General features: G+C 48.4%; 51 protein-coding genes and 1 pseudogene (2 of these 52 running past the window's edge). 27 read left to right on the top strand and 25 right to left on the bottom strand.

Annotated features, from left to right (window positions below; genetic code table 11):
- The 5 genes from murU to hflD form a co-directional block, all read left to right on the top strand.
- A protein-coding gene (gene murU / locus B0475_RS03995) for an N-acetylmuramate alpha-1-phosphate uridylyltransferase MurU (RefSeq protein ID WP_077410263.1) crosses the window boundary here: on the top strand, positions 1–632 show its 3' portion. It extends 43 nt beyond the left edge of the window; the window shows 632 of its 675 coding nt (coding positions 44–675); its start codon lies off the left edge, out of view; it ends in the stop codon at positions 630–632.
- Positions 633–737: 105 nt separating this feature from the next.
- Positions 738–2336 carry a Na+/H+ antiporter NhaC family protein gene (locus B0475_RS04000; RefSeq protein WP_157892692.1) on the top strand — a complete coding sequence of 533 codons (1599 nt, stop codon included), beginning with the start codon at positions 738–740 and terminating at the stop codon, positions 2334–2336.
- On the top strand, positions 2333–2785 hold the full coding sequence (locus tag B0475_RS04005) for an NUDIX hydrolase (RefSeq protein WP_077410267.1): 453 nt from the start codon (positions 2333–2335) through the stop codon (positions 2783–2785). Before B0475_RS04000 ends, B0475_RS04005 begins: the two co-directional genes overlap by 4 nt.
- Before the next feature lie 21 nt (positions 2786–2806).
- A complete protein-coding gene (gene mnmA, locus B0475_RS04010; RefSeq protein WP_077410269.1) occupies positions 2807–3916 on the top strand; it encodes a tRNA 2-thiouridine(34) synthase MnmA in 1110 nt (369 codons plus the stop codon).
- Positions 3913–4521 carry a high frequency lysogenization protein HflD gene (hflD, locus tag B0475_RS04015; RefSeq protein WP_077410271.1) on the top strand — a complete coding sequence of 203 codons (609 nt, stop codon included), beginning with the start codon at positions 3913–3915 and terminating at the stop codon, positions 4519–4521. The genes mnmA and hflD overlap by 4 nt, the downstream gene beginning before the upstream one ends.
- A 56-nt stretch (positions 4522–4577) precedes the next feature.
- On the opposite strand, the gene B0475_RS04020 is transcribed toward hflD, so the two are convergent.
- Together B0475_RS04020 and B0475_RS04025 are read right to left on the bottom strand one after the other, a co-directional pair.
- Positions 4578–5237, bottom strand: coding sequence for a hypothetical protein (locus B0475_RS04020; RefSeq protein ID WP_077410273.1), 660 nt, complete (start codon positions 5235–5237; stop codon positions 4578–4580).
- A gap of 175 nt (positions 5238–5412) precedes the next feature.
- Positions 5413–7365, bottom strand: coding sequence for a choice-of-anchor X domain-containing protein (locus tag B0475_RS04025; protein WP_157892693.1), 1953 nt, complete (start codon positions 7363–7365; stop codon positions 5413–5415).
- A 355-nt stretch (positions 7366–7720) separates the two neighbouring features.
- Between B0475_RS04025 and B0475_RS04030 the strand changes: the two genes are divergently transcribed.
- The 3 genes from B0475_RS04030 (at position 7721) to B0475_RS04040 (ending at position 14533) form a co-directional block, all read left to right on the top strand.
- Positions 7721–10576: a bifunctional aconitate hydratase 2/2-methylisocitrate dehydratase gene (locus tag B0475_RS04030; protein WP_077410277.1), complete on the top strand. Its 2856-nt coding sequence runs from the start codon at positions 7721–7723 to the stop codon at positions 10574–10576.
- 225 nt (positions 10577–10801) lie between these two features.
- Positions 10802–13465, top strand: a complete 2664-nt coding sequence (gene acnA, locus B0475_RS04035) for an aconitate hydratase AcnA (protein ID WP_077410279.1) — start codon at positions 10802–10804, stop codon at positions 13463–13465.
- Positions 13466–13573: 108 nt separating this feature from the next.
- Positions 13574–14533 carry a DUF1207 domain-containing protein gene (locus B0475_RS04040; protein ID WP_077410281.1) on the top strand — a complete coding sequence of 320 codons (960 nt, stop codon included), beginning with the start codon at positions 13574–13576 and terminating at the stop codon, positions 14531–14533.
- Between the two features lie 12 nt (positions 14534–14545).
- Here B0475_RS04040 and B0475_RS04045 read toward each other — a convergent pair whose 3' ends face one another.
- The 5 genes and pseudogenes from B0475_RS04045 to recQ all read right to left on the bottom strand — a co-directional run.
- Positions 14546–16708 carry a diguanylate cyclase gene (locus B0475_RS04045; protein ID WP_077410283.1) on the bottom strand — a complete coding sequence of 721 codons (2163 nt, stop codon included), beginning with the start codon at positions 16706–16708 and terminating at the stop codon, positions 14546–14548.
- Between the two features lie 149 nt (positions 16709–16857).
- On the bottom strand, positions 16858–17298 hold the full coding sequence (locus tag B0475_RS04050) for an SRPBCC family protein (protein ID WP_077410285.1): 441 nt from the start codon (positions 17296–17298) through the stop codon (positions 16858–16860).
- A complete protein-coding gene (locus B0475_RS04055) occupies positions 17295–18260 on the bottom strand; it encodes a DUF1835 domain-containing protein (RefSeq protein WP_157892695.1) in 966 nt (321 codons plus the stop codon). The genes B0475_RS04050 and B0475_RS04055 overlap by 4 nt, the downstream gene beginning before the upstream one ends.
- A gap of 30 nt (positions 18261–18290) precedes the next feature.
- Positions 18291–18617 (bottom strand): helix-turn-helix domain-containing protein, encoded by a 327-nt coding sequence (locus B0475_RS18085; protein ID WP_449288541.1) that lies wholly within the window; start codon positions 18615–18617, stop codon positions 18291–18293.
- Positions 18618–18623: 6 nt separating this feature from the next.
- Positions 18624–20405, bottom strand: a pseudogene (recQ, locus tag B0475_RS04060) (DNA helicase RecQ); the annotation flags it as partial.
- Positions 20406–20550: 145 nt separating this feature from the next.
- On the opposite strand from recQ, the gene B0475_RS04065 reads away from it, so the two are divergent.
- Together B0475_RS04065 and B0475_RS04070 are read left to right on the top strand one after the other, a co-directional pair.
- A complete protein-coding gene (locus B0475_RS04065) occupies positions 20551–20820 on the top strand; it encodes a hypothetical protein (RefSeq protein ID WP_077410291.1) in 270 nt (89 codons plus the stop codon).
- 59 nt (positions 20821–20879) lie between these two features.
- Positions 20880–21293 carry a Slp family lipoprotein gene (locus B0475_RS04070; RefSeq protein WP_077410293.1) on the top strand — a complete coding sequence of 138 codons (414 nt, stop codon included), beginning with the start codon at positions 20880–20882 and terminating at the stop codon, positions 21291–21293.
- Between the two features lie 6 nt (positions 21294–21299).
- Here the strand turns inward: B0475_RS04070 and B0475_RS04075 are convergent, their stop codons facing one another.
- Positions 21300–22355: a glycosyltransferase family 9 protein gene (locus tag B0475_RS04075; protein WP_077410295.1), complete on the bottom strand. Its 1056-nt coding sequence runs from the start codon at positions 22353–22355 to the stop codon at positions 21300–21302.
- 17 nt (positions 22356–22372) lie between these two features.
- Here B0475_RS04075 and B0475_RS04080 point away from each other — a divergent pair, with 17 nt between their 5' ends.
- Genes B0475_RS04080 through uvrC form a run of 6 tightly spaced genes read left to right on the top strand, consistent with a single transcriptional unit; the run spans position 22373 to position 27086 of the window.
- Positions 22373–23110 (top strand): 3-deoxy-D-manno-octulosonic acid kinase, encoded by a 738-nt coding sequence (locus B0475_RS04080; protein WP_077410297.1) that lies wholly within the window; start codon positions 22373–22375, stop codon positions 23108–23110.
- Complete coding sequence (gene moaA, locus B0475_RS04085; protein ID WP_077410299.1) at positions 23100–24107, top strand: GTP 3',8-cyclase MoaA; 1008 nt, start codon at positions 23100–23102, stop codon at positions 24105–24107. The genes B0475_RS04080 and moaA overlap by 11 nt, the downstream gene beginning before the upstream one ends.
- A gap of 2 nt (positions 24108–24109) precedes the next feature.
- Positions 24110–24589 carry a cyclic pyranopterin monophosphate synthase MoaC gene (gene moaC, locus B0475_RS04090; RefSeq protein ID WP_077410301.1) on the top strand — a complete coding sequence of 160 codons (480 nt, stop codon included), beginning with the start codon at positions 24110–24112 and terminating at the stop codon, positions 24587–24589.
- 7 nt (positions 24590–24596) lie between these two features.
- Positions 24597–24848, top strand: coding sequence for a ubiquitin family protein (locus tag B0475_RS04095; RefSeq protein ID WP_077410302.1), 252 nt, complete (start codon positions 24597–24599; stop codon positions 24846–24848).
- A 1-nt stretch (position 24849) separates the two neighbouring features.
- The gene (locus B0475_RS04100) at positions 24850–25263 is read left to right on the top strand and encodes a molybdenum cofactor biosynthesis protein MoaE (RefSeq protein ID WP_077410304.1); all 414 of its coding nucleotides are present in this window, start codon (positions 24850–24852) and stop codon (positions 25261–25263) included.
- 11 nt (positions 25264–25274) lie between these two features.
- Positions 25275–27086, top strand: coding sequence for an excinuclease ABC subunit UvrC (gene uvrC, locus B0475_RS04105; protein ID WP_077410306.1), 1812 nt, complete (start codon positions 25275–25277; stop codon positions 27084–27086).
- A gap of 130 nt (positions 27087–27216) precedes the next feature.
- On the opposite strand, the gene B0475_RS04110 is transcribed toward uvrC, so the two are convergent.
- Together B0475_RS04110 and B0475_RS04115 are read right to left on the bottom strand one after the other, a co-directional pair.
- The gene (locus B0475_RS04110; RefSeq protein ID WP_077410308.1) at positions 27217–27648 is read right to left on the bottom strand and encodes a DUF4174 domain-containing protein; all 432 of its coding nucleotides are present in this window, start codon (positions 27646–27648) and stop codon (positions 27217–27219) included.
- Positions 27649–27760: 112 nt separating this feature from the next.
- Complete coding sequence (locus B0475_RS04115) at positions 27761–28297, bottom strand: NUDIX domain-containing protein (protein ID WP_077410310.1); 537 nt, start codon at positions 28295–28297, stop codon at positions 27761–27763.
- A 600-nt stretch (positions 28298–28897) separates the two neighbouring features.
- On the opposite strand from B0475_RS04115, the gene B0475_RS04120 reads away from it, so the two are divergent.
- Entirely contained in the window at positions 28898–30814 is a 1917-nt protein-coding gene (locus B0475_RS04120) for a PLP-dependent aminotransferase family protein (protein ID WP_198538104.1), read from the top strand.
- Positions 30815–31027: 213 nt separating this feature from the next.
- On the opposite strand, the gene B0475_RS04125 is transcribed toward B0475_RS04120, so the two are convergent.
- From B0475_RS04125 to B0475_RS04140, 4 genes are read right to left on the bottom strand one after another with little or no spacing between them, the layout of a single operon-like run.
- Positions 31028–32206: a cystathionine gamma-synthase gene (locus B0475_RS04125; protein WP_077410312.1), complete on the bottom strand. Its 1179-nt coding sequence runs from the start codon at positions 32204–32206 to the stop codon at positions 31028–31030.
- A gap of 38 nt (positions 32207–32244) precedes the next feature.
- Positions 32245–33621, bottom strand: a complete 1377-nt coding sequence (locus B0475_RS04130) for a pyridoxal-phosphate dependent enzyme (protein WP_077410314.1) — start codon at positions 33619–33621, stop codon at positions 32245–32247.
- A 26-nt stretch (positions 33622–33647) separates the two neighbouring features.
- The gene (locus tag B0475_RS04135; RefSeq protein ID WP_077410316.1) at positions 33648–34613 is read right to left on the bottom strand and encodes an OmpA family protein; all 966 of its coding nucleotides are present in this window, start codon (positions 34611–34613) and stop codon (positions 33648–33650) included.
- On the bottom strand, positions 34610–35017 hold the full coding sequence (locus B0475_RS04140; protein WP_077410318.1) for a DUF4398 domain-containing protein: 408 nt from the start codon (positions 35015–35017) through the stop codon (positions 34610–34612). Before B0475_RS04140 ends, B0475_RS04135 begins: the two co-directional genes overlap by 4 nt.
- 99 nt (positions 35018–35116) lie before the next feature.
- Here B0475_RS04140 and B0475_RS04145 point away from each other — a divergent pair, with 99 nt between their 5' ends.
- Both B0475_RS04145 and B0475_RS04150 read left to right on the top strand, forming a co-directional pair.
- Positions 35117–35764: a lytic transglycosylase domain-containing protein gene (locus B0475_RS04145; RefSeq protein ID WP_157892696.1), complete on the top strand. Its 648-nt coding sequence runs from the start codon at positions 35117–35119 to the stop codon at positions 35762–35764.
- Between the two features lie 77 nt (positions 35765–35841).
- Entirely contained in the window at positions 35842–36432 is a 591-nt protein-coding gene (locus B0475_RS04150; protein WP_198538105.1) for a CPBP family intramembrane glutamic endopeptidase, read from the top strand.
- Here B0475_RS04150 and tadA read toward each other — a convergent pair.
- Genes tadA through guaB form a run of 3 tightly spaced genes read right to left on the bottom strand, consistent with a single transcriptional unit; the run spans position 36389 to position 39892 of the window.
- On the bottom strand, positions 36389–36880 hold the full coding sequence (gene tadA, locus B0475_RS04155) for a tRNA adenosine(34) deaminase TadA (protein WP_077410324.1): 492 nt from the start codon (positions 36878–36880) through the stop codon (positions 36389–36391). The two genes, B0475_RS04150 and tadA, sit on opposite strands and share 44 nt — an antisense overlap.
- Positions 36871–38421, bottom strand: a complete 1551-nt coding sequence (guaA, locus tag B0475_RS04160) for a glutamine-hydrolyzing GMP synthase (protein WP_109862347.1) — start codon at positions 38419–38421, stop codon at positions 36871–36873. Before guaA ends, tadA begins: the two co-directional genes overlap by 10 nt.
- Before the next feature lie 10 nt (positions 38422–38431).
- Positions 38432–39892, bottom strand: a complete 1461-nt coding sequence (gene guaB / locus B0475_RS04165; protein WP_077410630.1) for an IMP dehydrogenase — start codon at positions 39890–39892, stop codon at positions 38432–38434.
- A gap of 48 nt (positions 39893–39940) precedes the next feature.
- Between guaB and xseA the strand changes: the two genes are divergently transcribed.
- Genes xseA through B0475_RS04180 form a run of 3 tightly spaced genes read left to right on the top strand, consistent with a single transcriptional unit; the run spans position 39941 to position 42355 of the window.
- On the top strand, positions 39941–41287 hold the full coding sequence (gene xseA, locus B0475_RS04170; RefSeq protein ID WP_077410328.1) for an exodeoxyribonuclease VII large subunit: 1347 nt from the start codon (positions 39941–39943) through the stop codon (positions 41285–41287).
- A gap of 38 nt (positions 41288–41325) precedes the next feature.
- Entirely contained in the window at positions 41326–41778 is a 453-nt protein-coding gene (locus B0475_RS04175) for a hypothetical protein (RefSeq protein ID WP_077410330.1), read from the top strand.
- Between the two features lie 52 nt (positions 41779–41830).
- Positions 41831–42355 (top strand): IMPACT family protein, encoded by a 525-nt coding sequence (locus B0475_RS04180; RefSeq protein ID WP_449288542.1) that lies wholly within the window; start codon positions 41831–41833, stop codon positions 42353–42355.
- Here the strand turns inward: B0475_RS04180 and B0475_RS04185 are convergent.
- From B0475_RS04185 to B0475_RS04200, 4 genes are all read right to left on the bottom strand, one after another.
- Positions 42332–43387: a lipoprotein N-acyltransferase Lnb domain-containing protein gene (locus B0475_RS04185; protein WP_157892700.1), complete on the bottom strand. Its 1056-nt coding sequence runs from the start codon at positions 43385–43387 to the stop codon at positions 42332–42334. The genes B0475_RS04180 and B0475_RS04185 overlap by 24 nt on opposite strands.
- A 13-nt stretch (positions 43388–43400) precedes the next feature.
- Positions 43401–44246 (bottom strand): HlyC/CorC family transporter, encoded by an 846-nt coding sequence (locus tag B0475_RS04190; RefSeq protein WP_077410336.1) that lies wholly within the window; start codon positions 44244–44246, stop codon positions 43401–43403.
- A gap of 102 nt (positions 44247–44348) precedes the next feature.
- Positions 44349–45434: a hypothetical protein gene (locus tag B0475_RS04195; protein WP_077410338.1), complete on the bottom strand. Its 1086-nt coding sequence runs from the start codon at positions 45432–45434 to the stop codon at positions 44349–44351.
- A gap of 7 nt (positions 45435–45441) precedes the next feature.
- Entirely contained in the window at positions 45442–46548 is a 1107-nt protein-coding gene (locus B0475_RS04200) for an SPFH domain-containing protein (RefSeq protein WP_077410340.1), read from the bottom strand.
- A gap of 101 nt (positions 46549–46649) precedes the next feature.
- Here B0475_RS04200 and B0475_RS04205 point away from each other — a divergent pair, with 101 nt between their 5' ends.
- Positions 46650–47150 (top strand): GNAT family N-acetyltransferase, encoded by a 501-nt coding sequence (locus B0475_RS04205; protein WP_077410341.1) that lies wholly within the window; start codon positions 46650–46652, stop codon positions 47148–47150.
- Here B0475_RS04205 and B0475_RS04210 read toward each other — a convergent pair.
- Together B0475_RS04210 and B0475_RS04215 are read right to left on the bottom strand one after the other, a co-directional pair.
- On the bottom strand, positions 47126–49069 hold the full coding sequence (locus tag B0475_RS04210; protein ID WP_077410343.1) for a CBS domain-containing protein: 1944 nt from the start codon (positions 49067–49069) through the stop codon (positions 47126–47128). The two genes, B0475_RS04205 and B0475_RS04210, sit on opposite strands and share 25 nt — an antisense overlap.
- Positions 49070–49104: 35 nt before the next feature.
- Positions 49105–50949 carry an SLC13 family permease gene (locus B0475_RS04215; RefSeq protein WP_077410345.1) on the bottom strand — a complete coding sequence of 615 codons (1845 nt, stop codon included), beginning with the start codon at positions 50947–50949 and terminating at the stop codon, positions 49105–49107.
- A gap of 230 nt (positions 50950–51179) precedes the next feature.
- Here B0475_RS04215 and B0475_RS04220 point away from each other — a divergent pair, with 230 nt between their 5' ends.
- The 4 genes from B0475_RS04220 (at position 51180) to B0475_RS04235 (ending at position 56210) form a co-directional block, all read left to right on the top strand.
- Positions 51180–52838, top strand: a complete 1659-nt coding sequence (locus B0475_RS04220; RefSeq protein WP_077410347.1) for an AMP-binding protein — start codon at positions 51180–51182, stop codon at positions 52836–52838.
- A 342-nt stretch (positions 52839–53180) separates the two neighbouring features.
- Positions 53181–54203: an L-threonine 3-dehydrogenase gene (gene tdh / locus B0475_RS04225; RefSeq protein ID WP_077410349.1), complete on the top strand. Its 1023-nt coding sequence runs from the start codon at positions 53181–53183 to the stop codon at positions 54201–54203.
- Positions 54204–54209: 6 nt separating this feature from the next.
- The gene (gene kbl, locus B0475_RS04230; RefSeq protein WP_077410351.1) at positions 54210–55376 is read left to right on the top strand and encodes a glycine C-acetyltransferase; all 1167 of its coding nucleotides are present in this window, start codon (positions 54210–54212) and stop codon (positions 55374–55376) included.
- 3 nt (positions 55377–55379) lie between these two features.
- Positions 55380–56210 carry a polysaccharide deacetylase family protein gene (locus B0475_RS04235; protein WP_077410353.1) on the top strand — a complete coding sequence of 277 codons (831 nt, stop codon included), beginning with the start codon at positions 55380–55382 and terminating at the stop codon, positions 56208–56210.
- Here the strand turns inward: B0475_RS04235 and B0475_RS04240 are convergent.
- Together B0475_RS04240 and B0475_RS04245 are read right to left on the bottom strand one after the other, a co-directional pair.
- On the bottom strand, positions 56207–57490 hold the full coding sequence (locus tag B0475_RS04240; RefSeq protein WP_198538106.1) for a DUF1501 domain-containing protein: 1284 nt from the start codon (positions 57488–57490) through the stop codon (positions 56207–56209). The two genes, B0475_RS04235 and B0475_RS04240, sit on opposite strands and share 4 nt — an antisense overlap.
- A gap of 21 nt (positions 57491–57511) precedes the next feature.
- On the bottom strand, positions 57512–57671 hold the 3' portion of the coding sequence (locus B0475_RS04245) for a DUF1800 domain-containing protein (protein WP_077410357.1). It continues 1673 nt past the right edge of the window; the window shows 160 of its 1833 coding nt (coding positions 1674–1833); the start codon falls outside the window, past its right edge — the gene reads right to left on this strand; the stop codon is at positions 57512–57514.

Raw genomic sequence — 57671 nt, forward strand, 5'->3', positions numbered from 1 at the left:
GACCATTAACGGATCACACACCCAAGCCTTTGGTATCGGTTCGCGGTAAACCATTGTTACAGTACCATCTGGAACAATTGGAGACAGCTGGTTTTAACGAACTGGTCATCAATGTTTGCTGGCTTAAAGAACAGATCATCCAATTCATCAATGACTACCAAGCAAAACACAAACAACTGAACATTCAGGTCATCGATGAAGGTCAGCATGCGCTGGAGACCGGTGGAGGCATGCTCAATGCCCTGCCCCTGCTCGGCGAACAGCCCTTTCTGGCCATCAATGCCGATCTGTTTACTGATTTCACATTTGCCAGCTTACCAACCATGGCGACAGATGTTTTGGCCCACCTGGTGCTGGTCGAAAACCCGGCGCATAACAACGACGGTGATTTTTCTTTTGACCCACCGAAAGTAAGCAACCCCGGCATTGGTCAACCCACATTGACTTATTCTGGCATTGGTGTATTCCACCCCCGGCTGTTTTCAACCTGCCAAGCCGGCAACGTTTTCAGCGTCACTCCATTGGTCAGGGCTGCCTGTGATGAAGGACTGATATCCGGACAACTTCACCAGGGAGCGTGGAATGATGTGGGCAGCCACCAACGGTTGCGTGAATTAAATGCCCAACAGTGATAAAATCCTTCCCTTAATCACAACCCTACCCAAAAAATAATGCATCATATTACGCCAGCAAAATTTTGTATCTCACTGATATTAATGTTTCTTTGTCTTCCATTAATGGCACAGGAATCCGCCACTCAGGACACTGTATCATTTGCCGGAACCTGGCTATCTGTGGTACCTCCATTATTGGCCATTGCCATGGCGCTGGCTTTCAAACAGGTCATTCCGGCCTTGTTCATTGGCTTGGTTTTTGGGGTATGGGTGATAGGCGGTTTGCAGTGGCAAGCTTTATTGATGGCACCGTTGGTGACCCTCGAACAGTACGCCGTGCAATCACTGGCTGATGCCGATAATGTCTCCATCATCTTGTTTTCATTCATGATAGGTGGCATGGTGGGCATTACATCACGCAATGGCGGGATGCAAGGCATCGTTAACCTGATCATACGCTGGGCCAACAGTGTCAGACGCGCTTCTTTGGCCACTGTATCCATGGGCATGAGCATTTTCTTCGATGATTATGCCAACACCCTGGTGGTGGGCAACACCATGCGTCCTGTCACGGACAAGATGAAAATATCACGGGAGAAACTGGCTTATTTGGTTGATTCCACTGCAGCTCCAATCGCCTGTCTGGCATTGGTCACAACCTGGGTGGGTTTTCAGGTTGGATTGATTGATGATGCCCTGAAAGTTGTGGGCTATGATGAAGCTGGTGGATACTCCGTGTTCCTTGAAACCATTCCATACAGTTTTTATCCGATCCTGGCATTACTGATGACCATCATGGTGGCAGGCACCGGCAAAGACTTTGGCCCGATGTTGCAGGCTGAACAACGTGCCCGCTCAGGTCAGGTTGCTCCAGTGAACGTTGAGCAGCACGATGAGGATGAGATTGAGCCTGTTGAAGGCAAGCCTCAACGGGCCCGGAATGCCATCCTGCCGTTCCTCACCATGATTCTGGTTGTGTTGACTGGATTATATGTCACTGGCCTGGATCCTGAAGCTGGTCAGCAATCACTGCGCGACATCATTGGCAATGCCAATTCTTACACTGCCCTGCTGTGGGGCACCATGGCCGGGGTGCTGGTGGCAGCCTTGCTCAGCCTGATACAGGGTATCCTGACCCTGCAACAGGTGGTCAATGCCTGGCTTAAAGGCATCAAACCCATGGTCCTGGCCATGATTATTCTGGTACTGGCCTGGTCATTATCTGCTGTCAGCAAAGAACTTCAAACCAGTCAATACATTTCTTCCCTGATCGCCGATACCCTGCCAGTTCAGTGGCTGCCTGTACTGACCTTCTTCCTGGCTGCCCTCACCGCTTTTGCCACCGGTTCCAGCTGGGGTGCCATGGGCATCCTGATTCCATTGATTGTACCTATTGGCTGGAACATGATGGATGCCCAAGGCTTACTTGATCCCGCCTATTTCTACATCATTTACATCACCATCGCGAGCATTTTGGCCGGTGCTGTCTGGGGAGATCACTGTTCACCCATTTCAGACACCACCATCTTGTCTTCCATGGCATCAGGGTGTGATCACATTGAACATGTCAGAACTCAAATGCCATATGCCATCTATGTGGGAGCATTCGCGGTGATTCTGGGCATCATTCCAGCGAGTTTCGGTTTGCCTTGGTGGTTGTGCTTGAGCGCATCTGCCTTGTTGATGTTTGCCGGGCTGAAATGGCGGGGCCGTGAGGCATGAGCAGGGAATGGTTACCCAGGGTCACTGTTGCGGCAGTGGTAGAAGACAATGGGAAATTTCTCATGGTTGAAGAAGACATCTATGGCAACAACATCATCAATCAGCCGGCCGGTCACCTTGAACCGGGCGAAACCCTGGTCAATGCGGCCATTCGGGAAACCCTGGAAGAAACCGGCTGGCACATCCGTATTGACCATCTGATTGAATTTTCTCAGTGGACCAGCCCCAACAGTAACAAACATTATCTGAGGTCATGCTTTGCCGCCACAGCACTCAGTTTCGATCCGCAACAGACCCTCGATGACGGCATCATCAGAGCAGTTTGGATGAGTCGTGATGAAGTAGCCAGTCAATTGAATCGATTGCGATCGCCTCTTGTTTTACACCACATAGACCACCATATAAACGGCAAGAAAACGGACATAGATGTGTTCAGCTATTACGATTAAACAACAACCATACTCATCACCATGAAAGTCATCACCGGAATGTCAGGAGGCGTTGATTCGTCAGTCAGTGCAGCCCTGCTCAAACAACAAGGCCATGAAGTTGAAGGCATGTTCATGAAAAACTGGGAAGAAGATGACACCCAGGAAATTTGTACCGCCGATGAAGACGCCAAAGACGCCCAGGCCGTTTGTGACAGGTTAGGTATTCGTTTGCATCGCAGAAATTTTGCTACAGAATACTGGGATCATGTATTTGAAGACTTCCTCACTGAGTACAAACTGGGCAGAACCCCCAATCCAGATATCTTGTGTAACCGGGAAATCAAGTTCAAGACGTTCCTGGATCATGCCGATGACCTGGGGGCAGATTTAATGGCTACCGGTCATTATGTACGCAGAGGAGAAACCAATGGTCGCTTTCAATTGCTGAAAGGGTTGGATCAGAACAAAGATCAGAGTTATTTTTTGTACACCATCAATCAATACCAATTATCCCGTTCCCTGTTTCCGGTTGGCGAACTGGAAAAGCCTGAAGTAAGGTCCATCGCGGAGTCGTTGGGTCTGAATGTGTTCGATAAAAAAGATTCAACAGGCATCTGTTTCATTGGTGAAAAACAGTTTCAGGATTTTCTGTCTCAGTACCTGCAACCCAACCCCGGAAGCATTGTTACTCCTGATGGTCAGGAAGTCGGTCAACACAACGGTCTGATGTATTACACCATAGGCCAACGACAAGGTTTGGGTATTGGCGGCGTCAGAGATGCTTTACCAGAACCCTGGTTTGTGTTGGCCAAAGACCACCACAACAACCGCTTGATTGTCGGACAAAGCAACCATGAACAACTGATCCTGGATAACGAACTGCTGGCCACAGACGTCAGTTGGGTGGCCGGTGAGGCACCCAACAAAACAGTGCCATGCCAAGCCAAAATCAGATACCGCCAACCCGATCAATCCTGTGAGGTCAGCATCCGCAACGATGGCACACTGCAAGTCCGGTTCGATGAACCCCAACGGGCCATCACACCAGGGCAGTCGATTGTGTTTTATGATGGAGACGAGTGCCTAGGTGGCGCCATCATCGACTCCTCCACCCTGTTAACCCCAACCTGTGAATTAAAAAACCCATGAAAAATCGTACCATTGCTTTAGCCGGTGTTTACCAGGCTGCCGTCATGGCCCACGAGCTGGCCAACTCCGGAGCCATCAGAGACCAGCGCAGCTGGGAGTGTAGCCTGAAAAGTTTATACAAGATGGACGCCTCTTCCACTGAAGATGTATTCGACAACAACATCAACGAGCTGGCATTGGGGCTGAATGCATTGATCAAGTCTTTCAATAAAGACAGTTATTACATCAATGTCATCAAATACACCATCACCTTGCTGGCTCTGGCCGGAAAGTTACAGCAACGACCGGAAATGATGGACGACATTGCCAAGGGACTCAACGACTCCAAAGTGTTGCAGAACAATGAAGAACCTTTCAACCGCGATGTGATCCATAAACTGGCACAAATCTATTCCAAGACCATCAGCCAAATGCAACCCCGGGTAATCGTTGCCGGACAGCCTTTTCACCTGAAAGATCCGGCCATCACTGAGAAAATTCGCGCCATCTTACTGGCGGGCATCCGCTCTGCCATGCTGTGGCGACAGTTGGGAGGAACGCAATTACAACTGCTGTTCAAAAGGAATGGCTATCTCAATGCAGCAAAGCAATTGATCGGTCAGTAAACCTGCAGGTCCGGTAACAAGTAAGTCACCGGCTATACAAACAGGTATGACCGTATTCACTGTTTTGAATCAGTCTCTTTTTGCTGTTCAGGAATTTCGATGTCATCCAGGGTAACCTTACCCTCCGGCACGCCAAATTCATACTCATAGATGAAGCCATCAATCTGATTGCGCAGGTTACTACCGGTCACTGAAATACCTGAATTGAGTTCAATACGCAAAAACGGAGGTATGTATCCCTTAAGACTGGTACCGGTGAACTTGAGGCTTTTTTTCCAGCTTTCACGTTTGACAAGGGTCGGCAAGGGACCATATGTTTCAGCGAGTTGTGCGCGAAGCTTTTTAGCCATCGCCAGTTCCTCAGCGGTCAACACAGCTGAAATATTGTCAATCAAGTCTGTGATTTGTTGACTGTTGTCAACCTGTCCAGGGTTCACCAACTGAAACCAGGCCACTGCCTTTACCAGGTCTTTGTTGTTTAAGTGATAAAAACCCACCATGCTCATGGCCAACTGATTTCCATATGCGGCACTTTTGAGGAATTGGCTGTGCGCAGCTTCGGCAAAGCCATCCTCGCGATCCTCTACACCTTGAGCAAAATAATACTCATCTGGCCTGATGATTTGACCGTTGTCATCAAAATGAAGTCCATATTCTGCCCGCACAGCTGATGCCAATATCAACAGCAGCAGGATGAAGAGTTGTGGTTTTTTCATACAATTGAGTTATATTTCAGATATAAAAGCGTGTCAATTATGACGTAAATGGTGTGAATTTTCTGCTGTTTTCAACCACCTTTGTGAGCAATCATCAAAAGCACAACTGTGAAATAGTCAGCAGCAAAAAAAAACCCGGCCATGGCCGGGTTTTTATCAACTCAATCAATTGTAATTAACGGGCCGCATTGGCACTCATGCTGCCATTCCTGCTGGAGTCACGGGTTTGTGCCATGTCTCTCATACCTGTGGTGTGACATTGGCCTGTTTTGTGGCCACGGTTAACCGCACCAGACAATTGACCACGCGATTTTTCAGTGGTACCGTCTTCCGGATCTGACAACACCAGGTCAGAAGCAATGTTGCAGTAATCATAACGCCACCATTTGTCTGTAAACGATGTGGTGTAATAATTCACTTTACTGCGGGCCCAGGTAGGAATGCCAGACAACCAGGCGCTGGCTCCTGACGTGGTCAGGTTGGCGTTGTAGCCGCAACCAACACCGAAGATATCACCAATCAAGGCCAAATTGCCAGCCAGTGGAGTGCCTTGGTAAGGTGTACCCACAGATTGGATCAAACGCCCTGAACCAGCATCATCCAGACCACTCCAGTAGTAAGTATACAAATGCAAGGACGCTGCACCACCCTGCGAATGAGCCACCACGCCAAAAGATGGGAAGTTATCACCATAACTGTCAATCAGTCTGGCAAATTCATCATGGCTGCGGTTCTTGTTAAAATCTGTAAACTTAACACTGTTGCTGAATTGCGATTGTACGGGTCCCCAGGCATCACCTGAACAGTAGCCATGTACCAGCATCAATTTGCCACCGGCTTTACTGGCCACTCGTGAACCAGCAGGCCTTTCACCCATCAACATAGACTGGGTCAATTGACCGTCAAAGCCTGATTTAGCATATTCATCAATCTGCGGTAACATCAACGGCAATTCATCGACAGACAGGACATTGATGTAATGGTCCAGTTCTTCAACCCGAATGTTGCGCAAAGAGAATGTGCCCTTGCTGTTATTATGACTCATCAGCCATCGATCATCCAATTGCAGTTTCAATTGACCATCACTCACATCACTGATTGTTGACAACCAGGTTACCGCTGATGACTGACCTTTGTGCTCATTCCACACTTCAGCAAATACCCGGTATCTGCCATCTTGTCTGGCGGTTTCAATACCGATTCCCAGGTCTATTTTGTTGGGTGCTGAGTAACTGCCGGCAGCTTCCATTGAAGCCAGATCAAGGTCAGATTCAATGACTGGAATCACATGCTCTGAAGTTCGGTAAAAAGGCTTGCCTTCCGGAGTGATGCCCTGTGCGATCACCTGAACCTGATAAAGTCCGGGCTGTTCTGCCACAAAGCTGCCGTTGAATTGACCGTCAGTTGGGGATTTGTCCATCAATAAACCGTCATCAAACATGCTAATTTCACTGAACTGACCATCAGGCATGGTGATTTTCAGGTGGGCATTTTGCATCAACTGTAAATCGTTTTTTACCATGGAGAATTTCTCGTTGGCCATTTGGGCTTTGCTGTTGATTTGTATCACCTGGCCTACCAAATATCCAGGTGCACTGGTGAACGAAGACAATTGGTAAGGACTGTCACTGCTGACCAACAGATAAGCTTCAGATGGCTGACTGTTTTTGTTGTGAGGTGCGGTGATGTTGAACTGGTAACGCCCGCCGGGTAAGTTAGCCAAATCAAACTGGGTGGCTGGAAATCGCTCACTGGCCATGCCAAAAGTGGTTTCAGTGCGTTGAAAAGGCACATCATTTACTGCACCGCTTTTTTGTGCGCCCACGCCCCGAATACTCAATTCCCAATTCTGGCGATCCTGAGCAAACAACAATGCCTTGGGGTTTTCCCCATCAATCAACACATTTTGTTGCCATGCAAAGTTCCCATTTTTTTGGCTGGCCATGCCAATTTTGAGCATGGCATGTTTGGATAGTATGGCCGTTGACTCAGGGTTTGCTGGTTGCATTAATTCAATTTCTTCAGCAGGTCCTGCCAGGTGCTTGGCGGCAGGTAATTCAGTTTTGGCCCAGGCGGCCGTAGACAAGATGACAGACGCGGTCACGCCCAAAACGTTTAGTTTATTCATTGATAAATCCCTCAATTTGTAAAAAAGTAATGATTTGTGATTGTGAAAACGTCCCCACGTCATGTCGCAATGCCTTTTCTCAGTCTGCTGTTTTTTTTTATTTGACTGACACATGCAAAAACAAATCGCAAATTAAAATAACACAGACAACCTCATATTTCAAACGATTGTTTGAATGGCGGTGATTTTTTTTCTGCATCAGGTTCTGACCTATGCAGTCAATCCATGCGGGACAGTATGGAAAATGACCGAAGCTTTACCCTGAAAGCTGAATATTTACCTGCTTTTCAAGCGGCTTCCGGTTAACTTCTCATTGATAGTCAGGTATAATACTGCGCTTTTTTTGGGGTGCTAAATGAGCTTATTTACCGACTATCTGAAAGACATCGAAGTCAGAAAAAATCAGGGATTGAATCCTTTACCCATTGATGATGCTCAACTGATTGCAGAAATCGTTGAACTGATCAAAGAAACCAACAATGAGCACCGGGTTCGGGCTCTGGATTTCTTTATCTATCACACCCTTCCCGGTACCACAGGCGCCGCCAAAGAAAAAGCCAGCTTCCTGAAAGACATCATCCTGGGCGTTCATGCCGTTGAAGAAATTAACCAGGCATATGCTTTTGAATTGTTGTCTCACATGAAAGGGGGCCCATCAGTTGAGGTGTTGATTGACCTGGCTCTGGATAATGATCAGACGATTGCCGAACAAGCTGCAACGGTTTTGAAGACCCAGGTGTTCCTCTATGAAGCAGACACCCAAAGGCTGGCTGAATCTTATCAGGCAGGCAATAGGATGGCAGAATCTATTTTACAGAGTTATGCCAAGGCAGAATTTTTCACCAATCTGCCACCAGTGGATGAAACCATTGATGTGGTGACATACGTGGCTGCAGAAGGTGACATATCCACCGACCTGCTTTCTCCCGGCAACCAGGCACACTCCAGATCTGACCGTGAATTGCACGGGAAATGCATGATATCCGAGGCAGCACAAGCTGAAATCCAGGCCTTACAGCAACAACACCCGGATAAGAGGGTCATGCTGGTGGCCGAAAAAGGCACCATGGGCGTGGGTTCATCCAGAATGTCTGGGGTAAACAACGTAGCTCTGTGGACAGGCAAACAAGCCAGCCCCTATGTTCCGTTTGTGAATTTTGCACCCATCGTTGGCGGTACCAATGGCATCTCACCCATTTTCCTGACCACCGTGGATGTGACCGGCGGCATTGGACTGGATTTAAAAAACTGGGTGAAAAAACAAGATGCCGATGGCAACACCGTACTGGATGATCAGGGCGAACCCGTATTGGAACAGGTCTATTCAGTGGCCACTGGCACCGTGCTGACCATCAACACCACTGACAAAAAGCTCTACAGCGGCGATCAACAAGTGGCAGACATTTCATCTGCATTGACCCCACAGAAACTGGAATTCATCCGAGCCGGAGGTTCATACGCCATCGTGTTTGGTAAAAAACTGCAAAGCTTTGCAGCCAGCACACTGGGCATAGAACAGCCATTGGTTTTTGCCCCTGCCAGGGAAATCACCCATGAAGGGCAAGGCTTGACCGCAGTAGAAAAAATCTTCAACAAAAATGCAGTAGGCGTGAGCACCGAAGAACCTTTGCATGCCGGTTCTGATGTGCGTGTCAAGGTCAACATCGTTGGCTCACAGGACACCACCGGTCTGATGACATCTCAGGAATTGGAAGCCATGGCTGCCACGGTGATTTCCCCAACGGTTGACGGGGCTTATCAATCAGGTTGTCACACCGCTTCGGTATGGGATAAAAAAGCCCAGAAAAATATCCCCAAACTGATGAGCTTTATGAACAGGTTTGGATTGATCACTGCCCGTGATCCCAAAGGTGAATACCATGCCATGACCGATGTGATCCATAAAGTACTCAACGACATCACGGTTGACGAATGGGCCATCATCATTGGTGGAGATTCACATACCCGGATGTCCAAAGGGGTTGCCTTTGGTGCCGATTCAGGCACAGTCGCCCTCGCCCTGGCCACCGGCGAAGCATCCATGCCCATCCCACAATCAGTCAAAGTGACCTTCAAAGGCGATTTGAAAAACCACATGGATTTCCGCGACGTGGTTCACGCCACCCAGTCACAAATGCTGAAACAGTTTGGCGACAATGTATTCCAGGGACGCGTCATTGAAGTTCACATCGGCACATTGCCTGCAGATCAGGCATTCACCTTCACAGACTGGACAGCGGAAATGAAAGCCAAAGCGTCGATCTGTATTTCTCAGGATGAAACCCTGATTGAGTCACTGGAAATTGCCAAGAGCCGCATTCAAATCATGATTGACAAAGGCATGGACAATAAAGCCGGGGTGTTGCAGGGACTGATTGACAAAGCCAATCAACGGATAGCTGACATCAGGTCAGGTGAAAACCCTGCCCTGATGCCGGATGACAACGCCAGTTACTTCGCTGAAATGGTGGTAGACCTGGATGAAGTGATCGAACCCATGATCGCTGATCCGGATGTTAACAACGACGATGTCTCCAAACGATATACCCATGACACCATCAGACCGCTGTCCTATTACAATGGTGAAAAACACGTCGACCTGGGTTTTGTTGGCTCCTGCATGGTACACAAAGGTGATTTAAAAATCATCGTCCAAATGCTCAGAAACCTCGAGCAAGCACAAGGGTTTGTCAAGTTCAATGCACCGCTGATCGTCGCTGCGCCTACTTACAATATCATCGATGAACTGAAACAGGAAGGTGACTGGGAAATCCTGCAGAAATACTCTGGCTTTGAGTTTGATGATGCCTCACCCAAGCAACAGGCCCGCAAAGACTATGAAAACATGATGTACCTGGAACGACCGGGCTGTAACCTGTGCATGGGCAACCAGGAAAAAGCCGCACGTGGTGACACCGTTCTGGCCACTTCAACACGGCTATTCCAAGGACGTGTGGTGGAAGATTCTGATCGCAAAAAAGGGGAATCCCTGCTCGCTTCGACACCTGTGGTGGTTCTGGCAGCCATTCTTGGCAGAACGCCCACCATGGCTGAATACAAAGGCGCTGTTGAAGGCATCAATCTCACCCAGTTTGCTCCACCATTGAAACCACTGAAAACCAAACCAGGTAACCTGGCTTTCATGAACCACCGTCAGGCAGCCGCTTCATCAGTTGCAGACAAAGCCAGCAAACTTCCAGACATCGTCTGATCCGGCAGCCTCAACCAACAGCTGCAAGCAAACCCGGATGCCACCCTTCAGGCTGGCTTCCGGGTTTTTTCTTTTCTATTCTTAACCGCTGCACATCAGACCAAAGAATGATCACCAGCCTGGTTTCCCTGTCTGTATTTTTCACGACAAAAATGCGATAATGATGTGATAACGTTAAATTATCCATATTCAATGATCAATTGAATCAAATCCAGGGGTTAACCAATGAGTGATACTTTAAAAACCGCCATGCAATTGGCATGTAACAACCAATCATATAAATACCACAGCCTGCAAAAAGTGGCCGAAACACATGACATCAGCCGCCTGCCCTTCAGTTTAAAAATCCTGTTGGAAAACCTGCTGCGTCATGAAGATGGCATCGATGTGACTGTTGATGACATTGAAGCCCTGTGTAATTGGGACCCCAAAGCAGAACCTTCCACAGAAATAGCATTCACACCTTCAAGGGTCGTTCTGCAGGACTTTACCGGAGTGCCGGCCGTGGTAGATCTGGCTGCCATGCGTGATGCCATGAAAGCACTGGGTGGAGATGTTCAGAAAATCAACCCACTGTCGCCTGCAGAACTGGTGATTGACCACTCGATTCAAGTGGACAAATACGGTACCAACGATGCCGCAGACCTGAACACCCAGATTGAATTTCAACGAAACATGGAACGTTATGGTTTTCTCAAATGGGGGCAAACGGCATTTGATTCTTTCAAAGTGGTCCCTCCGGGAAATGGCATCGTCCATCAAGTCAACCTGGAATACCTCGCCAGGGTCATATTCGGCGCCGAACAAAACGGCGAACTGATGGCTTATCCGGACACCGTGGTGGGAACCGATTCACACACCACCATGATCAACGGAATTGGGGTGTTGGGCTGGGGTGTTGGTGGCATTGAAGCCGAAGCGGCCATGTTGGGCCAGGCCATCTCCATGCTGATTCCTCAGGTTGTGGGCTTCAAGTTAACTGGAAAACTGCAGGAAGGTGTGACCGCCACCGACTTGGTGCTGACGGTGGTCGACATGTTACGTGAACATGGAGTGGTTGGTAAATTTGTGGAATTCTTTGGTGCCGGTCTACAGCATTTGCCGCTGGCAGATCGTGCCACCATCGCAAACATGGCTCCCGAATACGGTGCCACTTGCGGCATCTTCCCGGTGGACAATGAATCATTGCGTTATTTGCGCCTGACAGGCCGCAGTGAAGAACAGGTAAATCTGGTGGAAGCATACGCCAAAGCACAAGGCATGTTTCATGATGAACACAGTCTGGATGCAGAGTATACCGCGGTTCTTGAACTGGACATGAGTACCGTCGTACCCAGCATTTCTGGGCCCAAACGACCACAGGACCGCATTGAACTGACCGTGGCAAAGGCCACATACAACCAGCATTTCACTGAATTTGAGAATGGCCGGCCGGTCAAGTCTATTCCCGTTAAATCTGCCAAAGGGGATTATGAATTCACCGATGGCAACATTGCTGTGGCCGCCATCACCTCTTGTACCAACACCTCAAATCCGGCTGTGATGCTGGGTGCTGGCCTGTTGGCCCGCAATGCCGCCGCCAAAGGACTTAAGGTCAAGCCTTGGGTTAAAACCTCACTGGCTCCTGGTTCAAAGGTGGTTTCACATTACCTGAATTCTGCTGGTTTAATGGACGACCTGGAATCCCTGGGATTCAATGTCGTTGGTTTTGGCTGTACCACTTGCATTGGTAATTCAGGCCCCCTGGATCCGGCTTTATCCAAAGCCATCAATGACAATGACCTGATTGCCACGTCGGTGCTGTCAGGCAACCGCAATTTTGAAGGGCGGATTCATGCAGATATTCAAATGAATTTCCTGGCCTCGCCCCCTCTGGTGGTGGCTTATGCCATTGCCGGCACCATGGATTTTGATCTTTACAATGACGCCCTGGGCAAAGACCAGGATGGTCATCCGGTCTATTTGAAAGACATCTGGCCCAGCGATCACGAAATCGCTGACACCATTGGCAACAACGTCAACCAAAACAGTTTTGCCCAGGGTTATGAAGGTATTTTTGAAGGTGATGCCAACTGGGAAGCGGTGAAAACCACTGAATCTGAATTGTTCGACTGGCAAGATGATTCCACTTACATCAAAAACCCACCATACTTCGCCGGAATGACACTCGATGTGGGCACCATAGACAACATCAAAGGAGCCAGGGTACTGGCCAAACTGGGCGATTCAGTCACCACAGATCACATTTCTCCCGCAGGAGCCATCGCTGCTGATTCACCCGCAGGCCTCTACCTGCAGGAAAAAGGCGTGGAAAAAGCCAATTTTAACTCTTATGGCTCTCGCAGGGGGAATCATGAAGTAATGATGCGCGGTACCTTTGCCAATATCAGATTGCGCAACCAACTGGCTCCGGGCACCGAAGGAGGCTGGACCAGACACCAACCCTCTGATGAAGAAATGAGTATTTTCGATGCGTCAATGAAATACCAGGCAGAAGACACCCCATTGCTGGTTATTGGTGGCACGGAGTATGGTACCGGCTCATCCCGGGACTGGGCCGCCAAAGGCACCAACCTGCTGGGCGTCAAAGCCGTACTGGTACAAAGCTATGAGCGAATTCACCGCTCTAACCTGGTGGGAATGGGTGTTATCCCATTACAGTTCAAAGCCGGTGAAAGCGCTGACACCTATGATTTAACCGGTAAAGAAACATACGACATCGATGGCTTGAAGAACGGGGCCTCCAAAACGGCTCAGGTCACCGTTCATCGTGATGATGGCAGCACAGTCACTTTTGAAGTAGACGTGCGCATAGATACCCCCAAAGAGGTTGAGTATTGTCGTCATGGTGGCATCCTGCATTATGTTTTACGCGACCTTGCCAGCTAATAATCATAACCTAAGTGACGGTCATGGACGCCGCTGGTACTCGACAAATAAAAGGCAAGTGTTTAAACTTGCCTTTTTTGACACCAGTCAAAACCCACTGAGAAAACCATGAAAACACACACACTTTTGTGCTTGCTCCTGATGCCGATGAGTTCAACCACTGTGCTCGCAGAGTCTTCCATTGAAGACCAATTGAACGAATGTCAGGGCATCGAAGACAGCACACAAAGACTGTCTTGCTACGACAACATCAGTGCCCGGCAGACAGCTCATATTCAACAGCCCGAAACCCGGTCTGATGACCCAAAACCCAGTGCCATGCCACCATTTTTGGCAGACTTGAATGAACCTGCCGTGTTTGTCAGTTTTGGTGAATTGGATTTTTTGGGCAATCAACCACAAGCGGTGCTGCTGGGCATCGGTAAAAGGCAAGCAGTGAAGTCATTTGACTGGCTGGATGATCGCCCGCCGTTAACGTTTAACATCCATGGCCTGATCAGATCCCAGTTTGATGTTGAACAACTGGACACCCGTAACAACCGTGGTGGCGCCCTGATTAACACCGATTTTGCTGTTGGTGGAGAACTGGTTCAAACACTGAACAACTGGAACTGGCGATTAAGTTACACCCACCGGTCAACGCACCTCGGTGATGAGTTTTTACTGGATAACCCGGAATTTGCGGATCAACGCATCAACCTGTCTTATGAAACCATTCAATGGCAAGCCCACAAACCCTTTGGCAATTGGGATATCTATGCCGGGTTGGGGTTGATTACCCGTTCAGAACCAGGCGACCTGAGTGAAGTCATGTGGCAAACTGGCTGGCAGTATCAAGGGACAACTTTTGCCGACCACTTCAAGCCTTTATGGGCCGTGGACCTGACTACTTGGGGGGCTTATGACTGGAACATCAACATCAACATGCGAGCTGGCGTTGAAATCGCCAATTTGGCACAACTGCCCATTCAAGTCTATTTTGAATATTTTGATGGCCACTCACCGTACGGCCAGTTTTATACCGAGGACCTGAGCTATGCCGGTATCACCATCATGCAACACTGGTAAACTAACACCTGGTCAATCCAAATGTGAGTACCTCACCTGGTTTCTGCCCGAATGTTTGGCTTCATAAAGCGCATTATCAGCCAACTGATACAGCTTTGAAGCGGTAAACCGGGTTGGATTGATGGTGGCCACGCCCACTGAAATGGTCAACTCAAAGGGTTTACCACTGCCGATTTTAAAAGCGTATTCTTCAATGTGTTTTCTGATGCGTTCTGCCAGACTGATGACATCAGTGTGCTCTTGTCCTGACATCAACAGGCAGAATTCCTCACCACCCAAACGGGCCAGGCAACCAATTCGGTCATCATTGAAGTGCTGCAATTGCTCTGCCAGTTGCACCAAAACCTGGTCACCCACAGGGTGGCCAAAAGTGTCATTGATTTTTTTAAAATAATCAATGTCGATGATCAACATGGACAATGGACTGAGGTTTTTCTGACTGTGTTGCCACATCTCATCGAGTTTTTGATTAAACTGTCGACGGTTATCCAACCCGGTCAAGGCATCGGTACTGGCCATTTTATTCAGTTTAGCATTCACTATTTGTAGTTTTTCTGTGCGCTCAGCCACCGTGTTTTGCAATTCCGTGTTCATTTTGACAATGGCTTGCCGGCTGTTTTTGATTTCCTGATACAGGTTGACAATCTCATCTGGCAACTGGTCATTATTTTCAAATTCATCCAACTCCCGATTAAACTCATCTCCCCGTTCAATCAGTTCATTCAATCTTGTCATGTGATAAGACCAGGAATGACTGATGGCAAATGCGAGGATGTGAGAAATCAAAACCACCAGTACAATGGTTACCGCAAAGATGATCAATGAACGTTCAATGACATCAGCAAACCTGGCCTCATTTTGCAAACTCAGCAGCTTCCACCCCCAGGGAAATAACGATTCAGCCAGGTAATAAACCTCTCTGCCGGGTTCACCACCTGTTTTTTTGATGGTCACCAGACTGTGTTCATAAAAGGTGTCCACACCTTTCACCAGTTCGAAGGTTTGTAACGGGGGTAATTGCAACTGTTCTGATGCCAACACCACCTGACCATTTTGATCAATCAGAATGGCCTCCACAGAAGGGTCTATGTTATCCAGCAAACTCTTCACATGGCGCAAATTGGTCAAAATAAACGATCCCTCAATGATGCCAACATTGGATGGCCTGTTCAGCAGATCGGGCACACCACTGCTGATGGCCACAATCAAATCTTTACCAAATCCTCTGCCAACAAAGGCCGGGCTGACATAGGTCTGGTCGCTGGAGATGGCATGGGTAAAGTAGTCCCGGTCAGCCACATTGATGTTTTCGTTTTGTGACTTGACGTTTTTCACCAACTCTTCCGGGGATGAGTGGAGTAAATCTCCGTGTTGATCAGTGATGACCATGGTTCTGAACTGTGGATAACGCTGATTGAAGGACAACAAGGATTGTTGCCTCATTTCCGGATCATTCCATAGTTGCGCCAATGTTTCCCGATATTCACTGAATGCAGTGATTTTTCTGCTGAAAACTTCACCCAACTGGGCTTTGAGCTGCTCATGTTTGATGTCATGGACCTGGCTGTAATCGCTGCCGGAATTTTTAATGCTTTGATCCAGATTGAAGAAAAAAAATCCAATTCCGCAAGTGATCAGCAATGATGAGATGATGTGTGACGACTGTTCTTTGATTGATAAAGTCACTGGTTTTTGATCAAAACCCAGCAGCTTGCGCGTCACCGGCAAATACATCACCAATGCCGTTATGTGCGCGTAAACAATGGCATTGGTGAGCTGTTTAATCAATATGGCCGTGCGGTGAGAATCAAGGAAATGTTCATACCCAGAAATGGAATACCAGGAAACCGGCATACCAATGGCAATCCAGTAAATCATGACCAACATGATCACATTGAAACGAACAAAGCGACAAGCCAGCCCCACAAACAATGCTTCCATACCAAAGGTCAGTGTGGCCCAGTAGCTGCCCCAGGCATCCACCAAAGGCCATGTGGCAATGACAGCACAGGCCAACCCAGCCAATGGTCCTCGGTAAACGGCGACCAGTAACACCAAAAACTGGCCAAAAAGAAACTCCGCCTCAAAGAACAGTGGTAACCTGAACAAATTGACAACAGCGGCGGCGGCACCTGCAATAACCACCACAACCAGACTCGTTAGACGATCCCCCATGAACACACACTCTCAAAACACACACCATAAATATAATACATGATGTTACAAATTCGTCTAAATTAGATTGATTTAAGGCTTAAACGGAGCTTTACAGGCTTGATTGATCGCACCACAACACAAAAGCACCACAAAGTGCCAAATTTTGTTCACTGAGCTTCTGCAAATTTTTTGAAATCTTCCAGGTATTGACAGGATTGTTTCTTAAACATCGACTTGGGCATGAACCATGACATGACTTTCATCAAGCCACTGAACTTAAATTCACAGTCAGCAATCCAGACCGTATGTCCTTGTTCGTTTTCTTTGAAATGGTTGTCCACCAGATTCCATACCCCTTTGGTTTCATAGGTCCCGGCAAACCGCTGTGGAAAATCACTGATGGTCACGGTCTCAATCATCGTCAGGTCCCTTTTGCCCATTTTAAAATGAAGTTTCATTTGTGCACCCACCGATCCTGGCTCATGATCACCCAAGAGCTCATAAGACTGCAATCCCTTTTGCCAGTGCTTCATATTCTCCGGGTTGTCCAGCAGTTCAACAAACCGTGATATTGGCACTTCTACTGTAATGGTGTTTTGATATTTCATAAAAGCCTCAGTTTGAACGATTGATCAGAATCATTATAGCACCAGCGATTTTTGGCGTTAATGTGTACCCCACCCAACCAATAATCAGGTGCAGACACATCCAGATAATGCACCTCTCCGCAACTGACCTGTTTACCCAGTTCTGTCAATGAAAGGCGCTGTTGTGGATGAGTCTTCAGGGAGTGGTCATCGGCAGCCTTCAGCAGACTGGCCGGTGAAGACCGCAATCCGTCAAGAACGCCGAAAAATGACAGATCACCCATAAAACGAGGTTCATCAAGCACTTGTACAGCAGCAAACAACTCTCCGGCAGTCATTTCACTGTCCGCCAGTGCCAGGGCCCTGTCAGCGGTCAGGCTGAGGCCATTTGAAGCGGAAGGAAATTCATTGAAAAATCGCCGCAGTGCGGCTTGAAGAAACGGCAGTAAAGGATACGATTGTTGCAGCATCTCAGGCCAACTTGCTGGCGTTGTTGCAGTCAATTGCTCCCATATGTGACAAGCAGTCTCAAGGTGATCGCTGCTCAGTGGTTCAGCGAAGCGCAGCAACTCCTGACAGGTTTCGGCATTGGCCTCGCCCAGGTATTGATCAGTCACCACCAACCTCACCTGCGATAAATTAATCGTCGATTCAGCGAGGAACTGTAACACCCGGATCAGTTGTAATTGGTCATACAAATCATGTTCGAACCACAACCAGATTTCTGCATAAATTGTCAGATCACGAAGCAAAGCCCGTCGCTCCCTTTGAAACGCATCAACCCGTTGCTGACTGGCCCAACCCTGTGCAACAATGAACTGGCATCTGGCAGATGATATGCCAATAAAATCATCTCCGGGCAACAAAGGTCCCACATGCAATACATCCCTGACCGGCAAAAATTCACCACTGAAGCCCGCCTCTTTCAGGTTATGGACGGCATAGTCGCCATTGGTGATGTGTAATACCCGGGGTTCAATCACTGTGCAACTTGAATAATTGATTCAACCGACTCACTCCAGTTCAGCCAGTACACAACGCAAGGTACCATAATCATACATGCCATCAAGTGCATCAAACACCGGCTTCATCTTTTTGTCTTCCAGGTACCCGGTCATTTCAGCCATCTGAATGATGTAATCGATGTCTTCATCTTGCAGTCCGGTAACGTCTTTTTTGTCAACCAGACCCACAGCAATGGCTTTAGACAAGTGCATGTATACGGTGTTTAGGTTCAAATCCAGCACCTCAGCCACCGTTTCAACCGATTTGTGTTCCAGGAAATGATCCAGTGTTACATTGACTTCGTCTTCCAGGCGGTTATCCAGTTTCTTCGGCAACGGGTTGTCTTTGATAACCTGGATAAAAACGTCTCCATATTTAGCCAGTTTGTATTCACCAACACCTGAGATGTACATGAATTTTTCACCTTCCACAGGCCTTTTCCTGACCATTTCCAATAAAGAGGCATCACTGAAAATCACATAAGGAGGCACCCCCTGATCAGTGGCCAGGTCGGTACGCAGTTTTTTCAAGGCATTCCACAACACGGTGTCGTGACGACCCAAATCAATCTCTTCGGCTTTTTTGCTTTTATTCTTGGCTTTGACCACATCCCGCAAGTAAAAGGATTCATCCCCCTTGAGGATCGGCTTGGCCTTGTCTGTTAGCAATAAGGAGCCATGTTCCGGGTCTACATCAATGTATCCCTGACTGATCAGTTGCCGGTATAACCTGCGCCACCAGGTTTTTACATGGTCTTTTCCAATTCCAAACACATTCAGCTGATCATGCTTCAATTTACTGACCCGCTCATCATTGTCATTACCCAACAACAGATCAATCAGGTACATGATGCCAAATTTCTGTTCGGTGCGGTAGATGGCTGACATGGCCATCTGCGCTTCTTTTGAAGCATCAATTTTTTCCGGCGGATTCAGACAATTGTCACAGTTACCGCAGGGTTCTTCCAACACCTCATCAAAGTAGCGCAACAGGGTTTGACGCCGACACTCCAGTTGTTCACACAGGTCTACCAGGGAATCCAGTTTGTTGTGCAACACTTCTTTGTGTTCATCAGCAGCATCTGAATCCCTGATGAATTGCCTTTGCATCACCACGTCTTGATAGTTATAGGCCATCCAGGCGTTGGATGGCTGGCCATCCCGGCCTGCCCTACCCGTTTCCTGATAGTATGACTCGATGTTTTTAGGCATCGAAAAATGCGCCACAAACCGCACATCCGGTTTGTCAATGCCCATACCAAAAGCGATGGTTGCTACGATGATGATGCCATCTTCCATGAGAAACTGATGCTGATTGCGTTCTCTGATTTTATTGGATAATCCGGCATGGTACGGTAATGCTTTGCGGCCTTTGCCAGACAAAAACTCGGCCACACTTTCCACCTTCCTGCGGGACAAACAGTAGACAATGCCCGCGTCATTCGGGTGATTGTCATTGATGAAGCGCCACAATTGTTGTTTACCCGACTCCTGTTCTTCAATGGCATAGGTGATGTTTGGTCGGTCAAAACTGGAAATGAAAATTTCTGCATCATCCAATTGCAATTGTTTGACGATTTCCTTGCGCACCCTTTGATCGGCGGTGGCCGTGAGGGCAATTCTTGGCACCTCAGGAAATTGTTCATGCAACATCGACAGGTTCTGGTATTCTTTCCTGAAATCATGACCCCATTGTGACACACAATGGGCTTCATCAATGGCAAACAGTGCCACCTTGATTCGCTGCAGAAAGCCTTGCATTTCTTCACCCACCAACCGTTCAGGTGACAAATACAACAAATCAAGTTCATCATCCAGTGCCTGTTGTTTGACCTGTTCAATCTCTCTGGCTGACAAGGTGGAATTGATGTAGGCGGCCTTGACCCCCAATTGATTCAGTGCATTGACCTGATCCTGCATCAGCGCGATCAATGGTGATACCACCACCCCGACACCGGGTCTGGCTATGGCTGGAATCTGGTAACACAATGACTTGCCACCCCCGGTGGGCATCAGCACCAGGGCGTCTTGCCCCTTAACAAGGGTATCTACGATTTGTTCCTGTTGATGTCTGTATTGGTCATAACCAAAGACATCTTTCAATATATTTTGAGCTGCACACATCCTAATGATTTTAAACCATGGTAGCTTTTTAATTCAAGCGGCAAAAATTAACCTTGAGCTTATTGTGATTTCGCTGAGACCATTCTCAGGTATTGAGAATCTCCGGTGTTTCAATGAAACGGTCATTCAAATTCGGAGTCTACCAATGAATACCCACAAGATACACACCCATTCCCTGCTTTACTTCATTACACCAGCATCCGTGTTGTTGCTGATATCGCCACTGTGGTTTTCGGCCATCGCGCTGGGACTGGGAGCAGTGGTATGGCTGACAATGACCCTCCACCGTCACTGGGAAATCGTATGTTTCGGCTTTCAGGTGATCAGTGAATTCATGGCTTTTTGTCTGTTGGTGCTGGTTTTTGTTGGTTTATCACTGGGTTTGTCTGCACTGGTCGACTGGCCACCCCATTGATTCAGCCTCGGTTCAAGTAAGCGGTTTCATAATAGCCGTGAGTCATACCATCAAGCATCATGAAATATATTGTATTCGTCATCAGCGCACTGACCCTCAGCGCCTGTGTACAACCACCCAAACCATTGCGCGGTGAATTCAGTGACGTCAGCCCACAAGCCTATCAAGCCAATCCGGTAAAAGACCTGGTGGTTCGCTGGACCGGCTTTGTGGTCGACGTGGACAACCAGAATGACCACAGTTGCCTGACCATCATGGCCAAGGTTCCTGATGAACTCAGTCGGCCATCCAAACGAATTCGCCTGGATCAAGGTCGGTTTCTGGCCTGCAAACCTAAATTTCTGGAACCAGAGTTTTTCCTGAAAAAAGCCGTGACCATCACCGGACCGGTGAAAAGGCTGGTGAACAAAAAAGTTGATGAGATGGACTATGCCTACCCACTGGTGGATGCCCAAATCATATATGTTTGGTGATCAGGGCTATTTCGACTCAGTCAGCACCTGATTGACTTTGGCCTGTACATCAGTCAGCTCAATCAGCTTCATGGCACCTGGAAACTCAGTTTTGGTGCCCCACCTGACTTCACCAACCGGCTTATGCAGAAACTGTTCACAAGCCTCCGGATATTTGTCCACGGTCAGTTCAGGAAATTGATACGACCCGGATCGGCGGTAATTACTGGCAGCCAGCAAGCCGATCACCGGGGTTCCAACACAACCGGCCATGTGCATCGGCCCTGAATCCGGAGAAATCACCAGATCGGCGGCTTTAAGCAAACACCACAACTGTTTGAGGGTGTCCTGACCGGCAATATTGGTCACAGTATGACTGGCCTGCGCCTCAATGTCCGCCACAAAAGCCCGTTCTTTGGCCGAGGGACTGCCGGTAAGAATGACCTGGGCACGATGGACTTCAACCAACCAATCCACCAATGCACTGTACCTGGCCACTGACCAGTTCCTCAACGCATGACTGGAACAAGGACTGATCACCACCCTGGGTCCTTCAGAGGCCAACACCTGACGGGCAAACTGTTCATCTTCATCTGCAATTGGCAAATCCCAGTTCATCACAGTTTGTTGACAACCCAGGTGTGTGGCAAACTGCATAAAACCATCCAGCACATGGCAGTCTTTGAGGTATGGAATGCGTTCATTGATCACCAAACCATGGCCTTCCTTGCTGCGCTGGCGATCAAAACCCACCCGCCTGATGGCTGGAATAAAGCGTGAGACCAGGTTGGCGCGAAACGACAGTTGCATGTGCAACAACACATCAAAAGGCATCGCACCTACGGCCCGCCTCAGTTGTTTGATACCCTGCCAGCCCGACTTTTTATCGAACTCAATGAACCTGACACCTGGCAAGCCACTCAACAAGCGATGTTCCAGGCGACCAATGACCCAGGTGATCTCAGCTTCAGGGAATTGATGTTGAAGGGTTTTAATCACCGGAATAACGTGCGTCACATCACCGATGGCCGACAGCCTGAACAGACAAATTGAGCGGGGATTTTGCAGATGGTTTGTTGTCATCGGTCAAATCATTTAAAATGAAACATTCTAACATTTTAGGCTCGGCGACTTTGCACATTACCCATAAAAACAAACAATGGATTGTGGCCATTGATGACATCAAAGATGACATCAATGGTGATTGGTTTGATCAAAGCCACTGGTTGAACCAGGGACGATTGTTGGGTGCCAACAGCGGCCGAGGATCAGCATGGGTGATCAAATCAGAATGGGGTAAATGGGTCCTCAGACATTACCTGCGCGGCGGCCTCTATGCCAAACTCAACAAAGACCACTACTTGTGGAGCGGCCTGAAAAACACCCGGGCATACCGGGAATTTGAATTATTACAACAACTGCAGACTTGGCAATTGCCGGCCCCTGCCCCGGTTGCGGCCAAGATCCGCAAATCCGGATTGATGTATCAGAATGACCTGATCATGGCTCATATTCCACACCGACAAACCCTGGCTCAAGCCATCATCGCTCATGAAACCAGCGAACAAGATTGGCAAATGACCGGTCAAACCATCGCCCGTTTTCATGAACACGGGGTGTTTCACGCGGATTTGAATGCCCATAACATACTCTTGTCAGACAAATTGGTTCATGTCATCGATTTTGACAAAGGCCAGATCAGAAAACCGCAACCCGGCTGGTGCGAGAAAAACCTCAAAAGACTGAAACGCTCGGTTGACAAAGTAACACCTGACGAACACAGCGAAGGGATTGAGCAACAATGGCAAATCCTGATGGACGCATATCATGGCCACTGAGATCACCGATCAACTGAACAGACCCATTCGTGACCTGCGCATCTCTTTGACTGACCGCTGTCAGTTTCGCTGCCAGTACTGTTTGCCTGCCGAGCATGTGGATGTCATGCGCCAGCACAGCAAACCTGAAAATCATTTGAGTTTCCAGGAAATTCACGCCATCACCAGCGCCTTTGCCCGCCTTGGAGTAGAGAAAGTACGCCTCACTGGTGGTGAACCCCTGCTGAGAAAAAACCTGCATGAACTGATCAGCAACATCAAACAAATCAATGGCATCAAAGAAGTCGCCCTGACCACCAACGGCGCATTGCTCGATCCCGTTCTTGATGAGTTGATTGCTGCCGGATTGGACCGCATCACCATCAGCATGGACGCCATTGACCAGCAACTGTTTGAACAGATGACCGGCACCCGTTATCAAGTCAGTGACATCATCAACACCATCAATCGATGTGCTGACAGCGATTTGAAAAAGGTCAAAGTCAACTGTGTGTTACAAAAAGGCATCAATGAACACCAGGTCATGCCACTGTTACAACTGTTCCGGGGCACCGGAGTGGAAGTTCGGTTTATCGAGTTTATGGATGTCGGGAACATCAATGGCTGGCAACAACAACAAGTACTTGAAAGTCATCAGGTCCTGCAACAAATCGCTGACAAATGGCCACACCAAGCCTTACCTGCCAGTCATCCGGGAGAAGTGGCCAATCGCCACCGATTCACCGATGGTCAGGGTGAATTTGGCTTGATCAGCTCCATTTCCGAACCATTTTGTCTGGACTGTAACCGGGCTCGCCTCAGCGCTCAAGGTGAAGTTTACACCTGCCTGTTTGGTCAGCAAGGTCATCCAGTGAGGGCATTGAGCAAATTACCCGATGAGCTTTTTGATCGCCTGTCAACCATCTGGCAACAGCGCTCCGACCGCTATTCCATGGATCGTAAGCAACAACGAAAAACCGCTGGAAAGAAAATCGAAATGTTTGTCATAGGAGGATAAAAATGAGCAGGGAATTCACCCACATCGACGCCAACAACCAACCGACCATGGTGGATGTAGGTGACAAACAAGTCACCAGCCGCACGGCCAGGGCCCGGTGCATCATCGAATTACCCGACCCTGTCCGCCAGGCCATGGAGAATGATGAAATCCAATCCAAAAAAGGGCCGGTGTTTCAGACCGCCATCATCGCTGGAGTCATGGCGGCGAAAAAAACCCATGAATTGATCCCTTTTTGTCACCCCATTGGCATGGAACATTGCACCATCAGCATCCGTCCAAATGCAGATCGCAACCTGGAAGTCACCTGTGAATGCCGCATCACAGCAAAAACCGGCATTGAAATGGAAGCCCTAACCGGCTGCTCGGTGGCTGCCCTGACCGTCTATGATATGTGTAAAGCCCTGAGTCACGACATCGTCATCCGGGAAACCCGGTTGATTCACAAAACAGGTGGAAAATCTGATTTTCAGGCCCCATAACATCCTCATGAATAAATCCATTAATATCACCCTGGAATTTTATGGCCGGCTACAAAGTCAGTTCTCAGACCAGCCATTGAAGCACCACACCGTTGCCACCAACGTGCTTTCGATCTACCTTGAATTGTGCACATCGCATCAACAGCCGGATGAGTCCAGGATCATCAAACCCATCATCAACGATGCTTTTTGTGATTGGCAGGACTGTCCAAAAGACAATGACACCGTGGGGTTTTTCCCACCCGCATCGGGAGGCTGATATGTTCACCTTGAGTGACCAGGCACTGAATGCTGACAACCTCAAAGCCCAGGTTATCAATGACCGCAGTGGAGGCTTTGTCAGTTTTGAAGGTTGGGTACGCAACCACAACCACAACAAGTCAGTGCAACAACTGGATTACCAGGCGCATGACAAGTTGGCCACAAAGGTGGGCAATGAAATCCTTGACGAAGCCCGGGAACAATTTGCCATCAATGAAGCCGTATGCAGCCACCGTGTGGGGCTGTTGAAAGTCGGCGACATGGCCATTTGGGTCGGGGTCTCTGCCGATCACCGCGAAGCAGCCTTTGCGGCCTGTCAGTACATCCTGAACCAAACCAAAGCACGGGTGCCCATCTGGAAGAACGAACACTACAGTGATGGCGAAACCGGCTGGGTTGAGGCCAACCTGTGAGGCTTTGAAACGTGCCTTTTGATGCCAAAAAATTCGTCAATGACCTGCCCAAACTGCCAGGGGTCTATCAAATGTTTGATGATCAGGGTGAAATCATCTACGTGGGCAAAGCCAGGCACCTGAAAAACCGCGTAGGCAGTTACTTCAGTGGCAAAGCCAAAGACAACAAAACCATGGCACTGGTGGCTTCCATAGCCGCCATGTCATTCCACATCACCCGTTCTGAAGCTGAAGCCCTGTTGCTGGAAAACCAACTGATCAAAAAACACAGCCCCAGATACAATGTATTGCTCAAAGACGGCAAAAGCTATCCGTACATATACTGTTCGGTCAATGAAGACGAATTCCCACTGATTGAATTCAGACGAGGGAAAAAGCATGGCAAAGGCCGTTATTTCGGCCCCTTTCCCAGCGCTGCCTATGTTCGCAACTCATTGCATTTTTTACAAAAAGTCTTCAAAGTCAGGCAATGCAACAACAGCACCTTCCAGAACCGTTCAAGACCCTGCCTGCAACACCAGATCAACCGCTGTACCGCACCTTGTGTCGGTCTGGTCAGCCAGCAGGCATACCGTCAACAACTGCAATACACCTTTGATTTCATTGAAGGCAAGTCCAATCAGGTGGCCGATGAATTGATGAAAAACATGGAACATGCAGCCGATCTGCAGGATTACGAAAAAGCCGCCGAATACCGTGATCAGATCAAAGCGATCCGCATGATACAGTCCAAACAAACCGTTGAACTTCAGCCCGATGATAATTTCGATTTGCTGGTGGTAGGCCAGCAAACCGGCATTTACCTGGCCACTGTGGGCACGGTACGCAATGGTCAGTTCATGGGTTACAGAAACCACCACCCGTCGACGCCCAAAGGCACCCCATTGGCTGAATTCATCAGCGCCTTTATGAGCTTGTATTATGACGACCAGATCACCGCTGATGCCATCCTGTGCAACATCGACCCGGTGGATAAAAATGGATTAAGTGAACTGCTCTCAGAAATCAAGGGCAAAAAGCTATTCATCACTTCAAAACCCCGCGGCAACCGTTTGAAATTGCTGAAACAAGCCGAAGAAAATATGACCAATGCATTGACCATAAAAGCCAACAAATATCAAACCTGGCAGAACAAATGGGCGTTGTGGCAAAGTGAGTTGGGTCTGGATTCCGAACCTCAACGGGTTGAATGTTTTGACATCAGCCATCAAATGGGCGAACACACCCGCGCTTCCTGTGTGGTGTTTGATTCCACTGGGCCAGTGAAAAAGCAATACCGCCAATACATCATGGAAAACATCACCGCCGCTGATGATTACGCTGCCATGCGACAGGTGATTGAAAAACGCCTGGCCAGCATCGACAAAGCCAGCCTGGGATACCCGGATGTGTTTCTGATTGATGGCGGCAAAGGCCAGGTAAACCAGGCCCTGGCAATCCTGGAAGAACACCAGGTCACCGTCATCAAAGTGATCGGTGTCACCAAAGACGACAACCGCACCGCCGGTGAAGAACGCCTTTATCTGCCCGACAGCAACCAATTCATCAAACCTGAACGCCATGGCCTGCTTTCACTGATGGTGCAATTCATACGAGACGAAGCCCACCGGTTTGCAGTCAAAAGCCACCGCAAAGCGTTCAAAAAATCACGCAACCAATCCACCCTGGAAAACATTCCCGGCATTGGCGCCCACCGCCGAAACGCCCTGCTCAAACATTTTGGTGGCTTGCAAGGTCTCAACAAAGCCAGCCTGGATGAAATCAAAACCGTCACCGGAATCAGCGAAAAAATGGCCACCACCATTTATGATTTTTTACATTAAATGTAATTCATATTTACTTGATTTAAATATCATTTTATTTGCATATTTAGTCAACCCAAATACCGAACCCCAACCCATATCTATTTATTTATGCGTGTCACACTGCATGAAAAGGTTAACCGGCCATTACTCAAAAGCTGCCTTTGCTGCCCCTGAATTTCATTTCATTCTTCCTCATGGGCATTGAGTCAATTTCCTGAAACAGCACGTCTAACCGCAACTCATCACTGGTGTATTTGACACCACCGTCTTTGCCGAGCAGGACGACCTTTTTGCTTAAACCTGCATATTTCTGATTGGCGACTGTAACAAAATGGTCGGCAATTTCCCCCCGATAGTTACTGGTGACGTTCAGACCATCTATGACAAACCACACCACATCACGATCTTCAATTTCAGCCCCTGCCGCATCCAGCATTTGTCTACTGCCCACCTGCCCGTCAGCCCATATCATCACAATACGGTTTTCCCACAACAACTGTTCCGGACTTTCGATGTCAGGATGACCGTATGCAAGAGCACACAACGGTATGATCAGCAGTACAAATTTCAGATGGCTCATCTGTTTACCTATTATTTAAATTCCTGTGGTTCAGCGCCAGACTAAGCACCAGTGAAATGTGTCCAATGCCCGCCTCGCTGGCACAACAACTGCACCTGGAAACACCCGTATGTCAGGTGAAATTCGCACAGAGCTTCTCAACAAACCTACCCAGGTGTGGATCAGTTTGTTCCGGCAAGCTGTCTTTATGAAACCATTTCACACCGTTAAATTCACTTGTGTCGTACTCAATTGGTAATTTTCGGTTCCCTTTTAAAGCATACCAAATTGACACGTCTGTATGCCCACTTGTTTTGCCGACTGTTTCGGTACTGGTAACCAACACAGGCGCCTCGATTAAGAACTCGCCGTTGATATTCAGCTCCTCCAAACACTCACGAAGTGCTGTATCCCGTGGGTGCTCACCAGGTTCAACATGTCCGCCTGTTGGCAACCACATTTCGGCATTCAAATGGTCCACCAGCAATAAATAATCATCATCAACAACGGCAAAATACGATACCAAATGCTTTTTCGGAAAATCAGGCTTTTGTAGTCTACATAGCTCAACTCCGGAATCTATCCACTTGAGAATTTCCTGTATGGTGTCTTTTTCTTGAGCATCATGCGGCTTAATGCGACCAATTTCTTCACGTATTCTATTTCTCATAGGCTGACTTTTTGCTCGATTGTACACCCACAGCAGGTCAGTTCATGCAGGTAATTGTATTTATCCCAGCGTTGCTCCCTGCTTCAATGCGTTTCATCAATCAACTGAATTGCTGGCATTTCCTTCATCGGTATACCAGGGTTTATTGCTATGTGATCGTGGCAGGTAAGCAGGGTTATGAAAGTGCATTCAGGTGGTCTTTTTTCGGACAGTAAACTGCCAATCAATTGTATCCAACTGATTAATTAATGCACAATCCCGGGCGCACTTAATTCCTCATCAGTCTTAGACATGGCAGTGCTGTATGCGTCAGATGCTTAAAAATACTTACTCTGCTGCGCCGATGACCACCCTGAGCCGTTCAGGAAGATCATAAAAACCCAGACCTCTGAGCAAAAACTCAATGATGACCAATCGTTTCCAACACCAATAGAAAGGACTGTTGGGCCATTAAACAAAAAAACAGATCCATCGGTACAGGAGTCAGAGCCGGGACTGAATTGGTGGCTGAAGTCGCAGGATCACTCCTTTATGCATTTTTAGTCTGAAGGGAAAAAAGGTACAATAGCAGTGATTTTATATTTAATGAAGGACTGACCATTGAGCACGCTGAATACTGTTTTTGATTCAATCAAAACACTGCTGAAAAACCTCCCCAAAAACTGGCTGGAACTCACCACCCACCGCCTGGATATTTACCGTGAATCTCAGGCCAAATCTGAATTTTTAAGTGAATTGAAAGGACTGATTTCTCAGGGGAAAATCGACAGCAATAACCTTGAACAGTTACCGACGGCGTATGATTACATCAGATTAGGTCATCAACTATCAAGTTTACTGGAGTGGGTTTTGGCTGAGATCAACCAGGTGCCCGACGATCAAGTGATTACTTTTGCTTCGAAAACCATGCCGGTTTTGGCCCTCTTGCGTCACAACACCATCCACAACAGGAGCACTTATATTTATTGGGCTGAGAACGACTCAGAAACATGGCAAGGTGGTCCACTGATTGATGAAGCGCGATTGAAGTCTGTTTATGGTTATCAATACCACATGAAAAAAGTGACTTCAGTTGATGAAGTACCTGCGCATCATGATGACCATGCAATGGTGGTTTTTGTCAGCCAAAAACCCTTGACCAACAACCTCAGCGTAAACCCGAACATCGATATCACGGTGAACGTGCACCCAACCTTTGGTTCATATGTGGTGATTCACCACTCATCAACTAATGTGAAAGATCATGGCCAGGTTCCCAAGCACAGCACATCAGCTCAAATTGTCGGGGCCGTTCAACATGTGCGCAGACGGGAAACCATCGCCATGTCACCATTGAACTGTTACAACGCATTGAATGAGGTTCTTGGCATCAGCTACCAGAACACTCAGCTCAATACCGATGCCCAAACCATTGTGACGCAATGTATTCGTGATAACACTGGCAGCCAAGCTGTGCCTCTGGTTGCCTCCAGTGGGCTCTCTATTCAATACGCCATCCTGATGGGATTGGTTGAAAGTGCCCTGACCACTCACCCGGATAAAGCCATCAAAATCATCTTGCCCCCCAACTGTTATGGTGGAACAAATGATCAGTCCCGACGTGTCGCTGAGCTGATTCCGCAGGTCAGCATTGTTGACTTATTGGTTGATGGTGGTGCAGATCTGGTTAACAGTTTAGAAACAACGCTTGAGACAGTCGCAGCAGAAGATGGTGTACCCATCATCCTGGTTGAAATTCCTACCAACCCGCGGGTTGAAGTGCCAAACATGCAGTTACTGGGGCAGACATTAAAAAAACAGCGACTGACAGCCACTGCGATTGCAGCCATTGAACCCACACTGATGGTCGATCAAACCTTTTGCCCCAATGTTCAGCTGCTACAGGCCGAGAGTGAATTGAATGGGGTGAAAACCATCTCCTTTGCCAGTGGTTCAAAGTTTCCAAGTGGTGGTCGTTGCATTGCAGGCTATTGCGCAGCCAATCAAGCTGCCAGTGAACTGATGAGTTTGGTAGCTAAACATTTAAAACTGTCTGACAATGAAGCTGATGCCAGACAAATAAACACACTGGCTGAGACCATGCCATCAATGCCTGATCGCATCATAAAAGCGTATAGAAACACCCGTGATTTTGTCAGTAGAATTCAAACACTGCTGCCATCTTCGAAGGTATTTTATGTAACAGAAACCATGGCAAAACAGGGGTTTATGCCTTCGGTATTTTCACTGGATTTACCGGTCAATGAAGATTCACCCCAGGAACGTATGGAGCGGCAAAAAGAGTTGAATAAAAAACTGATTCAGTTCATGATCGGGAGGCATCCGAATGAGTGTAAAAACTGTGTCAGTTATGGCCAACTCAAAGGCAGCTACTGGACCATTCCCGCCACCTCGACACAAGGCACAACAAAAGAAAGTGACAAAGACTACGTGGTCAGGGCTTCCTTAGCGCCTGATGTTGATGTGGATTCTTTGCTGCAGTCATTTGCCGAGTTTTGCAAGATTCACGGTTTGTAACACAGTCAATTGTGAGGTGAACTCGCTTGTCAGGAACAAAAGTGAATGAAGTCCCAAGATCATTCACTTATTAAATCCGCTCAGTGATTGGTCTAAATGGCATGATTTTCTGCACATACACGGTATGCCACGCAACGCTTACAATGACTTCGTAAATGATGCAGGAGACAAGAACCACTCACTGAAAGGGTCTCAGTGATTAGCACATAACAATCAATCCAGCGCTTCATCCAAGTCAGCGATCAGGTCTTCGATGTCTTCGATACCGACTGACAGGCGCACCAGATTATCGGTGATGCCTATCTGTGCCCTTTGTTCGGCTGGAACCGATGCATGAGTCATGATGGCTGGGTGATTAATCAGCGACTCGATGCCGCCGAGCGACTCAGCAAGAGCAAACAATTGACACCGCTCCATCATGGCTGTGGTTTCATCCAGACCACCTTTGATCAAAACGCTGATGACACCACCAAATCCGCGCATTTGTTGTTTGGCCAGTTCATGCTGCGGGTGTGATTTAAGTCCGGGGTAGATGACTTGATCAACCCGGGAATCTTGTTCCAACCACTCAGCGATGGCTTGGGCATTTTGACAATGCCTTTCCATGCGCAAAGGCAAGGTCTTAAAGCCCCTCAAAGCCATATAAGCATCAAAAGCACCGCTCACGCCACCGATGGCATTTTGTAAAAAACCCACCTGATCGGCCAATTCTGAGTCATTAACAACTACAAAACCACCCACCATGTCAGAATGACCGTTGATGAATTTGGTGGCCGAATGCATCACTAAATCAGCGCCCATGTCCAGCGGGTTTTGCAGGTACGGTGAGGCAAAGGTGTTATCTACCACTGTCAACAGATCATGCTTTTTGGCAAAAGCCGTGATTTTTTTGATGTCAACCACTTTCAACATGGGGTTGGTCGGCGTTTCCACCCATATCATTCGGGTGTTGGGTTTGAGGAATTGCTCCAGGTTATCGGCTTCTGCAGTTAAATCAACGTAATCAAAGGTCAAATTGGCTGACCGCTTGCGCACCATGCGGAACAAACGATTGGTGCCGCCATACAAATCATTCATGGCAATCACATGATCTCCGGCATCCAATAACTCAATGATGGTTGAGGTCGCTGCCATACCTGAGGCAAAAGCAAAACCATGACTGCCATTTTCCATCGCCGCCACTGCCCGCTCATAAGCAAAACGTGTGGGGTTGTGTGATCTGGAATATTCAAACCCCTGGTGCTTACCCGGACTGCTTTGCAGATAAGTAGAGCTGGTAAATATTGGTGGCATCACCGCACCGGTGGTGGGGTCTGCAAATTGCCCGGCATGGATGGCTTTGGTTTGCAGGCCCCGATAGTTTTTGTCTTTTTTGTATTCGTTGTCGTTCAAAAGCTTACTTTTTCGTGTTTGATTCTGGCATCAGATTGTCACTGATTGACATCAACCCTGCGCAGGTAATTGAGTAAATCAATGCGGGTGATCAAGCCCAGAAACTGGTTGTTTTCTTTCACAATGGCCACTTTCCCTTCATCAAAAATAGGCATCAGTTGATCCAGTGGGGTTTTTACACTGAGAAACTCCAAATTACTGGTCATCGCCGATTCCACGGTGTCGGCAAAAGCGTTGGCATTTTCAAATACCTTCAGCAAGACATCCGATTCATCGATGATGCCAACAATCTCGTCACCTTTCATTACCGGCATTTGCGACACATCATACAGTTTCATGCGTTGATAGACCGTACCCAGGGTTTCATTGGGCCGCATGACGATGGTGTCATTGGATTGATAAGGTCTGGAGATCAGGTCGCGTAAATCGCCATGTTGGGGCGTTTCGATATAACCATTATCCATCATCCAGTAATCGTTGTACATTTTCGAGAGGTATTTGTTACCGGTGTCACAAACAAAGACCACTACATTTTTGGGTTCAGTGGCTTCCTGGCAGTAATTCAATGCCGCCTGAATCAAAGTGCCGGTGGATGACCCTCCCAGAATACCCTCTTTACACAACAGCTCACGACCGGCGGCAAAACTGCGCTGATCACTGATCGCGTAAGCTTTGGTTACATGGGAAAAATCACTGATGCTGGGCAGAAAATCTTCACCGATGCCCTCCACTTTCCAACTGCCACTGTCTTCACTGAGCACGCCTTCATTGATGTACTGGGCCAGGATGCTGCCCACCGGATCAGCGAGGATCAACTCGGTATCAGGGTGGTGCTCTGTGACATATTGACTGAGTCCGGTGACTGTGCCACTGGACCCCACACCAAAAACGATGGCATCGACCTCATTGTTCAGTTGTTCAAAAATTTCCGGCGCAGTGGTCAGGTAATGGGCTTTGGGGTTGTTGGGGTTGGCAAATTGATTGATGAAATAAGCACCCGGGGTTTCTTCGGCAATGCTGGCAGCAAGGTCCTGGTAATATTGCGGGTGGCCCTTGGCCACATCGGAACGGGTCAATACGATCTCTGCACCCATGGCTTTGAGGTTAAAGATTTTTTCTTTACTCATTTTATCCGGAATCACCAGGATCAATTTATAGCCTTTTTGTGCAGCCACCAGCGCCAGGCCAATGCCGGTATTACCAGCGGTGCCTTCCACCAGGGTATCACCAGGTTTGATGTGACCGGCTTTTTCCGCTTCCTCTATCATCGACATACCGATGCGGTCCTTGATGGATCCACCGGGATTCATGTTTTCCAGCTTGAGGTAGAGGTTGCATGGACCGGTGTCCAGGTGATTGACTTTAACCATTGGCGTGCGACCAATCAGGTCAAGCACTGAATTGACTACTTGCATGTGTGTCCCTATTTGATTTTTGTGTGTTAGTTATTCAGAATAATGACATCAACCCGGCGATTTTTGGCTTTACCTGCTTCGCTGTTGTTGTCTGCTACAGGCAATGATTCACCCATACCAATGGCCTCAATACGAGCGGCCGCAATACCATACTCTACCAGCAAGGCTTTGACCGCATCGGCCCGTTCCTGTGACAGTTTCAGGTTAAATGATTCGCTGCCTGAAGAGTCGGTATGTCCTTCTATGCGGATTGATCGATCTGGATAGCCATCAATGAATTCCAATACTTTACCAAAATTATCCACCGCGGTTTGTTTGATGTTGGCAGAGGCTGAATCGAAGACAAAATCACCCAGCGTCATGACCAAACCATCGACGGTTTCACGGGCAGCCAGTGACTCCAGTTGTCTGCGCAACGCATCGATTTCTTCGAATGCCAGATCGGCTTCCTGTTTGGCCAATTCAGCCACCCGCTCCTGTGCCCTGGCATATTCCCTGGCCGCTTCCAGCTCTGCCTGGGTCATTTCCTTTTCATTGGCAATTTGCGAAGCCAGTTCCAGTGCCTGTTGCTTTTGTAATCGTTCACGTTCAACTTCTTCTGCCTGCAGGCTGAGCATCAACTGAGCCCGATCGGCTTCCAGTCGGGCCACCGCGGCTTCTGTTCTCAAGGTATCGATGTTGATCACTTCCAACTGTTCGTCCTCTGCCTGAATCTGGTCTTTAAGGTATTCAGTTTCTGCCCGCATTTTGGCAGTCATCAATTGATGACGTGCCATAAAAACAGCATGTTCTTTGACTTTTCCGCTTTGAGAATACAACCCTTCAATGGCGGATTTGGCTTTGGCTTTTTCGGTTTTTGCATAAGGCCGGTAACGTTCTTCAGTGATGAAGTTATCAAACTCCAGACGCAAGGCTTCAAGTTCCAGATTCTTTTTCGCAGCCAGTGCATCCAGGCACAGTATCAGGCACAGAAACATGATCAATCTTTTCATTGTAAGCGCTCCTGTAATTCAGACAGATACAACCGGGCAGCAGAAACCTGATCCCGCTTATCCAGCAGTTCGTTGTTCAGTTGATTCAATTCTGCACGCATTCGGGCGATCTTGATATCGGCATAGATTTGTTCTGTCAACTGCGCTTCCAGTTTCCTTTTACGGCTGGCTTTGGCTTCTTTCGCCAACACCAGTTTTTCTTTGATGAACTTCATTTCCAGCGGCGCGGCATCGGCCACAGGAGAAGCCAGCACATTCTGCACATCAGCTTCCAACTGATAAAAGGTGTCTTCGTCAATTTGTATGGTGCCAGTGGAACCACAGCCGCCAATCATGGTCAACAACAGCAGCAGAACAGCTGTTGAGGTTGATTTTGGGTGAAATTTAATGATATTTCGCTTCATCAGTTTGTTTAAACTATTTGATTTCATTATAATTTGAACTGTTATCTTTATTTTGTGCCCATGGATTATATCAGTGTAAAACCAATTAAACACATGTTTATGAGTTTGCTGCTCATCGGCAGTGCCTTTGCTGTGCAGGCCAAAAACCTGACGGTTTACAAGCACGTCGATAAAAACGGAATTATACACTACTCATCGAAAAAACCCGTTGGCAAATCCTATAACATCCTTAACGTCCGCTGTCCTGAATGTGCCGCCTGGCGCAATTCAGTCGACTGGAACACCACGCCATTGATCGACAATAAATTTTCACTGGAAATTGAAAGCGCCGCAAGAAAACACGATCTGGAGCCCGCATTGATCAAAGCGGTGATTCATGCCGAATCAGCGTTTAAACACAAAGCAGTATCCTCAGCCGGGGCACAAGGCCTGATGCAACTGATGCCATTGACCCAAAAAACCTACCAGGTCAGCGATCCATATGACCCCCTGCAAAACATCCATGGTGGCAGTGCCTACCTGAAGCACCTCAAAGGAGTGTATAACCGCCTCGATGTTTATCTGGCGGCTTATAACTCGGGTGAAACCGCAGTGGAAAAATATGGCCGGGCCATTCCACCATTCCCGGAAACCCGTGAATACGTGCGCCGGGTCAAGATCCTGTACAAACGCTATCAACAGTCTGCCAGGCTGAATGCCGCCAATCAACAACCAGGCAACCTCACCATCAATGCATCGGGTCGTTGAGTCCTACCACGGCTGATTCAAACACCTCACCACACCGGCTCACACCGGCTCGGCTGTGGCTGATTACCCTGATAACCATGGTGTGGACCGTGTGTGCCATGCTAATGGCCGTGGCCACCATTGACAGTCAATCCCTGTACCCGGGATTCCTGGTATTTATCAGCACTCTATTGATCATGCTGCTACTGGTCAGTTTGATGGGTGGAAATTGGCGGGTCACCCTGCAAACAAGAGCCTGTGATGTCAAATGGCTGGGACTGGCTGTCGCACTGGCTGTGATTTACTGGCAGCTTGATCACTGGTTTTTCATGTGGCTGGATGCCGATCAAATGACCACCAGTCAACAACAATGGCACATCAACCAGGCGGCTTATCTGAGTTGGAGCGTATTCGCAGGTACAGTGGTCTTGGCACCATTGGTTGAAGAGGTTTTTTTCCGGGGGCTGCTGTTCAACACCCTGCAAGTACATTTCAGGGCTCATTGGGTGATCGCACTCAGTGCCGGATTCTTTGCCCTGATACACCCCAGCTGGCCATTGGTGGTCAGCGTCTTTCTTGCCGGTATGATGTATGGCTGGCTCAGATACCGGGCCGGCTCGGTGTTACCGGCCGTACTGGCTCACTTCATTCACAACGCGATGACCTTTTGGCTGTACGCCGGCGTTTGAAAAAATCACTGAGCATTTGACTGCATTCATCGCCCATTATCCCTGCGCTGATGTCGAAGTAATGATTGTGATAAGTTCGCTCTGTAATTTGGTCAACACTGCTGATCACTCCGGTTTTTGGGTCATGAGCGCCATAAATCAATCGCCCAATGCGGGCATGTATCAGAGCCCCAGTGCACATCACACATGGCTCCAGAGTGACATACAGGTGACAATCGACCAACCGGTAATTACCGAGGGCTTTGCCTGCAGCTTTGAGGGCTTGAATTTCTGCATGGGCGCAAGGATCGTTGAGACTGATGACCTGATTGTGTCCATGGGCAATGACTTCACCTGACTTGACCAGCACCGCCCCTACCGGGACTTCACCCTGTTGTTCAGCCAACTGCGCCTGCTCCATGGCCAGGCGCATGAATTGGCGATCTTGCTCGTCCTCGGTTATTCCCATTCAATGGTGGCTGGCGGCTTACTTGAAACATCATAAACAACCCGTGAAACCTGAGCGATTTCATTCATGATGCGACGCGATACCAGATCGATGAATTCATAAGGTAAATGGGCCCATCTTGCAGTCATGAAATCGATGGTTTCGACTGCCCTGAGGGCAATCACGTATTCATAACGCCGGGCATCACCTACCACACCGACTGACTTGACCGGCAAAAACACCGCGAATGCCTGACTGGTTTTGTCATACAGATCATGACGCCGCAGTTCTTCGATGAATATGTGATCAGCCTTGGCAAGAATGCCGGCATATTCGGCTTTGACCTCTCCCAGAATGCGCACTCCCAGACCTGGTCCGGGAAAAGGATGACGGTATACCAATTCAGGTGCCAGACCCAGGCTCACACCCAGTTTTCTGACTTCATCTTTAAACAGGTCCTTGAGGGGTTCAATCAGTTTAAGAGCCAGGTCTTCAGGCAGCCCGCCCACATTGTGATGAGATTTGATGACATGGGCTTTACCGGTTTTGGAAGCCGCTGACTCAATGACGTCCGGATAAATGGTGCCTTGTGCCAGCCATTGAATGTCATCCAGTTCTTTGGCCTGTCGTTCAAATATGCGAATGAATAATTCACCAATGATCTTGCGCTTACGTTCCGGATCTGACTCCCCCTGGAGGGCATCGTAATAGCGTTGTTGAGCATTGACCCGAATCACATTGATGTCCATTTTATCGGCCATGGTCTGCATCACCTGATCACCTTCCTGGTAGCGCAACAGTCCCGTGTCGACAAACACACAAACCAATTGATCACCAATGGCTTTGTGCAATAAGGCTGCCACCACCGAAGAATCCACTCCGCCAGATAACCCCAACAAGACCTTTTCTTCACCCACCAGCTCACGGATGGCCTCTACATGGGTGTCGATGATGTTATCGGTTTTCCACAGGCTTTCACAACCACATATCTGGTGAACAAACTGACTCAGAATGGCCCGGCCGTCGGCAGTATGCTCCACTTCGGGATGAAATTGCACACCAAACACAGGCAGAGACTGGTGCTGGCAGGCCGCATACGGTGTTGAACTGGTATGAGCGATACTGTTGAACACACTGGCCAGTGATTTGACTTTGTCACCATGACTCATCCACACATCCAGCTCTTTGTGTGACACACCGGCAAACAACTCAGATTCACCGGTCACATGCACTTTGGCATAACCGAATTCTTTTTCTTCAGAGCCTTCAACATCGCCCCCGAAATGATCATTCAGCAACTGCATGCCATAACAAATGCCCAATACCGGTATTTCCATCTCCAGCACCACCTCATTCAGGGTCGGCGCATTATCCATGTGTACTGATTCAGGTCCTCCTGAGAGGATGATGCCCTGAGGATCAAATGCTTTGACGTCTTGTGCATCAGCATCCCAGGCATATATCTCACAGTACACATCCAGTTCCCTGACCCGTCGGGCAATTAATTGGGTGTATTGTGAACCAAAATCCAGTATCAGAATTTTACTGTGCTTGATATCCATCTGCATGTCCTCAGGTACGGGTGCGGTAGTTAGGTGCTTCTTTGGTGATGTGCACATCATGCACATGCGATTCTTTGACCCCGGAATTGGTGATGCGGACCATGCTGGGCTTGGTTTTCATTTCTTCAATGTCACGACAGCCCACATAACCCATGGAAGCCCTGAGGCCTCCCATCAGCTGATGCACCACCGGTGCCAGGGCACCTTTGAATGCCACCCGGCCTTCGATGCCCTCGGGAACCAGTTTCTCGGCATCCACTTCATCCTGGAAGTAGCGGTCTTTGGAGCCTTTGTCCATGGCTCCGAGGGATCCCATACCACGGTAAGATTTAAAGGTTCTGCCCTGATACAACTCCACTTCACCAGGCGACTCTTCGGTCCCGGCAAACATGCCGCCCATCATGATGGTTGATGCACCGGCGACAATGGCTTTGGCTAAATCACCTGAATACCTGACGCCACCATCGGCAATCAGCGGGACGCCAGTGCCTTCCAGGGCTTTGGCCACGTCATCAATGGCTGAAATTTGGGGTACGCCCACACCGGCAACAATCCGTGTGGTACAAATTGAACCCGGACCCACACCGACTTTGACGGCATCAACACCCGCCTCAACCAATGCCAATGCGGCTTTGCCCGTGGTGATGTTCCCGGCTATGACGTCGACATCAGGGTATTGATTTTTTACGTCCCTGACCCGCTCAATCACCCCTTTGGAGTGACCATGAGCGGTGTCAACCACCAACACATCAACACCGGCTTTAACCAATGCATCCACCCGCTCAACAGAATCTCCGCCCGGTCCAACCGCTGCTGCCACACGCAGCTGTTCGCTGCTGTCTTTCACTGCCAGCGGAAAATCCTGAGATTTCTGGATGTCTTTTACCGTAATGAGGCCTTTGAGCTTAAAGGCATCATTAACCACCAGCACTTTTTCAATGCGGTTCTGGTGAAACAGTTGCAATACCTCACTGGCTTCAGCATCTTCACCGACGGTCACCAGGTCTTCTTTGCGGGTCATGATGTTTCGAACAGGGTCATCCAACACCGTTTCAAAACGCATGTCACGACTGGTTACGATACCCACCAACTCTTCACCATCGACCACCGGCACACCGGAAATACGGTGTTTGCGGGTGATTTCCAGAACTTCACGGATGGTGGTCATGGGATTAACTGTAATGGGATCTTTGATCACCCCGGATTCATACTTTTTGACTTTGACCACTTCCGCACATTGTTCAGCAATGCTGAGGTTCTTGTGGATCACACCGATGCCACCCAGCTGGGCCATGGCGATAGCCAGTCGGGCTTCAGTGACGGTATCCATGGCTGCGGAGACAACCGGAATATTCAGGCGAATGTTACGGGTTAACTGTGTGGACAAATCGACATCCTTTGGTAAGATGTCAGAGTAATCAGGAACCAACAAAACATCGTCGAAGGTTAAGGCATCGTACAAAACTCTCATGGGGCCACCTTTGGGTCTGAAAATAGCGGCGTATTCTAACACAAAAGCATGCAATCAACACGCGGAAAAACACCTCAAAATCCCCTGTCTCCATCTGACCTGAACCAAATGTTAAAAAATCATTTGAGCCGCTCATTTGACAGCTTCTGGCTCAGTGGTGAAATCATCGAACTTTATCAGTCAGCTGCCGGCCATCACTACTTCACACTGAAAGATGATCAATCAGGCATCAAGTGCGTGTTGTTCAGGCAAAAACAAGTCATCAAACTCAAACAGGGAGAACAAGTGACGCTGCTTGGAGAAATCACCCTGTATACGCCAAAAGGAAACCTGCAAGTGAATGCCATTCGGGTTGTCAAATCAGGAGCCGGAGGCCTGGAACAGCAATTACTGATGCTCAAGCAGAAATTGTCAGCTGCTGGCCTGTTTGATGTAAACCGCAAGAAAACCATTCCCAAAGTAGTCAGACGACTGGGCATCATCACCTCTCCCAACGGTGCGGCTTTACACGACATCCTCGATGTGATGGTTCAAAACAACCCGTTGATTGAAATCACCATCTATCCAACCCAGGTACAGGGTACGGCCGCGCCACCTATGATCTGTGATGCGCTGCGTACCGCTGATGAAGACAGTCATGATGTGTTGTTGCTGACCCGCGGTGGAGGCTCCAAAGAAGACCTGTGGGCCTTCAATGATGAAATGCTGGCCTATCAACTGGCTCAACTGGAAACACCCGTGATCAGCGCAGTTGGCCATGAGACCGATGAGTCCATCTCTGATCTGGTGGCCGATCAAAGCTGCATCACACCCACAGCAGCAGCCCACCTGCTTGCAGGAGACTTTTCCCGACTCAAGCAAACCCTCATCCAACACCAGCAACAACTGAATCACCTGATCAGGGACCGCAACCGGCAACACCAACAATCACTGGACCAAAAAGCCCATCAATTGTTTCAACAACACCCGGAACGCACCCTGGAAAATCAACACCAATTGCTTAAGCAGGCCAGTAAGGAGCTGCATCAAACCATCACCGGGAAAACCGCTTTTTTGCAAAATCTGCTGACCCTCAAAGACCAGCATCTGCAGTCCCAGCTGCCCGATGTACACCATCAGCAACAGATGATTCATAACTGGATACATCGGGGAACGCAAGTGATCAAGCAAAAAAAACACAATGCCAATCTGCTGCTGACACAAAACATCCGCTCATTAAACAACCTCAACCCATTGCAGGTTTTGGCCAGAGGCTACAGCCTGACCACTGATGAACAACAAAAGCCAGTTACCGACAGTCAACAGGTTAAAATCGGTGATACAGTAGAAACCCGGTTAAATTCTGGTAAAATACGCGCTAAAATTTTTGAACGTTTGGACAAAGACACAATCTAAGCGCAACAAATCAAATCATAAATGTTAGGAAATAAAACATGTCTACCAAGTCACAATCATTCATTTTACCTTTTCTGATTATCTCAGGACTGTTGCTGGCCGGTGCGGCTGCCTGGAAATTCATCGGTGATGAGGAGCCTGCTGCTGATAAAAAGCCAGCCGTTACTCAACCAGCAGTTGTCAGCAAGGGTGTTCCGGAAAGCCTCAAAAAACCACAACCCATGCCAGCAAAAAACGAGGTGGTTGAAGAAACCCCCACTTTGTTTGAACCAGCTCCTGAGCCCATCACTGTTGAAGAGCGCAAAGCCCGCAAAGAGATCAGCAGAAACAACATGCGGTACGCCATGCGCTACAACACCCTTGAAAGAGCCATGGATGCCTTGAAAACAGCCGTTGCGACCGGCGACACTGATAAAGCCGATAGCCTGATAGGATTCATTGAAAAAACCTATCCAGACGCAACCATCCCCAGCGAGTTACTTGACTTTTAAAATACTCAAATCCCCACACACCCATGAAGAGGTGATCAAGAAAAGCCTGTTCATGGGGGTGTGTTTCCACTGCGATAAGCCGACTGAATTCATGAGTCAACTGGATCAATTTGCCGATCCAGCCGCCACTCACAATTGCTGGGCCTATAAAATCGGTAATGAATACCGTTTCAATGACGATGGAGAGCCCTCAGGCACTGCCGGAAAACCCATACTCGCAGCCCTGGACGGCTCAGGCTTCGATCACATCGGCGCACTGGTCATCAGACATTATGGCGGCATCAAATTGGGTACAGGCGGGCTGGCCAGGGCTTATGGCGGGACCATTGCCAGGTTGTTGCAGGCAGCGCCCTTTACAACGCATTTACCGATGACCACGCTGAAATTGCAGGCTGATTTTCAACACAGCCAGATGATTTTTCAGCTGGTCGCTCAATTGAATGGACAAATCGACGATCAGACTTTCAGTACCAGAGGAGCCACTTTTGTGTTGCGTATTCCGCAGCAACAGGTCTCCGCATTCACTGCAGACATTGATAACCTCACCAAAGGTTCAGGCACCCTGGAAAATATTTGAACGGGGCCGCGGCTGACGCAACACCCAAACCGCCAATACATGTAAGACCAAAAACGGTGTCAGGTACCAAGCCCCCAGGTATAGGGCAATCAGCGACCATAAGACATAACAAAACATCAATATCCGCTTCATCACAGGCCACCAGATCAGCAGCCATGCCAATGGCATGAACAGCAATAAATTGAAATTCATGGAAGCCATTTCATATCCGCCGATCATCCAGAATGCCCCAAGAGTCACGCCGATCAGTGATTGTGAAACCACCAAGATCCAGGCCATGAACCGACGGGTCCGGCCAAAAGCCAATAACACCAAACCAAACCCCAGGATGGCCAGTATGGCACCATGGGTCTGCCATATCATCTGCCAGACAGTAATGGATTGCTGCTGATAAACCAATTGTGTGTGATCAATCTGCTGCTGCATGGACGTTTCCATGGCAGCATATAAATATTCAGGATAGGCCATCAGTTCCCAGGCTGTTCTGGGTTGGTAAGCTGACCAGCCATAAACCAGACTGATGCCCAGGTTCATCCAGCTTTGTTGATTGGCAGGTACCGTCAGTTGATAATGGTTCAGGGCTGTTGGCTGATCAAATTTTCGCTGCAGCCGTCCTTGCCAGACCTGATCAAGTAAATCCCTGATTTTAGTTGAACAATTGTTGTTGAAATAATCGTAATGGTAGCTTTGGTTTTCAGGGAGGATGTGCCAGATCAGGTGTTCTTCAATTTCCTGAATTTGTGTATCACTGAGTTTCAGCTGCTGCACCCAAAAAGAGCGGTTTTGCCACTGGGCCAGCTGCACTTCTTCATTGAGGTCACTGAGGCCGATTTCATAATACATTTGATTATCAATGAATGCTTTGATCAATCCTTCCTGTTCAAAGCTGAAATAACCAAAACCATACACATCCTGATCGATGGCCAGGGCCGTGTGACCAAAAGCAGACCAAAATTCATCACCGGGACCAATGGTGATCAGGCGCACCGTTTTGGCTGACGCCAATGACTGGGCCAGCAACAAAACAAGCAACAGGGAAAACGCCTTAGGTGAAATCAATTTGCACAAATTCTATGCGACGTTTATCAGACTTGATGACTTTAAACCGCAAATCCTCAACCAGAATTTCCTCACCGGTTTCCGGTAAACGACCTGCCACACTGGCCACCAGTCCACCGACGGTATCAAATTCAGCATCGTCAAAGTTGTAGTCAAAGGCTTCATTGAACTCTTCTATGGTGGTCAAGGCATTGATGCGATATTGGTCTTCACTGACCTTCATGATGTATGGATCTTCATGATCATCGTATTCATCATCGATTTCACCGACGATCACTTCAAGGATGTCCTCAATGGTCACCAGACCGGCCACTCCGCCATATTCATCAATGATGATGGCCATGTGATTCCTTGTTGTTCTGAACTCATTCAGTAGAATGTTGACTTGTTTGGATTCAGGGATGACCACCGCTGGCCTGAGGATTTCTTTGAGATTAAAATCATTTTCTTCTTTGACAAATGATTTCAGCACGTCTTTGGCCAACAGGATGCCTTCCAGCTCATCTTTGTCTTCTCCGACCACAGGAAATCTTGAGTGACCTGATTCAACAATGATGGGCAATACCTCTTCGATGTCGGAGGTCAGTGGTATCACCACCATTTGCGCCCTGGGAACCATGACTTGTCTGACCTGTAAATCAGTCACTTTCAATGCCCCTTTCATCATGTTCAGGGCATCCATATCAAGCAAGCCATTCTGATGAGATTCCAAAAGAATTTCCAGCAGATCGTCGCGGTTGCGGGGTTCGTCCGTAAATATATTGGCCAATTTACTCAGCCAGGATTTCTGATGTTCCGGATCAGAATCTTTCCTACTCTGGTCGTCTGTCATTAAGGTTTTTTTGTCACACCTTTTATTAGCTAAACACGTGCTAAGTTTATAGCTTATAAAACCGGATGTCCATCATTGATCAGGTGAATCTCAGGGCTTTTTCTACTGTTGTGTCAACACATAAATCAACGCGGCAATCATTGCCAGCATCATCACTGAGCCGATGATTTTATAGATGCTCCATGGTCGCTCTCCGTGGGCTTTTCCATTCTGACCATTAATCACATAGCGAAACGATTTATTTTTAAAGTTAAAGGCTGAAATCCACATGGGAGCCAGAATCAGCTTAAACCCCACCTCATGGTAAGTGGAATCGATGTGGTGAATGCGCTGATGATCACCTCCTATGTCACGTTTGACCGTTGCCCGGATGGTCTGATACATAACGTCTTTGGCTCTTTTAAAACCTTCCGGCAAACTGACCTGATACAATTCAGACCGAAAACCACTGAGGTATTTTTCATTGTATTCACGGGTTTGAGTTAAATCCCAGACCGATAAAAACCGCTGAAACTTCAATGGCAGGGTAAAACTCCCCAGCACCAGCACATCATCAAACTGATTGAACACCCGTCCCGAACGATGTCGCCAGCGGATTTTGGTCACGGCCTGTCTGCGGCTGACCGTTTTACCGTTCACCTTGACCCTGACGTTTCGGTAAGTGGTGTAATTATCACCCCGTTGACCCTCATATTCACTGTCAACCTGAGCATCAAATGCCCATATAGGCAGGTAGGCACCCAATATGGGTTTGGCCTGGATGGCCTTGCGTTTCAGTGCGGTTGGGGCAAACCACAAACCATTGATCCATTTTTTAAAGGATGCCTCAGCAGCTGACTGCACCACTTCAAAAGGTAACAGCCCATCAGGTGACAATTGCCGTTCATGCTGCACTGGCACCACCACATTCAGATCACAGTAAGGACATTCATCAGCGTGAACATTGTCTGCCAGTACGAAATCAGCCCCACAATTCTCACATTTGAGTTCATGCTGGATGTCACTGGGATCAAAATAATTGATCTGACTGATGGCCGCTTTGTAATCATGCACCAGGTATCGGTCTAGTGCCGATGCTTCGATGGGGTCGACATGACCACAGCTGATGCATTTGAGTGAATGCAGACCAATGGCGTAATCCAGGTCTGAACCACAATGATTACACTTGAAGTGCCGGTATGGAGTCATCCTTGAATTACACGGGCATTGGCGGTGGTTGGTGATGCAGCTGATGAGCCACTTCAGGAACGGTATCGGCAGCAGCCCAATCGCCCATTCCCGCAGACCAGATCAAGGTTTCCGGGGTGATTTTTTGTTGGCCTATCAGATCTGCAACAGCCATCAGGTTGAGCGGCCCTGCCCGCTCGCCATCGATGATGACAAAGTAATGTTTGATTTCTTTGGCCTGCTCCGGAACAGGAGGCGGGGCCAGAGGATCTGTGTCATCTCCTTTGGTCATCGCCTGACCAAAAGACTGCGCCATTCCAAACCCCATACCCATGGCCAAACCACCTCCGGCAGCACCCTGGTTATTGGCCGCATCCCGCATGGATTGTGCCTGTTGATAACGGGTAAAACGATTCAAGTCACCAACTGCAATTGAACTGGCCCGTTCATCGAGGGCTTTTTCCACTGCCTCAGGCACCGATACATTCTCCACCAGCATGGTTTCCAAAGACAAACCAAAGGCGGTAAACATGGGCTGAATCTGATCGGTCAAAAAGGCCCCAAGATCATCATAGCTGGCCGCCAGATCCAACACGGGCACACCTGATTCACTGACCACCTTGGCAAACCCGGTGACCACCAGATTTTTGAGTTGGCCGATGATTTCTTCCAGCACGAAGTGTCCGTCGGTGCCGACAATTTCTGACAACATGGTGCGTGGGTCTTTGACGCGAAAGGCATAACTTCCGAAGGCCCGGACGCGGATCACGCCAAATTCGCGGTCACGCAAAATCAGCGGATTGCGCAAGCCCCATTTCATGTCGGTGAACACCCGGGTATTGAAAAAATAAACTTCAGCCTTGAATGGACTTTCAAAACCATGCTTCCAGCCTTGCAATGAAGACAGAATCGGCACATTGGCTGTGTTCAGTTCATACAGGCCGGGTTCGAACACATCCGCCACTTCTCCTTCGTTGACCAAAACCGCCATCTGACCCTCTCTGACTGTCAGCATGGCGCCATTCTTGATTTCATTTCCATACCTTGGAAACCGGTATGCCAACGTGTGCTGAGTGTCATCCGTCCACTCAATGACATCCACCAATTCACCAAATAATTTATCCCAAATACCCATTTATTTTCCCTTGCTGCAAAAATGAATTATTATACACAAAACCGAACCACATCAGCAGTGCCTGAAGTGACAGATAACCAACCAGACACCATTGAAACCAAATGAATGACCACAGCACTTCTTCCGCACTGACCATCAGCCGACACCAGCACTCACTGGGCACTTATTTTAAATCCCTGAATGAAGAATGGCTGACACGCTTTTTTGTCATTGAACCTATCGATCAACAGGTGTTGTCTCACCCGGAAAAAATCATTCAGGAAGGGGGTCAGATTCTGTATGCCAAACTCGGACAACAGGTGGTGGGCTGTGTTGCTCTCAAACACCACGGCAAAGGGGTTTTTGAGTTGACTAAAATGGCTGTCACAGCCCAGAGTCAGGCCAAAGGCATCGGTGCTGAACTGATGACCCAATGCATACAAGAGTTCGGTGAACTCGGTGGAAAACAACTGTATCTGGAATCACATTCTTCATTGGCACCAGCGATCAAACTCTACGAACGTTTTGGCTTTGTTCGCAAAGCCCATCCATTTGAATCCGAATATCAACGCAGCGATTATTACATGTTATATCAACCTCAGGAATCTTTTGCGGATTCATGAAGGTTGAGCTTCTTGCGATAGGCTTTCAGATCTGCCTCCAGTAACTGGCTGGCTATTTTGATCAGGTCATACTCGGTTATCACACCGACCAGCCGGTCATTTTCCACCACTGGCAAACAGCTGACCCGTTTTTCACGCATGATTTGAATGGCTTCTACTGTGGTGGTTTTGGGGTTGGCTGAAATTGGATGATCGTTCATGATTTCGCTGATAGCAGTGGCTTTGTTGTTGTCACCATCCACCACCTTTTTCAGGATTGAGCGGTGTGAAACCAGTCCAACCAATTCGCCTTCATCATTTTCCACAGGCACGTGCCGCACCCGCTTCCAATCCATGATGCTGGCTGCCAGATCCATGGAATCATCCGGCCGCACCGTCAATAATTTAGTGGTCATGAACTGACCGACCAATAAAAAGCCGGCCCGCCAGTCCGTTCTTTTGTCAGCATGTGCCAGTGGCCATTGATGGATGGGGTTGTCCACTGCCTGCTGTTGATCCATTTCAGCCACAATGGACCTGACTTTTTCATCCGGGTGAATGTCCTTATCCATTTCAGTGATTGACCGTATGGCCCACTGTGCACCGGTTTGCTTGTTGTCTACCCGTTGAGCAATGATTGACAGGTATTTTTCAATGTCATCCTTATCCAGTCCGGATTGTCGTAATCCCCTGTCCGCTATGGGCAACAATTCATCCCTGATCAGCCGGGTGGCTGAAACACTGTCTCCATTGAGCCAGGTAAAATGGCATTCAAGACCCGTGCGACAGGCCTGTAAAAAGTTATTTCTGGCATGAGAAAAACGCATGTTGCTGGTGATGTCATGATCACCCTGACTCATGCCAGACATCAAGCCAAAATAAAATGCTGAGTTGGCCACTTCATCAATCACCGAAGGACCAGACGGCAGCACCCGATTCTCGATGCGCAGGTGAGGCACATTGTCCTTAACTCCATAGCAGGGCCGATTCCAGCGATATACGGTACCATTGTGTAGCATCAGGGCTTTGAGTTTCGGCATTTCACCCGCCTGCACCATGGCCACCGGGTCCTCTTCATATTCAGATGTCAGCACCACTGAAAAACGAGAGATGTCGTCTCTGAACACATCCACAATACTTTCGATCCATTCATTGCCAAAATGAACCCGCGGTTGGGTACCTCTTTTCTGATGGGTGGTAGAACGGGTGTCAATGGAATTTTGAAACACCGCTATTCTGGACTCATGCCACAACCGGTAGTGATGGATCAACCCGGAATTCACAGCCAGTGCCATCAGCGGGCCGGTCACTGCCTGAGACAGGTTGTACATGTCCACAAATTCGTTACCGGATACCTGAAAATGCACCTGAAAACTGGTATTCATCGCTTCCAGTAAAAAATTATCATGGGTGACTGACAGTTCGTCCACGCCACGAATATCCATTCTGAAATCAGAACCCCGTATTTCTTTTAAGCGGTCATTCAACTCATAGTATCGGTCGACTGGCGTGATGCTGTCCATGGTCAAATCCATTTGCCTCAAGGTTGGCAAAATGCCAGCCAGAATAATCCTGGAGTCATGCACACCGGCATGGTGACGGGCGATGGAAATGACTTCTTTGATCTCCTCTTCCATTTCCCGCAGGCATTTTCCGGTGAATTTCCTTGGCGTTAGATTGGCTTCAATATTAAACAGCGCAATCTCATTGGTAAACCGATCGTCATTGATGTCGTTGAGGATTTCTAGCGCTGTCAGATTGGGGCTGTAATCACCATCGGTGATGAACATTTCCTGCTCAGCCCCGATGCGTCTGGCCCCGGATTCGATCAAGCCCTGGTCAATCATCAGTTCCAACGCCCTTAAATCATTCAGTACCGCGCGGGTAAACAACCGCTTGGCTTCGTTATCTCCCCCTCTGGAAATATTTTGTTCACCCATAGCTCGCCTCTTTATGGTGGTGGTTTTCTTTTATTCTAATACAATTGATAGATCCAGGTCAGCATCCCAGTCAACATCGCCCAGGTAATGATGGTCAATGGCACACCCACTTTGACAAAATCAATGAACTTATAACCACCTGCATTCATCACCAGCAGGTTGGTCTGATAAGCCATCGGCGTGGCGTAACTGAGGTTGGCACCAAATAACACCGCCAGTACAAAGGGCTCTACAGGCATGCCAAGTCGCTGAGCAATACTCACCGCAATCGGTGTGCCAATCACTGCCGCGGCATTGTTGGAAATGACATTGGTCATGATGGCCATTGAAAACATCAGGATTCCCAGTACCACCCCAGGTGCAAACCCCGAAGTCGATACCACAAATAAGTTAGCCAGGTAATCGGCGCCACCTGTGGCCATCAGAGCAGCACCCAGCGCCAATGAAGCCACAATAATGAAAATCACCTGAGCACTCAGTGCGTGGGTGGCATCACGCCAACGCAGGCAGCCGGTAGCAATCATCACGAAGCAACCCACCACCGCACTAATGGATATGGGCAGTATGTTGAAAGCCGCCAGTCCAACCACCGCGGCCATCACTGCCAGCGCCAACGGTGCTTTGCGGGTATGCGGTAATTCCTCACCACCATCCAGTACCAGCAACGAACCGGTGGTTTTGACCTCCTGGATCGCTTTATGGGTTCCCTGGACCAGCAATACATCGCCTGGTCTGAAGATGATGTCATCCATGCCTTTGGATGCTGCGGTGGTCTCCTTACCCTGCGAATGAACTGCCAATAGAGTCAGGCCATATTTACTGTTCAGCCTTGAATCACCGACCCGCACCCGGTCCAGCAGTGATCCGGAAGTGATCACCAGCTCGGCAATCGACTGATCCCCGGCCGACAATGGATGCGACTCATCCACCTGATGTTCACCGGTATACAGAGCACCACCCAGTTCCACTTCATATTCACGCAGGTTATCGGCCGTGTCACTGACCACCAGGCGGTCTCCGGCTTTGATCACCACATCGGGTAATGTTGCAATGGACAAACCCTCGCCCCTGACAATTCGCTGGATTGAAATTTTGCCATCCACTTTGTCGCGTATTTCGGCCAGGGTTTTGCCATCAGCAAAGCCACCTTCATTGACGTGTATTTCTGCTGAAAACATCCTCGGCGAAGTGTCTTTCAATGGTGGTGAGCGGTCGGGCAGTATCCTCGGAACAATCAGCCACAGGTACAACACAGCCACAACCCCGGTGATGGTCACTGGCAACACGAAATCAAACATGCCAAATTCAGGCACACCCAAGCCTTCAGCCACTTTCACCACCAACAGATTGGTTGAGGTACCAATGGTGGTGGCCATACCTCCCAGCAAAGTGGCCAGTCCCATCGGCATCAGGGTCCCTGCTGAAGACTGACCCGTACGCAGCGACACACTGATCAACACCGGTAACAACAACACCACAATCGGGGTATTGTTAACAAAAGCACTGAGCACCGCTCCAGTCACCAGGGTCAGTAACAGCGACAACGAGGGGCTCATTTTCCAGATTTTTGCCAAATACCGGCCAATCGGCTCCATCGCACCGGTTCTGACCAATGCCTGACCAGCCACCATGAGGGCACATACCGCAATCAATGCTTCATTGCCAAACCCGAGGAAGAATGTTTTGATCGGGAAAATTGAACCGTCATTCAACTGATAGGGGAACACATGAAAGCCCAGGATTAGTGCACAGAGCACGAATAAACTGGATGTCTGCAACGGAATGCGGTCATTGGCAAACAAAATCAGTGCCACCAATGTCAGTATCAACACCCCCAGTGAATGGGGTTGCAGGGTATTGGCTAAAACTTCAGATTCCATATAAGACAGGATTAGAGATGAGCTTAAAGTCTATCAAATTGGTAGATAAAAGTCATAAAAACATTTATCATGAAAAAGCCGGATTGACATAAAACGGACACATTATGTGTCAACATAATAACGATTAATTCTGCATCAAATGACAGTGGGGACTGACAAAAACACAGACATCAAGCATGACTCAGTGTCGCTCCGCACAGCTATCAACAACCACACAATTAAGGGGTGATATGACAACTGAAAGACCTTGGTTAAAGCAATACCGGCCCGGTGTTCCGGCTGAAGTGGGCGAACTGCCATACGAAACCGCAGCTGACATGATGATTGATGCCTGCCAAAAGTATCAGACTCAGGATGCTTTCGTGAATTTTGGCAAGGCCATGACTTACCAGCAACTGGATGAATACAGTCAACAATTGGCGGCTTTTTTGCAGGCACATTTCAAAACCGGTGATTCAATTGCCATCATGATGCCCAATGTATTGCAATACCCCATCGCGGTATTGGGTATCCTGCGGGCAGGCATGGTGGTGACCAATGTCAACCCTTTGTACACCCCAAGAGAACTTAAACATCAATTGAATGATGCAGCTGCCAAAGCCATCATTGTGATTGAAAATACCGCCTGTACGTTATCTGAGGTGATTGAAGAAACCGGTGTTCAACAGGTCATCACCGCCACCATCGGAGAAATGATTGGCGGTCTGAAAGGCAGCATCATGGATTTCATGATCAAAAGGGTCAAGAAAATGGTGCCACCGTTTGATTTACCTGGTGCAATCACCTTCAAAGAAGCCCTCAAACAGGGTAAGTCTCTGGCTTACACACCTGTCAAGCGCACCCTGGATGACATTGCTTTTTTACAATACACAGGTGGCACCACTGGGGTTTCAAAAGGCGCCATGCTGACCAATCGCAACATGGTTTCCAACGTCACACAAACACGTTTATGGATTTCCAATGAGATTGTCGATGGTGATGAAATCATCATCACTGCATTACCGCTTTATCATATTTTTGCACTGACTGCTAACTGCCTGACTTTTTGCCAGTATGGGGCGAAAAACATCCTCATCACCAATCCCAGAGACATGCCTGGCTTTGTCAAGGAACTGGGACAGCACAAATTCACCGTATTAACTGGCGTCAATACCTTATTCAACGGATTACTGAACACCCCTGGTTTTGATCAGCTGGACTTCTCATCATTCAAATTTGCCCTGGGTGGCGGCATGGCCGTTCAAAAAGCCACGGCGATGAAATGGAAGGAAGTCACCGGTGTAACCCTGGCTGAAGCCTATGGCTTAACAGAAACCTCTCCAGCCGCCTGTATGAACCTCATTCCGATGTCAGAATACAATGGCACCATCGGACTGCCAATTCCGTCCACCGAATGCCAGATACAAGACGATGACGGCAACCCCTTACCCATCGGTGAAGCCGGTGAACTGTGCATCAAAGGTCCTCAGGTGATGCTTGGGTATCTGAACCGTCCTGATGAGACTGCCAAAACCATCGTTGACGGATGGCTAAAAACCGGTGACATTGCTGTGATGGATGAGCAGGGCTATTTTAAAATAGTTGATCGTAAAAAAGACATGATTCTGGTTTCCGGTTTCAATGTTTTCCCCAATGAAATCGAAGATGCCGCTTGTCTGCATCCAGACATCATTGAATCTGCTGCCATCGGTTTACCGGATGAGAAATCGGGAGAAGTGGTTAAACTATTTGTGGTTCGTGGATCAGAGGATCTCAACGAAAAAGATGTGATTGACCATTGCCGTGCCAATCTGACTGGCTACAAAGTCCCTAAACTGATCGAATTCAGGGAAGAACTGCCCAAAAGCAACGTGGGCAAAATTCTTCGCAAAGACCTGAGACCTGATTGACACATTGCGGTGCGTATTTGTTATCACAGCTACGCACCCTACCCCCAAAAAGTTTATAATATGCGCTGTTTTTGAAGGGCTGAAGATTTGCTCTGCCGCCGATCTGGTCAAGTTAGGCTGCTGATGAAATCCAGGTGTGTAAATCCCATCAGGTACCATTGATGAATTGATCCACATACCCAAGCACCAGCAATCCAGCCGGATGAATGTTTGATCACTCGACATGATCACCACAGCCACCTTCATTTTTGGTAACCGTACGTGAATGACACACCGGGGTCATTCCATCATTAATCATGCCGCCTGAACCACTTCAGCGGCCGGGAAAGTGAATACAAACACATGAAAGCACTGGTCAAAAAACGCCCTGAAGAGGGCATCTGGATGGATGAAGTACCCATGCCGGAAATGGGGCACAACGATGTCCTGATCAAAGTCGAAAAAACCGCCATATGCGGTACCGACTTACACATTTACAAATGGGATGAGTGGTCTGCCAAAACCATCAAACCACCACTGGTTATCGGCCATGAATTTGTTGGCCACATTGTTGATATGGGTAGCGAAGTAACCGGATATGAAGTTGGCCAGCGAGTCAGTGCTGAGGGTCACATCGTCTGTGGCGTCTGTCGCAACTGCCGAGCCGGCACACCTCACCTGTGCCCCAACACTGAAGGCATCGGCGTAACCCGAAACGGAGCTTTTGCGGAATACCTCACCATGCCAGTACAAAATCTATGGCCGGTGCCTGACAGCATACCATCGAAACTGGCGGCTTTTTTCGATCCATTTGGTAACGCCGCACACTGTGCACTTGAATACGACATGGTTGGTGAAGATGTTTTGATTACCGGGGCCGGACCCATCGGCATCATTGCCACTGGCATTTGTAAACACGTCGGTGCACGTAATGTGGTCATCACAGACGTCAATGATTACCGCCTGTCACTGGCCGAAAAAATGGGCGCCACGCGCTGCGTCAATGTGACCAGGGAAAAACTTTCTGAAGTGATGCATGACATGAACATCACTGGATTTGACCTTGGCATGGAAATGTCCGGCAACCCGATGGCATTCAACGACATGCTCGACAATATGTACAATGGGGGAAAAATCACCTTGCTGGGGATGTTACCTGACAGCACTCAGATCAACTGGGACAACATCATTTTCAAAGGCCTGTCAGTGAAAGGCATTACTGGTCGGAAAATGTATGAAACCTGGTACAAGATGACTCAATTACTGTTATCAGGCTTTCCTCTGGAACAAGCCCTCACCCATGAAATTCACATCGACAACTTCCAACAAGGATTTGACCTGATGGCCTCTGGCCAGTGTGGCAAAGTTGTCTGTAGCTGGAGCTGATGCACCATGAAAAATTACTCAGAAATCATTCAAGACATAAAAGATGAAGGCTTGTATAAAAGTGAGCGAATCATCACCAGCCCCCAATCCTCACACATAGAGTTGCCCGGCGGTCAGAAAGTCATCAACTTTTGTGCCAATAATTACCTGGGACTGGCTGATCATCCAGCGATCATAAAGGCCGCAAAAAAAGCCCTTGATACCCATGGTTTTGGCATGGCCTCAGTCAGATTCATCTGTGGCACCCAGGATTTACACAAAGAACTGGAAGATAAAATCAGCCAATTCTTTGGCACCGGTGACACCATCCTTTACACCTCCTGTTTTGATGCCAATGGCGGTTTATTCGAAACCATACTTGATCAAGAGGATGCCGTGATCAGTGATGAACTGAACCACGCTTCTATCATCGATGGCGTGCGGCTTTGCAAAGCCCAGCGCCATCGCTACAAAAACAATGACATGGCTGAACTGGAAGAAAAGCTGAAAGCCACTCAGGATTGTAAACAACGCCTGATCGTCACCGACGGTGTGTTCAGTATGGATGGCACCATCGCCAACCTGAAAGCCATCACCGATCTGGCTGAACAATATGACGCCATGGTTGTGGTGGATGACTCACATGCCACCGGTTTTATCGGGGCCACCGGCAGGGGATCTGCTGAACTGGATGGCGTGATGGACAAAGTGGATGTGTTCACTTCAACATTGGGTAAAGCCCTTGGCGGTGGCTCAGGCGGATTCACTACGGGCAAAAAAGAAATCATTGAATTACTGCGCCAACGATCCAGGCCCTATCTGTTTTCCAACACCCTGCCCCCACCATTGGTAGCTGCCAGTATCAAAGTCTTTGACATTCTCAATGAGTCCACTGAATTGCGTGACCAACTGGAACGCAACACCACTTATTTCAGAAAAAAAATCGTTGAACTTGGATACACCGTATCTGGTGACAATCATCCGATCACACCTATCATGCTGGGTGATGCCAGACTGGCTAAGAACATGGCTGATCGCTTACTAGAGCTGGGCATTTATTGCATTGGCTTCAGTTATCCGGTGGTTCCAAAAGGCAAAGCCCGGATCAGGCTGCAAATTTCTGCCGCCCACTCGCAGAACGACTTGGACATCGCCCTGGATGCCTTTGCCCAGGTAAAAAAAGAATTTGTGTAAACCATGAAAGGGCTGCGCATACCGGTTCTCACTTATCATGCCAACAACATCACCGGCACTGCTTATGCTGAAAATGACCACACGGCGCTGAAAACAGACCTGAACACCCTTCATGAACATGGTTTTCAGGTCATACCGCTGTTGTGGGTGGCTGAATGGGTACAGGGAAAGCGCAACTTGGGTGAACTGAATAATGGCAAACTGGTAGCCATCAGCTGTGATGATGGCCTCAATCTTGATTATGAATCCGGAAATTTTCTTGACCAGGGTCAACAACCAGGTTTTTTTCAGATACTGCAATCCTTCATCGACGAGGTGGGTAAAGAACGTCAACCCCATGCGCACCTCACCAGTTTTGTCATTGCATCACCCAAAGCCAGACGAGCCATTGAGTCTCATTCATTAGAGGGCCAGCAATTGATGTCAGATAAGTGGTGGAAAGCAGCCAGTGATTCCCCACTGTTCAGTATAGAAAATCACTCTTGGGACCACCGGCATCCTGCCATTTATGATCACCGCGAGGCAGACTTCAGAAACATCAATTGTGAGACACTGGCTGATCAGCAAATACTGTTTGCCGGACAGCAAATCACCAAAAACACTGGCCTGGACTGCCAATTATTTTGCTTCCCATTTGGTCAATACAATGAATACCTGATCAAACAATACCTCCCTGAACAACAACAAAAGCACCAGCTGACTGGTGCTTTCAGTTGTGATCCCAAAGCGGTGACTCGGGACTCTAACCCTTGGTGTTTACCGCGGTTTGTCTGTGGACTGCACTGGCAGTCCACAGCTGATCTCACCCAACTGGTTCTGGGTATTACTGATTAGTCAAATCCACCACGGAAAATCATATCAGATGGCACAAAATCCATGGACACATGGTTGTTATAACCAGGGAACACCTGATCCAGATTTGGATTACCCAACACTTCTTTGACTATGGTCGAATATACCTGACGGTAATCAATTTCCGGAGACACGTCTTCACCATCAAACAAATCATCATTCGAAAGTCCGGCAAAATTACCATATGACTGGCCACCGTTGACCCGACCACCAAGCACCAGCATGATGTTACCGGAGCCATGATCAGTACCACTACCACCCTCTCCGTTTTGTCTGGCACGACGGCCGAATTCACTGTGAATCACCACGGTTACCTGATCAGCCAGACCCGCAGCTTTCAGGTCATTGTACATGGCTGCAACACAATCTGACATGTCAGTCACTTTGTTGAAGAAAAAGCCACCCCCACCATCACCCTGGCCGTTATGGGTATCCCAGCCACCCAAGTCTGCGGTGGCCACATTGATATTCAGATCTGCTCTGATCAGTTGAGCTATCAAAGACAGTTGATCACCAAAACTGGTATCAGGATAAGTCACTCCACCTGCCGGGGTGTAGTTATCCAAATCCAGTTCATTGATAATGGCCAATGTGTCCATGGCTCCCGAAACAGACAAATCCAGGGCGCTGTTACCGGCATACATGTCAGCAATTGAAGCCGCATGTTGTGCCTCAAATTGTCCTGAGTTGGGGTGATAACCACTGACTTGATCGACGGTCAATGCGTTGTAATATGATTGCAGACTGATGGGGTTTGAACCCGCTGAAACCAACACCGGAATCACTTCATTGCCAGTGATTTGCGGTGTGCTGTTCAAATGTCTGGTTAACCAGCCATCCACCGTACTCAAACTGGTTGGGGTACCCAGTTCAACCAGTTTCATGGCATCAAAGTGACTGCGTGTTACATTATTCTGTGGCAAACCAGTGCCATGAATAATTGCCAGATCACCAGATAAATACAGATCTCTCAACCCACTGGCAGCCGGATGGAAGCCAAAGACTTCACCAATGTCCAATACCGGATTGGTGATATTGGCACCTGGCAAAGGAACCTGAATATTGGGTCTGATTTGCTCATAGACCGTTCTGTCGGGACCTGACCAGGGCGGCACCACATTCAACCCATCCATCCCACCTCGCATGAACAAATCAATGATGATGGGCTGACTGGATGGCGCCGAACCACCGGCGCGAGCCACTTTAACGCCAGAAAAGGCACTCAGCAACGCTGCTGACTGTAAAAATGTTCTTCGTTTCATATTTGTCATCAGTGTGCTCCTTCAACGTTGCATAAAATAAGGCGATGCCAGAATCAGGCTGATCATACCTCTGAGGCGTTCATGCCAGCGATAAGGCCAGTTGTTGTCTTCCAGGTCGTCAAATGGAATGGTCAGATTCCTTTGCCAGGGCGGATAAGACCCGTCAGATGGTTGCTGAATC

Origin of the sequence: Marinicella sediminis (assembly GCF_002000055.1) — a bacterium.
Classification (GTDB): Bacteria; Pseudomonadota; Gammaproteobacteria; order Xanthomonadales; family Marinicellaceae; genus Marinicella; species Marinicella sediminis.

Bases quoted from the DNA above. Each gene is read 5' to 3' on its own strand.
- moaA (WP_077410299.1), top strand. From the start codon at position 23,100: ATGGCCACTGAGATCACCGATCAACTGAACAGACCCATTCGTGACCTG.
- B0475_RS04065 (WP_077410291.1), top strand. From the start codon at position 20,551: ATGAATACCCACAAGATACACACCCATTCCCTGCTTTACTTCATTACA.
- tdh (WP_077410349.1), top strand. From the start codon at position 53,181: ATGAAAGCACTGGTCAAAAAACGCCCTGAAGAGGGCATCTGGATGGAT.
- B0475_RS04030 (WP_077410277.1), top strand. From the start codon at position 7,721: ATGAGCTTATTTACCGACTATCTGAAAGACATCGAAGTCAGAAAAAAT.
- hflD (WP_077410271.1), top strand. From the start codon at position 3,913: ATGAAAAATCGTACCATTGCTTTAGCCGGTGTTTACCAGGCTGCCGTC.
- B0475_RS04005 (WP_077410267.1), top strand. From the start codon at position 2,333: ATGAGCAGGGAATGGTTACCCAGGGTCACTGTTGCGGCAGTGGTAGAA.
- B0475_RS04100 (WP_077410304.1), top strand. From the start codon at position 24,850: ATGTTCACCTTGAGTGACCAGGCACTGAATGCTGACAACCTCAAAGCC.
- B0475_RS04020 (WP_077410273.1), bottom strand. From the start codon at position 5,237: ATGAAAAAACCACAACTCTTCATCCTGCTGCTGTTGATATTGGCATCA.
- B0475_RS04175 (WP_077410330.1), top strand. From the start codon at position 41,326: ATGTCTACCAAGTCACAATCATTCATTTTACCTTTTCTGATTATCTCA.
- B0475_RS04110 (WP_077410308.1), bottom strand. From the start codon at position 27,648: ATGAGCCATCTGAAATTTGTACTGCTGATCATACCGTTGTGTGCTCTT.
- B0475_RS04000 (WP_157892692.1), top strand. From the start codon at position 738: ATGGCACAGGAATCCGCCACTCAGGACACTGTATCATTTGCCGGAACC.
- acnA (WP_077410279.1), top strand. From the start codon at position 10,802: ATGAGTGATACTTTAAAAACCGCCATGCAATTGGCATGTAACAACCAA.
- tadA (WP_077410324.1), bottom strand. From the start codon at position 36,880: ATGGGAATAACCGAGGACGAGCAAGATCGCCAATTCATGCGCCTGGCC.
- moaC (WP_077410301.1), top strand. From the start codon at position 24,110: ATGAGCAGGGAATTCACCCACATCGACGCCAACAACCAACCGACCATG.
- guaA (WP_109862347.1), bottom strand. From the start codon at position 38,421: ATGGATATCAAGCACAGTAAAATTCTGATACTGGATTTTGGTTCACAA.
- B0475_RS04040 (WP_077410281.1), top strand. From the start codon at position 13,574: ATGAAAACACACACACTTTTGTGCTTGCTCCTGATGCCGATGAGTTCA.
- B0475_RS04180 (WP_449288542.1), top strand. From the start codon at position 41,831: ATGGGGGTGTGTTTCCACTGCGATAAGCCGACTGAATTCATGAGTCAA.
- B0475_RS04025 (WP_157892693.1), bottom strand. From the start codon at position 7,365: ATGAATAAACTAAACGTTTTGGGCGTGACCGCGTCTGTCATCTTGTCT.
- xseA (WP_077410328.1), top strand. From the start codon at position 39,941: ATGCAATCAACACGCGGAAAAACACCTCAAAATCCCCTGTCTCCATCT.
- B0475_RS04235 (WP_077410353.1), top strand. From the start codon at position 55,380: ATGAAAGGGCTGCGCATACCGGTTCTCACTTATCATGCCAACAACATC.
- B0475_RS04075 (WP_077410295.1), bottom strand. From the start codon at position 22,355: ATGACAACAAACCATCTGCAAAATCCCCGCTCAATTTGTCTGTTCAGG.
- B0475_RS04070 (WP_077410293.1), top strand. From the start codon at position 20,880: ATGAAATATATTGTATTCGTCATCAGCGCACTGACCCTCAGCGCCTGT.
- B0475_RS04080 (WP_077410297.1), top strand. From the start codon at position 22,373: ATGAAACATTCTAACATTTTAGGCTCGGCGACTTTGCACATTACCCAT.
- B0475_RS04145 (WP_157892696.1), top strand. From the start codon at position 35,117: ATGAGTTTGCTGCTCATCGGCAGTGCCTTTGCTGTGCAGGCCAAAAAC.
- B0475_RS04190 (WP_077410336.1), bottom strand. From the start codon at position 44,246: ATGACAGACGACCAGAGTAGGAAAGATTCTGATCCGGAACATCAGAAA.
- B0475_RS04045 (WP_077410283.1), bottom strand. From the start codon at position 16,708: ATGGGGGATCGTCTAACGAGTCTGGTTGTGGTGGTTATTGCAGGTGCC.
- B0475_RS04240 (WP_198538106.1), bottom strand. From the start codon at position 57,490: ATGAAACGAAGAACATTTTTACAGTCAGCAGCGTTGCTGAGTGCCTTT.
- B0475_RS04215 (WP_077410345.1), bottom strand. From the start codon at position 50,949: ATGGAATCTGAAGTTTTAGCCAATACCCTGCAACCCCATTCACTGGGG.
- B0475_RS04095 (WP_077410302.1), top strand. From the start codon at position 24,597: ATGAATAAATCCATTAATATCACCCTGGAATTTTATGGCCGGCTACAA.
- B0475_RS04050 (WP_077410285.1), bottom strand. From the start codon at position 17,298: ATGAAATATCAAAACACCATTACAGTAGAAGTGCCAATATCACGGTTT.
- mnmA (WP_077410269.1), top strand. From the start codon at position 2,807: ATGAAAGTCATCACCGGAATGTCAGGAGGCGTTGATTCGTCAGTCAGT.
- B0475_RS04135 (WP_077410316.1), bottom strand. From the start codon at position 34,613: ATGAAAAGATTGATCATGTTTCTGTGCCTGATACTGTGCCTGGATGCA.
- B0475_RS04115 (WP_077410310.1), bottom strand. From the start codon at position 28,297: ATGAGAAATAGAATACGTGAAGAAATTGGTCGCATTAAGCCGCATGAT.
- B0475_RS04210 (WP_077410343.1), bottom strand. From the start codon at position 49,069: ATGGGTGAACAAAATATTTCCAGAGGGGGAGATAACGAAGCCAAGCGG.
- B0475_RS04130 (WP_077410314.1), bottom strand. From the start codon at position 33,621: ATGCAAGTAGTCAATTCAGTGCTTGACCTGATTGGTCGCACGCCAATG.
- B0475_RS04220 (WP_077410347.1), top strand. From the start codon at position 51,180: ATGACAACTGAAAGACCTTGGTTAAAGCAATACCGGCCCGGTGTTCCG.
- B0475_RS04200 (WP_077410340.1), bottom strand. From the start codon at position 46,548: ATGGGTATTTGGGATAAATTATTTGGTGAATTGGTGGATGTCATTGAG.
- guaB (WP_077410630.1), bottom strand. From the start codon at position 39,892: ATGAGAGTTTTGTACGATGCCTTAACCTTCGACGATGTTTTGTTGGTT.
- kbl (WP_077410351.1), top strand. From the start codon at position 54,210: ATGAAAAATTACTCAGAAATCATTCAAGACATAAAAGATGAAGGCTTG.
- B0475_RS04205 (WP_077410341.1), top strand. From the start codon at position 46,650: ATGAATGACCACAGCACTTCTTCCGCACTGACCATCAGCCGACACCAG.
- B0475_RS04195 (WP_077410338.1), bottom strand. From the start codon at position 45,434: ATGACTCCATACCGGCACTTCAAGTGTAATCATTGTGGTTCAGACCTG.
- B0475_RS04140 (WP_077410318.1), bottom strand. From the start codon at position 35,017: ATGAAGCGAAATATCATTAAATTTCACCCAAAATCAACCTCAACAGCT.
- B0475_RS04150 (WP_198538105.1), top strand. From the start codon at position 35,842: ATGGTGTGGACCGTGTGTGCCATGCTAATGGCCGTGGCCACCATTGAC.